Source organism: Vulcanococcus limneticus LL, assembly GCF_943369875.1.
Taxonomy (GTDB): domain Bacteria; phylum Cyanobacteriota; class Cyanobacteriia; order PCC-6307; family Cyanobiaceae; genus Vulcanococcus; species Vulcanococcus limneticus_A.
Genome location: NZ_CALROT020000005.1, coordinates 1 through 53,978, shown reverse-complemented (window position 1 = coordinate 53,978; position 53,978 = coordinate 1). Strand labels below are relative to the sequence as shown.

56 protein-coding genes, 1 tRNA gene and 1 pseudogene (1 of these 58 running past the window's edge) are annotated in these 53,978 nt (G+C 70.9%); 31 read left to right on the top strand and 27 right to left on the bottom strand.

What is annotated here, in order from left to right:
- The 9 genes from ACLV7J_RS07330 to ACLV7J_RS07290 all read left to right on the top strand — a co-directional run.
- Positions 1-419: the 3' portion of a SixA phosphatase family protein gene (locus ACLV7J_RS07330; RefSeq protein WP_411868445.1), read on the top strand. 154 nt of this gene lie to the left of the window's left edge; only the last 419 of its 573 coding nucleotides appear in the window; its start codon lies beyond the left edge, outside the window; the stop codon is at positions 417-419.
- A 59-nt stretch (positions 420-478) separates the two neighbouring features.
- A complete protein-coding gene (locus tag ACLV7J_RS07325; protein WP_411868444.1) occupies positions 479-1,639 on the top strand; it encodes a citrate synthase in 1,161 nt (386 codons plus the stop codon).
- A gap of 210 nt (positions 1,640-1,849) precedes the next feature.
- Positions 1,850-2,968, top strand: a complete 1,119-nt coding sequence (nuoH, locus tag ACLV7J_RS07320; protein WP_411868591.1) for an NADH-quinone oxidoreductase subunit NuoH — start codon at positions 1,850-1,852, stop codon at positions 2,966-2,968.
- A gap of 75 nt (positions 2,969-3,043) precedes the next feature.
- Entirely contained in the window at positions 3,044-3,658 is a 615-nt protein-coding gene (ndhI, locus tag ACLV7J_RS07315) for an NAD(P)H-quinone oxidoreductase subunit I (protein WP_411868443.1), read from the top strand.
- On the top strand, positions 3,658-4,299 hold the full coding sequence (locus ACLV7J_RS07310; protein WP_411868442.1) for an NADH-quinone oxidoreductase subunit J: 642 nt from the start codon (positions 3,658-3,660) through the stop codon (positions 4,297-4,299). The genes ndhI and ACLV7J_RS07310 overlap by 1 nt, the downstream gene beginning before the upstream one ends.
- Entirely contained in the window at positions 4,299-4,628 is a 330-nt protein-coding gene (gene nuoK / locus ACLV7J_RS07305) for an NADH-quinone oxidoreductase subunit NuoK (RefSeq protein WP_411868441.1), read from the top strand. Before ACLV7J_RS07310 ends, nuoK begins: the two co-directional genes overlap by 1 nt.
- 67 nt (positions 4,629-4,695) lie before the next feature.
- Positions 4,696-5,607, top strand: a complete 912-nt coding sequence (locus ACLV7J_RS07300) for an NAD(+) kinase (RefSeq protein WP_411868440.1) — start codon at positions 4,696-4,698, stop codon at positions 5,605-5,607.
- 13 nt (positions 5,608-5,620) lie between these two features.
- On the top strand, positions 5,621-6,229 hold the full coding sequence (locus ACLV7J_RS07295; protein ID WP_411868439.1) for a CYTH domain-containing protein: 609 nt from the start codon (positions 5,621-5,623) through the stop codon (positions 6,227-6,229).
- Between the two features lie 99 nt (positions 6,230-6,328).
- Entirely contained in the window at positions 6,329-6,514 is a 186-nt protein-coding gene (locus ACLV7J_RS07290) for a hypothetical protein (RefSeq protein WP_411868438.1), read from the top strand.
- A 5-nt stretch (positions 6,515-6,519) separates the two neighbouring features.
- On the opposite strand, the gene ACLV7J_RS07285 is transcribed toward ACLV7J_RS07290, so the two are convergent.
- Positions 6,520-6,795 carry a LuxR C-terminal-related transcriptional regulator gene (locus ACLV7J_RS07285; protein WP_255127404.1) on the bottom strand — a complete coding sequence of 92 codons (276 nt, stop codon included), beginning with the start codon at positions 6,793-6,795 and terminating at the stop codon, positions 6,520-6,522.
- A gap of 138 nt (positions 6,796-6,933) precedes the next feature.
- Here ACLV7J_RS07285 and ACLV7J_RS07280 point away from each other — a divergent pair, with 138 nt between their 5' ends.
- A complete protein-coding gene (locus tag ACLV7J_RS07280) occupies positions 6,934-7,827 on the top strand; it encodes a methylenetetrahydrofolate reductase (RefSeq protein WP_411868437.1) in 894 nt (297 codons plus the stop codon).
- Positions 7,828-7,872: 45 nt separating this feature from the next.
- Here the strand turns inward: ACLV7J_RS07280 and ACLV7J_RS07275 are convergent, their stop codons facing one another.
- The 6 genes from ACLV7J_RS07275 to ACLV7J_RS07250 all read right to left on the bottom strand — a co-directional run bounded on the left by ACLV7J_RS07275 (position 7,873) and on the right by ACLV7J_RS07250 (position 15,215).
- Positions 7,873-9,060, bottom strand: coding sequence for a sugar phosphate nucleotidyltransferase (locus ACLV7J_RS07275; protein ID WP_411868436.1), 1,188 nt, complete (start codon positions 9,058-9,060; stop codon positions 7,873-7,875).
- Positions 9,061-9,115: 55 nt separating this feature from the next.
- Complete coding sequence (locus ACLV7J_RS07270) at positions 9,116-9,991, bottom strand: segregation/condensation protein A (RefSeq protein WP_411868435.1); 876 nt, start codon at positions 9,989-9,991, stop codon at positions 9,116-9,118.
- Positions 9,992-10,055: 64 nt separating this feature from the next.
- On the bottom strand, positions 10,056-10,421 hold the full coding sequence (locus ACLV7J_RS07265; RefSeq protein ID WP_411868434.1) for a lipopolysaccharide assembly protein LapA domain-containing protein: 366 nt from the start codon (positions 10,419-10,421) through the stop codon (positions 10,056-10,058).
- 104 nt (positions 10,422-10,525) lie between these two features.
- The gene (locus tag ACLV7J_RS07260) at positions 10,526-12,187 is read right to left on the bottom strand and encodes an NAD(P)H-quinone oxidoreductase subunit 4 (RefSeq protein ID WP_411868590.1); all 1,662 of its coding nucleotides are present in this window, start codon (positions 12,185-12,187) and stop codon (positions 10,526-10,528) included.
- A gap of 175 nt (positions 12,188-12,362) precedes the next feature.
- Entirely contained in the window at positions 12,363-14,381 is a 2,019-nt protein-coding gene (locus ACLV7J_RS07255) for an NAD(P)H-quinone oxidoreductase subunit 5 (protein WP_411868433.1), read from the bottom strand.
- 96 nt (positions 14,382-14,477) lie between these two features.
- On the bottom strand, positions 14,478-15,215 hold the full coding sequence (locus tag ACLV7J_RS07250) for an NnrU family protein (protein ID WP_411868432.1): 738 nt from the start codon (positions 15,213-15,215) through the stop codon (positions 14,478-14,480).
- An 86-nt stretch (positions 15,216-15,301) separates the two neighbouring features.
- Here ACLV7J_RS07250 and ACLV7J_RS07245 point away from each other — a divergent pair, with 86 nt between their 5' ends.
- The gene (locus tag ACLV7J_RS07245; protein ID WP_411868431.1) at positions 15,302-16,306 is read left to right on the top strand and encodes a LysR family transcriptional regulator; all 1,005 of its coding nucleotides are present in this window, start codon (positions 15,302-15,304) and stop codon (positions 16,304-16,306) included.
- A gap of 28 nt (positions 16,307-16,334) precedes the next feature.
- Here ACLV7J_RS07245 and ACLV7J_RS07240 read toward each other — a convergent pair whose 3' ends face one another.
- Together ACLV7J_RS07240 and ACLV7J_RS07235 are read right to left on the bottom strand one after the other, a co-directional pair.
- Complete coding sequence (locus tag ACLV7J_RS07240) at positions 16,335-17,042, bottom strand: DUF3172 domain-containing protein (protein ID WP_411868430.1); 708 nt, start codon at positions 17,040-17,042, stop codon at positions 16,335-16,337.
- Positions 17,039-17,386 (bottom strand): NAD(P)H-quinone oxidoreductase subunit M, encoded by a 348-nt coding sequence (locus ACLV7J_RS07235; RefSeq protein WP_411868429.1) that lies wholly within the window; start codon positions 17,384-17,386, stop codon positions 17,039-17,041. The genes ACLV7J_RS07240 and ACLV7J_RS07235 overlap by 4 nt, the downstream gene beginning before the upstream one ends.
- A gap of 255 nt (positions 17,387-17,641) precedes the next feature.
- Here ACLV7J_RS07235 and pds point away from each other — a divergent pair, with 255 nt between their 5' ends.
- The 6 genes from pds to ACLV7J_RS07205 are packed head-to-tail and all read left to right on the top strand — an operon-like array spanning position 17,642 to position 25,896.
- Positions 17,642-19,054: a 15-cis-phytoene desaturase gene (gene pds / locus ACLV7J_RS07230; protein WP_411868428.1), complete on the top strand. Its 1,413-nt coding sequence runs from the start codon at positions 17,642-17,644 to the stop codon at positions 19,052-19,054.
- Positions 19,051-21,777 carry a response regulator gene (locus tag ACLV7J_RS07225; protein ID WP_411868427.1) on the top strand — a complete coding sequence of 909 codons (2,727 nt, stop codon included), beginning with the start codon at positions 19,051-19,053 and terminating at the stop codon, positions 21,775-21,777. Before pds ends, ACLV7J_RS07225 begins: the two co-directional genes overlap by 4 nt.
- A gap of 17 nt (positions 21,778-21,794) precedes the next feature.
- On the top strand, positions 21,795-22,181 hold the full coding sequence (locus tag ACLV7J_RS07220) for a response regulator (protein WP_411868426.1): 387 nt from the start codon (positions 21,795-21,797) through the stop codon (positions 22,179-22,181).
- Positions 22,182-22,184: 3 nt separating this feature from the next.
- Complete coding sequence (locus ACLV7J_RS07215; protein WP_411868425.1) at positions 22,185-23,297, top strand: response regulator; 1,113 nt, start codon at positions 22,185-22,187, stop codon at positions 23,295-23,297.
- A 59-nt stretch (positions 23,298-23,356) separates the two neighbouring features.
- Positions 23,357-24,310, top strand: coding sequence for a phytoene synthase (locus tag ACLV7J_RS07210; RefSeq protein WP_411868424.1), 954 nt, complete (start codon positions 23,357-23,359; stop codon positions 24,308-24,310).
- Complete coding sequence (locus ACLV7J_RS07205; RefSeq protein ID WP_411868423.1) at positions 24,307-25,896, top strand: TolC family protein; 1,590 nt, start codon at positions 24,307-24,309, stop codon at positions 25,894-25,896. Before ACLV7J_RS07210 ends, ACLV7J_RS07205 begins: the two co-directional genes overlap by 4 nt.
- Here the strand turns inward: ACLV7J_RS07205 and ACLV7J_RS07200 are convergent, their stop codons facing one another.
- On the bottom strand, positions 25,897-27,399 hold the full coding sequence (locus tag ACLV7J_RS07200) for a HAMP domain-containing protein (RefSeq protein WP_411868422.1): 1,503 nt from the start codon (positions 27,397-27,399) through the stop codon (positions 25,897-25,899).
- 58 nt (positions 27,400-27,457) lie between these two features.
- On the opposite strand from ACLV7J_RS07200, the gene ACLV7J_RS07195 reads away from it, so the two are divergent.
- From ACLV7J_RS07195 to ACLV7J_RS07180, 4 genes are all read left to right on the top strand, one after another.
- Positions 27,458-28,222 carry a MinD/ParA family protein gene (locus ACLV7J_RS07195; RefSeq protein WP_411868421.1) on the top strand — a complete coding sequence of 255 codons (765 nt, stop codon included), beginning with the start codon at positions 27,458-27,460 and terminating at the stop codon, positions 28,220-28,222.
- Positions 28,209-28,475, top strand: a complete 267-nt coding sequence (locus ACLV7J_RS07190; protein ID WP_411868420.1) for a hypothetical protein — start codon at positions 28,209-28,211, stop codon at positions 28,473-28,475. Before ACLV7J_RS07195 ends, ACLV7J_RS07190 begins: the two co-directional genes overlap by 14 nt.
- 115 nt (positions 28,476-28,590) lie before the next feature.
- Positions 28,591-29,694: a Rieske 2Fe-2S domain-containing protein gene (locus ACLV7J_RS07185; RefSeq protein ID WP_411868419.1), complete on the top strand. Its 1,104-nt coding sequence runs from the start codon at positions 28,591-28,593 to the stop codon at positions 29,692-29,694.
- Between the two features lie 129 nt (positions 29,695-29,823).
- Positions 29,824-30,312, top strand: coding sequence for a VOC family protein (locus tag ACLV7J_RS07180; protein ID WP_411868418.1), 489 nt, complete (start codon positions 29,824-29,826; stop codon positions 30,310-30,312).
- Here the strand turns inward: ACLV7J_RS07180 and ACLV7J_RS07175 are convergent.
- From ACLV7J_RS07175 to ACLV7J_RS07155, 5 genes are read right to left on the bottom strand one after another with little or no spacing between them, the layout of a single operon-like run.
- A complete protein-coding gene (locus ACLV7J_RS07175; RefSeq protein ID WP_411868417.1) occupies positions 30,285-31,505 on the bottom strand; it encodes an MFS transporter in 1,221 nt (406 codons plus the stop codon). The two genes, ACLV7J_RS07180 and ACLV7J_RS07175, sit on opposite strands and share 28 nt — an antisense overlap.
- Entirely contained in the window at positions 31,502-32,470 is a 969-nt protein-coding gene (locus ACLV7J_RS07170) for an alpha/beta fold hydrolase (protein ID WP_411868416.1), read from the bottom strand. Before ACLV7J_RS07170 ends, ACLV7J_RS07175 begins: the two co-directional genes overlap by 4 nt.
- Before the next feature lie 2 nt (positions 32,471-32,472).
- On the bottom strand, positions 32,473-33,189 hold the full coding sequence (locus tag ACLV7J_RS07165; protein WP_411868415.1) for an ATP-binding cassette domain-containing protein: 717 nt from the start codon (positions 33,187-33,189) through the stop codon (positions 32,473-32,475).
- A gap of 18 nt (positions 33,190-33,207) precedes the next feature.
- Positions 33,208-34,398 (bottom strand): ABC transporter permease DevC, encoded by a 1,191-nt coding sequence (gene devC / locus ACLV7J_RS07160; RefSeq protein ID WP_411868414.1) that lies wholly within the window; start codon positions 34,396-34,398, stop codon positions 33,208-33,210.
- Positions 34,395-35,261, bottom strand: coding sequence for an HlyD family efflux transporter periplasmic adaptor subunit (locus ACLV7J_RS07155; protein ID WP_411868413.1), 867 nt, complete (start codon positions 35,259-35,261; stop codon positions 34,395-34,397). Before ACLV7J_RS07155 ends, devC begins: the two co-directional genes overlap by 4 nt.
- A 140-nt stretch (positions 35,262-35,401) precedes the next feature.
- On the opposite strand from ACLV7J_RS07155, the gene ACLV7J_RS07150 reads away from it, so the two are divergent.
- Positions 35,402-35,920: a cyclic nucleotide-binding domain-containing protein gene (locus ACLV7J_RS07150; protein WP_411868412.1), complete on the top strand. Its 519-nt coding sequence runs from the start codon at positions 35,402-35,404 to the stop codon at positions 35,918-35,920.
- A gap of 49 nt (positions 35,921-35,969) precedes the next feature.
- Entirely contained in the window at positions 35,970-36,143 is a 174-nt protein-coding gene (locus tag ACLV7J_RS07145; protein ID WP_411868411.1) for a hypothetical protein, read from the top strand.
- 138 nt (positions 36,144-36,281) lie between these two features.
- On the opposite strand, the gene ACLV7J_RS07140 is transcribed toward ACLV7J_RS07145, so the two are convergent.
- Positions 36,282-36,710 carry an RNA recognition motif domain-containing protein gene (locus tag ACLV7J_RS07140; protein WP_411868410.1) on the bottom strand — a complete coding sequence of 143 codons (429 nt, stop codon included), beginning with the start codon at positions 36,708-36,710 and terminating at the stop codon, positions 36,282-36,284.
- 268 nt (positions 36,711-36,978) lie between these two features.
- On the bottom strand, positions 36,979-38,298 hold the full coding sequence (locus ACLV7J_RS07135; RefSeq protein ID WP_411868409.1) for a CCA tRNA nucleotidyltransferase: 1,320 nt from the start codon (positions 38,296-38,298) through the stop codon (positions 36,979-36,981).
- 28 nt (positions 38,299-38,326) lie between these two features.
- Here ACLV7J_RS07135 and ACLV7J_RS07130 point away from each other — a divergent pair, with 28 nt between their 5' ends.
- The 3 genes from ACLV7J_RS07130 to ACLV7J_RS07120 are packed head-to-tail and all read left to right on the top strand — an operon-like array spanning position 38,327 to position 39,959.
- Positions 38,327-38,578, top strand: a complete 252-nt coding sequence (locus tag ACLV7J_RS07130; protein ID WP_411868408.1) for a Ycf34 family protein — start codon at positions 38,327-38,329, stop codon at positions 38,576-38,578.
- Entirely contained in the window at positions 38,575-39,219 is a 645-nt protein-coding gene (gene tsaB / locus ACLV7J_RS07125; RefSeq protein ID WP_411868407.1) for a tRNA (adenosine(37)-N6)-threonylcarbamoyltransferase complex dimerization subunit type 1 TsaB, read from the top strand. The genes ACLV7J_RS07130 and tsaB overlap by 4 nt, the downstream gene beginning before the upstream one ends.
- Positions 39,219-39,959: a YdcF family protein gene (locus tag ACLV7J_RS07120; RefSeq protein WP_411868406.1), complete on the top strand. Its 741-nt coding sequence runs from the start codon at positions 39,219-39,221 to the stop codon at positions 39,957-39,959. Before tsaB ends, ACLV7J_RS07120 begins: the two co-directional genes overlap by 1 nt.
- Here ACLV7J_RS07120 and ACLV7J_RS07115 read toward each other — a convergent pair.
- The 5 genes from ACLV7J_RS07115 to rpaB all read right to left on the bottom strand — a co-directional run bounded on the left by ACLV7J_RS07115 (position 39,901) and on the right by rpaB (position 44,888).
- Positions 39,901-40,638: a lysophospholipid acyltransferase family protein gene (locus ACLV7J_RS07115; protein ID WP_411868589.1), complete on the bottom strand. Its 738-nt coding sequence runs from the start codon at positions 40,636-40,638 to the stop codon at positions 39,901-39,903. The two genes, ACLV7J_RS07120 and ACLV7J_RS07115, sit on opposite strands and share 59 nt — an antisense overlap.
- A 68-nt stretch (positions 40,639-40,706) precedes the next feature.
- The gene (gene fabD, locus ACLV7J_RS07110) at positions 40,707-41,597 is read right to left on the bottom strand and encodes an ACP S-malonyltransferase (RefSeq protein WP_411868405.1); all 891 of its coding nucleotides are present in this window, start codon (positions 41,595-41,597) and stop codon (positions 40,707-40,709) included.
- A gap of 55 nt (positions 41,598-41,652) precedes the next feature.
- The gene (locus ACLV7J_RS07105; protein ID WP_411868588.1) at positions 41,653-42,645 is read right to left on the bottom strand and encodes a beta-ketoacyl-ACP synthase III; all 993 of its coding nucleotides are present in this window, start codon (positions 42,643-42,645) and stop codon (positions 41,653-41,655) included.
- A gap of 112 nt (positions 42,646-42,757) precedes the next feature.
- Positions 42,758-44,161, bottom strand: coding sequence for a phosphate acyltransferase PlsX (gene plsX / locus ACLV7J_RS07100; protein WP_411868404.1), 1,404 nt, complete (start codon positions 44,159-44,161; stop codon positions 42,758-42,760).
- Positions 44,142-44,888, bottom strand: a complete 747-nt coding sequence (gene rpaB / locus ACLV7J_RS07095; RefSeq protein ID WP_255128743.1) for a response regulator transcription factor RpaB — start codon at positions 44,886-44,888, stop codon at positions 44,142-44,144. The genes plsX and rpaB overlap by 20 nt, the downstream gene beginning before the upstream one ends.
- A 98-nt stretch (positions 44,889-44,986) precedes the next feature.
- Between rpaB and radA the strand changes: the two genes are divergently transcribed.
- Positions 44,987-46,456, top strand: a complete 1,470-nt coding sequence (gene radA / locus ACLV7J_RS07090) for a DNA repair protein RadA (protein ID WP_411868403.1) — start codon at positions 44,987-44,989, stop codon at positions 46,454-46,456.
- Between the two features lie 10 nt (positions 46,457-46,466).
- On the opposite strand, the gene ACLV7J_RS07085 is transcribed toward radA, so the two are convergent.
- The gene (locus ACLV7J_RS07085) at positions 46,467-46,988 is read right to left on the bottom strand and encodes a photosystem I assembly protein Ycf3 (protein ID WP_411868402.1); all 522 of its coding nucleotides are present in this window, start codon (positions 46,986-46,988) and stop codon (positions 46,467-46,469) included.
- Positions 46,989-47,243: 255 nt separating this feature from the next.
- On the opposite strand from ACLV7J_RS07085, the gene ACLV7J_RS07080 reads away from it, so the two are divergent.
- From ACLV7J_RS07080 to ACLV7J_RS07070, 3 genes are read left to right on the top strand one after another with little or no spacing between them, the layout of a single operon-like run.
- Entirely contained in the window at positions 47,244-49,622 is a 2,379-nt protein-coding gene (locus ACLV7J_RS07080; RefSeq protein ID WP_411868587.1) for a heavy metal translocating P-type ATPase, read from the top strand.
- Entirely contained in the window at positions 49,612-50,331 is a 720-nt protein-coding gene (tmk, locus tag ACLV7J_RS07075; protein WP_411868401.1) for a dTMP kinase, read from the top strand. Before ACLV7J_RS07080 ends, tmk begins: the two co-directional genes overlap by 11 nt.
- Positions 50,324-51,316: a DNA polymerase III subunit delta' gene (locus ACLV7J_RS07070; RefSeq protein ID WP_411868400.1), complete on the top strand. Its 993-nt coding sequence runs from the start codon at positions 50,324-50,326 to the stop codon at positions 51,314-51,316. The genes tmk and ACLV7J_RS07070 overlap by 8 nt, the downstream gene beginning before the upstream one ends.
- Positions 51,317-51,355: 39 nt before the next feature.
- Here ACLV7J_RS07070 and ACLV7J_RS07065 read toward each other — a convergent pair whose 3' ends face one another.
- From ACLV7J_RS07065 to ACLV7J_RS07050, 4 genes are all read right to left on the bottom strand, one after another.
- Complete coding sequence (locus tag ACLV7J_RS07065; RefSeq protein ID WP_411868399.1) at positions 51,356-52,144, bottom strand: response regulator transcription factor; 789 nt, start codon at positions 52,142-52,144, stop codon at positions 51,356-51,358.
- A 375-nt stretch (positions 52,145-52,519) separates the two neighbouring features.
- Positions 52,520-52,591: transfer RNA gene (locus tag ACLV7J_RS07060), tRNA-Asn, on the bottom strand.
- A 72-nt stretch (positions 52,592-52,663) separates the two neighbouring features.
- Positions 52,664-53,386, bottom strand: coding sequence for an ABC transporter ATP-binding protein (locus ACLV7J_RS07055; RefSeq protein WP_411868586.1), 723 nt, complete (start codon positions 53,384-53,386; stop codon positions 52,664-52,666).
- 16 nt (positions 53,387-53,402) lie between these two features.
- Positions 53,403-53,666, bottom strand: a complete 264-nt coding sequence (locus ACLV7J_RS07050) for a hypothetical protein (RefSeq protein ID WP_411868398.1) — start codon at positions 53,664-53,666, stop codon at positions 53,403-53,405.
- Positions 53,667-53,837: 171 nt separating this feature from the next.
- Here ACLV7J_RS07050 and ACLV7J_RS07045 point away from each other — a divergent pair.
- Positions 53,838-53,978: pseudogene (locus tag ACLV7J_RS07045) on the top strand (photosystem II D2 protein (photosystem q(a) protein)); the annotation flags it as partial.

Here is a 53,978-nt window from a genome sequence, read left to right as displayed (position 1 = left end):
AGCGTCTGCTGGAGCTGGATCTGCGGGCCGAGGTGCTGCTGAGCAGCCCGTTGGTGCGGGCCCGCCAGACCGCCGAGCTGGCCCGGGACGCGGGCCTGGCCGCTGACCTGGAGCTGGAGGCGGGCCTGGCCCCGGAGGCCGATCCCGAGCCGCTGCTGCTGCGCTGGCTGGGGCCGGCCTCGCCGCGGCCCGGCTGGAGCCGGCTGGCGCTGGTGGGCCACGAACCCGACCTCAGCCGTCTGGCGGCCTGGCTGATCGGCGTGCCCCCGGCCCAGGCCGAGGGGCGGCTGCGGCTGAAGAAGGCCGGCGCCCTGCTGCTGGAGCTCCCCGCCGAGGGTGGGCTGGCGGAGCAGGCCCTGGCCGGATCGGCGCGGCTGCTGTTGCTGCTCAGCCCGAAGACCTTGCTGGCTGGTCGGTAGCGCTACCCAGTGGGCCCCGCCGCTGGCCTTAGGTTGCCCACTGCAGCAGGAGGAGCGGCATGGTGGCAGAGGCAGGCATCCAGGCGGCCGCGGCGCTCTATCGCCCCGGGCTGGAGGGCGTTCCGGCCACCCAGTCGGCGGTGTGCGACATCGACGGCCAGCAGGGGATCCTCAGCTATCGCGGCTACCGGGTGGAGGACCTGGCCTCCCAGAGCACCTTCCTGGAGACCACCTATCTGCTGATCTGGGGCGAACTCCCCGATGCGGATCAGCTGGCGGCCTTCGAGGAGGAGGTGCAGATGCACCGGCGGGTGAGCTTCCGCATCCGCGACATGATGAAGAGCTTCCCCTCCCAGGGGCACCCGATGGACGCGCTGCAGGCCAGCGCCGCCTCCCTGGGACTCTTCTATTCGCGCCGCGCCCTCGATAACCCCGAATACATCTACGGGGCGGTGGTGCGTCTGATCGCCAAGATCCCCACGATGGTGGCGGCGTTCCAGCTGATCCGTAAAGGCCAGGATCCGATCCAGCCCCGCGACGACCTGGCCTACGCCTCCAACTTCCTCTACATGCTCACCGAGCGGGAGCCGGACCCCCTGGCGGCCCGCATCTTCGATGCCTGCCTGATCCTGCACGCCGAGCACAGCCTCAACGCCAGCACCTTCAGCGCCCGCGTCACCGCCAGCACCCTCACCGACCCCTACGCCGTGGTGGCCTCGGCCGTGGGCACCCTGGCCGGACCCCTGCACGGCGGTGCCAACGAGGACGTGCTGACGATGCTCGAGGAGATCGGCAGCGAGGACCAGGTGGTGCCCTGGCTGGATCGGGCCATCGCCGAGAAGCGCAAGATCATGGGCTTCGGCCACCGGGAATACAAGGTGAAGGACCCCAGGGCCGTGATCCTGCAGAAGCTGGCCGAGCAGCTGTTCGACGCCTTCGGTCACGACCCCCTCTACGACCTGGCCCGCCAACTGGAAGCCGCCGCCGCCGAGCGGCTCGGTCCCAAGGGCATCTACCCCAACGTGGATTTCTATTCCGGCCTGGTGTATCGCAAGCTCGGCATCCCCGAAGACCTGTTCACGCCGATCTTTGCCATCGCCCGCACCGCCGGCTGGCTGGCCCACTGGAAGGAGCAGCTCGGCGCCAACCGCATCTTCCGGCCCACGCAGATCTACACCGGCTATCCGGCCCGCGAGCTGACGCCGATCGAGGCCCGCTGACAGGCCCGCTGGCCCGCCCACGGATCCAGCCCACTGACCAGCTCCCTGATCCAGCTCCCTGACGCGTCCACGGCCCTGCGGCCTCCCACCGACCCGTCTGCCGCTGCGGCCGCCTAAGTTGCCCCCATCCCAGTCAGTCCCCCTGCAGCCACCCGCATGCTGACCGCCCCAGCCAGCGCCATGGCCGCCGCCCTGCAGGCCCCCGCCCTGGTGACGCCCGGCCTCGACCTGGAGTCCAGCTTCACCGACGTGCTCCAGGGCTTCGGCCTCAGCCCCGCCGCTGCCCACCTGGTGTGGCTGCCCCTGCCGATGCTGCTGGTGCTGGTGGCGGCGGTGGTGGGCGTACTCGTCACCGTGTGGCTCGAGCGCAAGATCTCGGCCGCCGTGCAGCAGCGCATCGGCCCGGAATACGCCGGTGCCCTGGGGATCCTGCAGCCCCTGGCCGATGGCCTCAAGCTGCTGTTCAAGGAGGACATCATCCCGGCCCGGGCCGACGGCCTGCTGTTCACCCTCGGTCCCGTGCTGGTGGTGGTGCCGGTGATCCTGAGCTGGCTGGTGGTGCCCTTCGGCCAGCACCTGCTGATCAGCAACGTGGGCGTGGGGATCTTCCTGTGGATCTCCCTCAGCAGCATTCAGCCCATCGGCCTGCTGATGGCCGGCTACGCCTCCAACAACAAATATTCCCTGCTGGGGGGCCTGCGCGCGGCGGCCCAGTCGATCTCCTACGAGATCCCCCTGGCCCTGGCGGTGCTGGCGGTGGTGTTGATGAGCAACTCGCTCAGCACCGTCGACATCGTCGATCAGCAGAACGGCGCCGGCATCCTCAGCTGGAACATCTGGCGCCAGCCGGTGGGCTTCGTGATCTTCTGGATCTGTGCCCTGGCTGAATGCGAGCGCCTGCCGTTCGACCTGCCGGAGGCCGAGGAGGAGCTGGTGGCCGGCTACCAGACCGAGTACGCGGGCATGAAGTTCGCTCTCTTCTACCTGGGCAGCTACATCAACCTGGTGCTCTCGGCCCTGCTGGTGTCGGTGCTCTATCTGGGGGGCTGGGGCTTCCCCATCCCGGTGGAGTGGCTGGCGGGCGCCCTGGGCCAGTCGGTGGATGCGCCGCTGGTGCAGGTGATCACGGCCTCGGTGGGCATCGTGATGACCGTGCTCAAGGCCTACCTCCTGGTGTTCTTCGCGATCCTGCTGCGCTGGACGGTGCCCCGGGTGCGGATCGACCAGCTGCTGGATCTGGGCTGGAAGTTCCTGCTGCCGATCGCCCTGGTGAACCTGCTGGTGACCGCCGGCCTCAAGCTCGCCTTCCCCGCCTTCTTCGGCGGCTGATCCCCAGACCCCGCTCCGGCCGGCCCATCATGGGGCCGGCACCCCAGATTCACCGCCCTTCATCCCGCCAAGTCCATGTTCGGGTTCCTCAAGAAAGTCGGCGACTACACCCGCGATGCGGTGAGTGCGGCCAATTACCTGAGCCAGGGTCTGGCGGTGACCTTCGATCACCTGCGCCGCCGGCCGATCACGGTTCAGTACCCCTACGAGAAGCTGATCCCCTCGGAGCGCTACCGCGGCCGCATCCACTACGAGTTCGACAAGTGCATCGCCTGTGAGGTGTGTGTGCGCGTCTGCCCCATCAACCTGCCGGTGGTGGACTGGGTGATGAACAAGGCCACCAAGAAGAAGGAGCTGCGCAATTACTCGATCGATTTCGGGGTGTGCATCTTCTGCGGCAACTGCGTGGAGTACTGCCCCACCAACTGCCTGTCGATGACGGAGGAGTACGAGCTCTCCACCTTCGATCGCCACAACCTCAACTACGACAACATCGCCCTGGGCCGCCTGCCCACCAGCGTCACCAGCGACCCGGCGGTGTTTGCCCTGCGTGAGCTGGCCTACCTGCCCAAGGGTGAGATGGATCCCCACGGAGTGGATCCCAGCCGCCCCCGGGCCGGCAGACTGCCCGAGCAGGTGCTCGAAACCCTGCCCAAGCCTGAGGCCGCCGCCAGCGGAGACCAAGCCTGATGACCATCGCCTCCTCCACCCAGTTCCTCTGCTTCGCGGCCCTCTCGGCGGCCGTGGCGATCGGAGCCCTGGGCGTGGTGTTGCTGCCCAACATCGTCTATTCCGCCTTCCTGCTGGGGGGCGTGTTCCTCTCGGTGGCAGGCCTCTACCTGCTGCTCAACGCCAGCTTCGTGGCCGCCGCCCAGGTGCTCGTCTACGTGGGCGCGGTGAACGTGCTGATCCTGTTCGCGATCATGCTCGTGAACAAGAAGGAGACGATGGCCGTCATCCCGGGGCTGGCCCTGCGCCGGGTGCTCTCGGGGGCCGTCTGCGCCGGCCTGTTCGTTCTGCTGCTGCGGGTGGCCTTCACCACCCCCTGGGCCACCCCCGGCCCCGAGCCGCTGGGCGATGAGGCCACGATCCGGATCGGCGAGCACCTGTTCTCCGACTACCTGCTGCCCTTCGAGCTGGCCTCGGTGCTGCTGCTGATGGCGATGATCGGCGCCATTGTGCTGGCCCGCCGCGATGTGCTCTCCGCCGACATCGTGACCGGTGAACCCGCCGACCAGGGACTGATCGAGAAATCGCGCACGCCGCTGCTGCTCGAGACCCCCGCCTCAGCGGCACCCGCCGCGCCCACCCCCGTCCTGGAGAAGCGCTGATGAGCCTCGAGCTGCCCACCACCGTGCCCCTGCAGGCCTACCTGGCCCTGGCGGCGGTCCTGTTCTGCACCGGCGTCTGGGGCCTGATCAACAGCCGCAACGCCGTGCGGGTGCTGATGAGCATCGAGCTGATGCTCAACGCCGTGAACATCAACCTGATGGCCTTCTCCAGCTACCTGGACGGCCAGCTGATCCGCGGCCAGGTGTTCGCCATCTTCGTGATCACCGTGGCCGCCGCCGAGGCCGCCGTGGGCCTGGCGATCCTGCTGTCCCTGTACCGGAACCGTGAAACGGTGGACATGGAGCGCTTCAACCTGCTGCGCTGGTAGGCAGGCTGGGGGCTGATCCGGTGTTGGCTGCCCCTGGGCAGCCGCCCCGGCCTGCCCCGCTCGATCCATGCAACTGCGGACCGTCTGGCTGATCCATCGCGCCGGCAGCCAGGCGGCCCTGCGCCAGGCCCGCCGCAGCGCCGAGCAGCTGCGCCAGCAGGGGACCCGGGTGGCCGTGGCGATGAGCGGCGCCAACGTGAACCCCTTTCCCGGCCTGCTGGCCCACGAGGGCGAGCCGCCGGATCTGGCGGTGGTGCTGGGCGGTGATGGCACCGTGCTCGGCGCCGCCCGCCACCTGGGCCCGCTGGGGGTGCCGATCCTCTGCTTCAACGTGGGCGGCCACTTCGGCTTCCTCACCCACGAGCGCAAGCTGATGCACACGGCCGAGCCGGCCGATTCGCCCGAGAACCTCTGGCATCGCCTGCGCGACGACCGCTTCGCCCTGGAGCGCCGCATGATGCTGGAGGCCCATGTGGACGACGGCGATGAGGTTCACCTCGCCCTCAACGACTTCTACCTGCGGCCGGGACAGGACGAGCTGTCGCCCACCTGCGTGCTGGAGCTGGAGATCGACGGCGAGGTGGTGGACCAGTACCGCGGCGACGGCCTGATCATTTCCACTCCCACGGGCTCCACCGGCTATTCGATGGCGGCCGGCGGCCCGATCCTGCATCCCGGCATCGACGCCATCGTGGTGAATCCGATCTGCCCGATGAGCCTCTCCAGCCGGCCCGTGGTGGTGCCGCCCCGCTCCCAGCTGGCCATCTGGCCCCTGGGCGAAGCCACCCGGCGGGTGCGGCTCTGGAAGGACGGCGCCCACGCCACGGACCTGGAGCCCGGCGAGCGCTGCATCGTGCAGCGCTCGCACCACCAGGCCCTGCTGGTGGTGCTGGAGCAGAGCCCCTCCTACTACCGCACCCTCACCCGCAAACTGCACTGGGCCGGCAACCTCACCGCCGGCGAGCCCTCCCCCAACTGAGCCGCACTCCGCGATGGCCCTGGAGATCGAACGACGCTTCCTGGTGGCCGGCGACGGCTGGCGCCTCCACGCGGGCCCCCCGCAGGCCCTGGCCCAGGGCTATCTGAGCGGGAGCGCCGAGGGCCTGACCCTGCGGGTGCGCCAGGCGGCGCCGCTCCCGGCCGGTGAGGGCGGGGCGTCGGCCGCCACGGAGGCGGTGGTTGCTGGGTATGGGGCCGGCCAGGCCTGGCTCACGCTCAAGCTGCCGGCGGCCGGCATCGCCCGCCATGAATTCGAGTATCCGATTCCGGCCCTTGATTCCGAGCAGCTGCTGACGCTCTGCCCCACGGCGCTGCGCAAGCGGCGCCATCAGCTCGATCTGCCCGGCGGCGACTGGGTGCTGGATGTGTTCGAGGGCCCCAACGCCCCGCTGGTGATCGCCGAGGTGGAGCTGGAGCACTCCGACAGTCCGGTGACGGTGCCGCCCTGGTGCGTGCGGGAACTCACCGGCGATGGCCGCTTCAGCAACGCCGCCCTGGCGCGGCAGCCCTTCGCCGGCTGGCCCGATGCCGATCGCGCGGCCGTGGAGCAGCTGCTGGCGGCGGGCACCGGCCCCGGGCGAGCAGCCGCGGCGGGCGCTTAGGATTCCACTGGAAACTTCCATTTCTCTTCAGGAATGGCGCCCTGGTCCCTGCCAGGACCTGGGCTGTCACGGGCTGCCGCGCCGTGGCCTGTCCCTCCCTTGTTCTCCCTGTCTGCCCCTGCCCGGATGATCGGCCTCTACGACCAGGACGGCGTGCTCCGCATCGCCGGCCGCGACCGGGACGACTGCCTCGCCTACGCCGAGTTCTTCGGCCTGGAGGCCGGCAGCTTCAGCCTGGCGGTGCTGCAGGGCGAGCTGGCCGATCCACGGCTGGCGGCGGCCTGAGGCCGTCAGCCCTGGCCGTTGGGCTGGGGCAGGCTGCAGCAGTTCACCCCGTCGCGGCAGATCTTGCCGTTGTCCAGGGCCCAGTTGAGCAGGGCCACGCGGTTCTTGGCGCCGGTCTTGGTGAACACGTTGCTCACGTGGTTGTCCACGGTGCGCTTGCTGATCATCAGCGCCTGGGCGATCTCCTGGTTGGTGAGGCCCTGGGCCACCAGCTCGATGATCTCCAGCTCGCGCTCCGAGAGGGCGGAGCGGGGGTGTCCGAGGTCGCCCAGCTCTGACATCGCGGCTCCTGGAGCTGTGGCCCCACTGTATGCAGCGCGCCCGCCGCTGCGCCGTTCCGGCGGCGAACCGTCCAGGGCGTCACCGTCTAGGGCGTGACCGTGCTGGCCGATGATGGGCCGACTCGAAAGCACGGCATCTTGCGGCTGCAACAGGCATTGGAGGCGGGGCAGTTCGCCATCACCGCGGAGGTGATGCCCCCCCGCGGAGCCGACGTGTCCGCCCCCCTCGCCCATGCCCACCGGCTGCGGGGCCTGGTGCATGCCGTGAATGTGACCGACGGCAGCCGCGCCGTGATGCGGATGAGCAGCCTGGCCCTGTGCCGGCTGCTGCTGGAGGCCGGCATCGAGCCGGTGCTGCAGCTGGCCTGCCGCGACCGCAACCGCATCGCCCTGCAGGCCGACCTGCTGGGTGCCCACGCCCTCGGCATCCGCAACCTGCTCTGTCTCACCGGTGATCCGGTGCGCGCCGGCGATCAGCCCTCTGCCCGGCCGGTGAATGAGCTGGAGGCGGTGCGGCTGCTGCAACAGGTGACCGCCTTCAACCAGGGGCTCGATCCTGTGCAGGGGACCCTGCCCGATGGCCCCACCGACCTGTTCGCCGGCGCGGCGGCCGATCCCCACTGCCCCAGCTGGAGTGGCCTGCAGCGCCGCCTCGCCCGCAAGCAGGCCGCCGGCGCCCGCTTCCTCCAGACCCAGATGGTGATGGATGCCGAGCGCCTGCGCCGGTTTGTGGGCGAGCTGGCCGCCCCCCTGGGACTGCCGGTGCTGGCGGGGGTGTTTCTGCTCAAGTCGGCCAAGAACGCGGCCTTCATCAACCGGGTGGTGCCCGGCGCCTGCATCCCCCAGGCGGTGATCGATCGACTCGCCGCCGCCGCCAACCCCGCCGACGAGGGGATCAGCATCGCCGCCGAGCAGGTGGCGGCCTACGCCGGCATTGCCCAGGGGGTGCACCTGATGGCGGTGAAGGCGGAGGAGCGCATCCCGCTGATCCTCGAGCGCGCCGGGGTCGGGGCCGTGGGCGTGGCGGCCTGAGGCGGGCGAGCAGGCGCCCGGCAGGCCCCACGCGGCCCAGTCCGTTCAGCCGGCGGCGGAGCCGCTGATGGCCAGGTCGGTGCCGAGCAGTTCGGCCATCGCCTTCTGCTGGGGCGAGGGGGCCACCAGATCCTGGCGGCGCACGTCGGTGATCAGCCAGTCGAGGGCGGCTTCCTGCAGGTCGAAGTGGTCGCCGTTGCGGTCCACGCAGTAGCGGCCATACACGAGTTTTTCCACCAGCCGCACGCCGGGGCCGATGCGGGAGTAGTCGAAGATGATCGAGTTGTCGATCGTGGCGCCCTCACAGATGTGGCAGCTCGGGCCGATCATCGCCGGGCCGATGATCGTGGCGCCGTCCTCGATCTTGGTCATGCCGCCCACGTAGATCGGGCCCTGCACCTTGATCTTGTCCCAGTTGGCGGCCACGTTGAGGCCGGTGTAGATGCCGGGACGCACCTGCTTGCCGGGGATCTGCACCTGGCGCACCTGGCCATCCAGCACGCTGCGGATCGCCTGCCAGTAGTCAGGCACCTTGCCGATATCCACCCACTCGAATTCCATCGGCAGGGCGTAGAAGGGAGCCCCGGCCTCCACCAGGCGTGGGAACAGGTCCGAGCCGATGTCGAAGGGCACGCCCGTGGGGATGAAGTCGAGAACCTCGGGCTCGAAGATGTAGATGCCGGTGTTGATCATGTCGCTGGCGGCCTCATCCACCGCCGGCTTCTCCTGGAAGGAGCGCACCCGGCCGTCCGCGTCGGTCACGACCACGCCGTAGCTGCTCACCTGATCCCTGGGGACCCGCTTGGTGATCAGGCTGGCCATGGCGCCCTTCTCGCGGTGGCGCCGCACGGCTTCGGTGAGATCCAGGTCGATCAGGGCATCGCCGCAGAGCACCACGAAGGTGTCGTCGAAGAAGGGCTGGAAGTTCTGAATCTTCTTGATGCCACCGGCCGAGCCGACCGCCTCGCCGATCAGTTCGCCGTCCTCGATGCGGCCCTCAAAGCTGTAGGCGATCTCCACGCCAAAGCGCTGGCCATCGCGGAAGTAGTTCTCGATCTCCTCCGCCAGGTGCGACACGTTCACCATGATTTCGGTGAAGCCGTGCTCCCGCAGCAACTCCAGCAGAAACTCCATCACGGGCTTCTGCAGGATCGGGATCATCGGTTTGGGCGTGGTGTGCGTGATCGGACGCACCCGCGTTCCCTTGCCGGCGGCCAGGATCATCGCCTTCATCGGCGCTGTCTTCCGTGGTGAGAGGGTCTGGATGCAGAAACCCTAGTCAACGGCTCTAGGCCACCAGTGCCGGCCGAGCCGGCCCCGGAGCTGGCCCCGGGGCCGCTGCCAGGGCAGGCAGCGGCTCCTCGTCCGCCTCGGCCAGGCGTTTGAGGCGCAGCGGTCCGTAGAGCCCGCCGCTCTGCTCCAGGGCCACCTTGCCCTGGGAGCAGAGGAACAGCAGGGCCCAGAACACCCCCACCCGATCGCAGTCCAGGTCCGCTGGGGCCACGGCCGACCAGCCCTCCACCAGGGCGTCGAAGCCCAGCCAGTCGAGGCTGTCGGGGTGCTCCAGCAGGAAGCGACCGAGGGCGGCGGTGGTCTCCGGCAGCTTCTCGCGGTGGGCGAGGGCCGCCACCTGCTCGATCACGGCCCGGTCGCTGAAGCGCCGGCTGCGCTGGCGCTGGCGGGGCCGGGCCTCCTCCTGCTCCAGCCGCTCGGCGATCTCCTCCAGCTGGCGGATCAGTTCCCCCAGGGTCACCGGGCGCTGCAGGGGCGGCGGGGCCACCAGCCGCCGGCGCAGGTGCCGTTCGGGGCGGCTGGGCAGCTCGATCAGCTCGCCGCCGCCCCAGGCCGGCTCCAGCTCGTCGGGCTCGTCCTCCAGGGCCGCGTCCGGGGGAAAGGTGCGGGCCTCCAGCACCTCGGCCTTGAGGCTCACCAGCACCGAGGCCGCCAGGAAGGCCTCGCTGGTTTCGGCCAGGTCCTGCTCGTAGCTGCCGCCGCCGCCCGCTCCGTTGGCCACCACCAGCCGGGGCAGGCTGATGCGCTGGCGCAGCTGGTCGAGGAAGCCGTCCACGACGGCAATCACATCCACGTCCCAGGGATCGAGATCCCCCCGCAGGGCCGCGTCCTGCAGCAGGCGGATGGCCAGCCTGGCGCCCCCTTCCGACACGGGATTCCGCAGACTTCCTGCAAGCTACCGGCTGGATCGGATCTGGACCAGCCCCGGCCGGTGGTCAGCCGTTGCCGCTGGCCTGGGGGGCGGAGCTCTCACCGGCGGCCGGCAGCAGCCCCAGCTGGGCATCCACGGCGGCCCGGTAGCGCTGCACGTCCTCCTCCAGCTCGCGGATGCGCACCTGCTGGGCCTCCACGTCGCTGGAATTGTTCAGGGTCTCCACCTGCTTCACCACCCCGGTCCACACGGCGAAGACCCAGGCGGCCGTGGCCCCGATGCCGCCCACCAGCAGCAGCAGCACCGCCAGCGGCAGGGTGGTGGAGACGCCCGGCAGGAACTTCACCGTGGTGGCGGTGGTGTTCTCCAGGGTGAACATCACCATCGCCAGGCTGAAGCTGAAGATCAGCAGAAAGTTCAGCTGTCGCATCGCCGTTCAGGGAAGGGAAGGGACCGGGGCTCGCTCCGATCCGGGAGCGTACGGAGCCTGTCTGTGTTGCGCAAGCGCCGGTGGGAACGCGTCGGGATGGCTCCCTACGCCGCCGCCGGCACCAGGGCCGGGGCCTGCAGCAGCGCGGGCGGCAGCAGCTCGCCCAGGGGGGAGCGGCGGATCAGGCCGCCCGGCGGGTTGCCGACGGGCCGGTTCATGGCCGTGAGTTCCCGCTGCACCAGGGCCTCGATCGAGGCGCGGTAGCTGTCGGTCACCAGGCGGGGGTAGAGGCCGATGCCGATGATCGGCACCAGCAGGCAGCTGATCACGTAGATCTCGCGGGGCTCGGCATCCACCAGGTGGGTGTGGGAGGCCAGCTCGGCGTTCTCCTTGCCGAAGAAGATCTCCCGCAGCATCGAGAGCAGATAGATCGGCGTGAGGATCACCCCCACCGCCGCCAGCACGGCCATCACGATGCGGAAGCTGAGGGCATAGGCCTCGCTGGTGGCGAAGCCCACGAACACCATCAGCTCGCTCACGAAGCCGCTCATGCCCGGCAGGGCCAGTGAGGCCAGTGAGCAGATCGTCCAGAGGGCGAACATCTTGCGCATCTTCTGGCCCACGCCGCCCATCTCATCGAGCTGCAGGGTGTGGGTGCGGTCATAGGTGGCGCCCACCAGGAAGAAGAGCGAGGCGCCGATCAGACCGTGGCTCACCATCTGCAGCATCGCCCCACTGGTGCCCAGGGCGCTGAAGCTGCCGATGCCGATCAGCACGAAGCCCATGTGGCTGATCGAGCTGTAGGCGATCTTGCGCTTGAGGTTGCGCTGGGCGAAGGAGGTGAGCGCCGCGTAGATGATGTTCACGACCCCCAGCACCACCAGCAGCGGCGCGAACTGGGCGTGGGCCTCGGGCAGTAGCTGCACGTTGAAGCGCAGCAGGGCGTAGCCGCCCATCTTCAGCAGGATGCCCGCCAGCAGCATGTGCACCGGCGCCGTGGCCTCGCCGTGGGCATCCGGCAGCCAGGTGTGCAGCGGCACGATCGGCAGCTTCACCCCGAAGGCGATCAGCAGACCGGCGTAGGCCAGAAGCTGGAACTTGAGCGGGAACTCCTTGGCCATCAGGGCCGAGAACTCGAAGCTGGGCGTGCCGCCGCCGTAGAAGGCCATCGCCAGGGCCGCCAGCAGGATGAACACCGAGCCGCCGGCCGTGTAGAGGATGAACTTGGTGGCGGCGTACTGGCGCTTCTTGGCCCCCCAGATGGCGAGCAGCAGATACACCGGCAGCAGCTCCAGCTCCCAGGCCAGGAAGAACAGCAGCATGTCCTGCACGGCGAACACGGCGATCTGGCCGCCATCCATCGCCAGCAGCAGGAAGTAGAAGAGCCGCGGCTTGAAGCTCACGGGCCAGGCGGCCAGGGCCGCCAGCGAGGTGATGAAGCTGGTGAGCAGGATCAGCGGCATCGACAGGCCATCGGCCCCCACCGACCAGGCCAGCCCCAGGTTGGGCAGCCACTGCCAGCGCTCCACCAGCTGCAGGCCCTCGACGCTGGGGTCGTAGCCATTGAGGTAGCCGCCCACCGTGAGCAGGAAGGTGATCAGCGACACCCCCAGGGCGAACCAGCGCACCTGCTTGCCGTCGCCCTTGTCGGGCACGAAGGGGATCAGCAGGGCGGCGGCGATCGGGAAGAGGATCGAGGCGCTCAGCCAGGGAAAGGCGGCCGCCGATGCAGGGGCGGCTCCCGGGGCGGCGCTGGCGGCGGCCAGGCTCGCCCCAGCCGGGAACACCGCGAAGTCGAAGAACACAGACAGGCCCGATGGTCTGGCCGGAGTGTAGAAATGCCGGCCGGCCCGGACCTTGGCCGGTGGCCGATGTCACACAGAGCGTTGTGGCCAGGGGGCCGGGGGTTCGCAGTGCCGCTGCGGCGGTCGGAGCCGCCGCTCAGCCCAGGACGCCGAACAGCACCACCAGGGCGATCACGCCCCCGAACACGATCAGGGCATAGAACTGGGCCCGGCCGGTCTCGAAGTACTTGAGACCCTCGCCGCTGCCCAGGGTCACCAGGCCGGTGAGGTTCACCACGCCGTCCACCACCTTGGAATCCACCTCGAGCACCTGGCGGGCCAGCTTGCGGCTGCCCTGCACGAACAGCTTCTCGTTGATGGCATCCAGATACCACTTGTTGGCCAGGAAGGCGTTGACGGCGGGGAAGCGACCCGCCACGGCCGTGGCCAGATCCAGCTTGTGCAGGGCGTAGGCCAGCACCGCCACGCCGATGCCCAGCAGCGAGATGCCCACCGAGGCGCCGGCCAGGGGCAGGAACTCGCCCCAGCTGAAGTGCTCCGCCGCCTCGGCGGCCTCGCGGGGATCGAGCAGGGTGGCGAAGCGGCTGTTCCAGGGGGTGCCCAGCAGGCCGATCAGCACCGAGGGCACGGCCAGCACCACCAGCGGTGACGCCATCTGCCAGCCCGACTCGTGGGGATGCTCGGCATGGGCGTGGCCATGGTCGTCGCCGTGGTCGCCGCTGCCGCTGCCCTTGCCGGCGGCGGCGAGCAGCTGGGCCTGCACGGCCTTGTCGTTGCCGCGGAAGCTGCCCTCGAAGGTGAGGAAGTAGAGGCGGAACATGTAGAAGGCCGTGAGGCCGGCAGTGGCGAAGCCGGCCACCCAGAGGAGCGGGAACTGGCCAAAGGCCACGCCGAGGATCTCGTCCTTGCTCCAGAAGCCGGCCAGGGGCGGGATGCCACTGATGGCCACGCAGCCGATGAAGAAGGTGGTGGCGGTTACAGGCATGTAGCGGCGCAGGCCGCCCATCAGGCGCATGTCCTGGGCGAGCACCGGCTCATGGCCCACCACCTCCTCCATGGCGTGGATCACCGAGCCCGAACCCAGGAACAGCATCGCCTTGAAGAAGGCGTGGGTCACCAGGTGGAACATTCCGGCCACCGGGGCGCCGCAGCCCATGGCCAGCATCATGTAGCCCAGCTGGCTCACGGTGCTGTAGGCCAGTCCCTTCTTGAGGTCCTGCTGGGTGAGGGCGATCGAGGCGCCCAGCACGAGGGTGATGGTGCCCACCACGGCGATCACCGTCTGCACCTCGGGGAAGGGCACGTACACCGGCTGCAGCCTGGCCACCAGGAACACGCCGGCGGCCACCATCGTGGCGGCGTGGATCAGGGCCGAGATCGGCGTGGGGCCCTCCATGGCGTCGGGCAGCCACACGTGCAGGGGGAACTGGGCCGACTTCGCCATCGGGCCCATGAACACCAGCAGGCAGAGCAGGATCGCCGCGCCGTTGCTGACGCTGCCGGCGGCCACGGCCTCCGTCAGCCGGGCGCCGATCTCCTCGAAGCCGAAGCTGCCGGTGGCCCAGAACAGGCCCAGGATCCCCAGCAGCAGGCCGAAGTCCCCCACCCGGTTCACCACGAAGGCCTTCTGGGCGGCATTGGCGGCGCCGTCGCGGTCGTACCAGAAGCCCACCAGCAGGTAGGAGCACATGCCCACCAGCTCCCAGAACACGTAGATCTCGAGCAGGTTCGGGCTGATCACCAGGCCCAGCATCGAGCTGCTGAACAGGGCCAGGTAGGTGAAGAAGCGCACATAGCCCTTGTCGTGGGCCATGTAGCCATCGGAATACACCATCACCAGCACGGCGATGGTGGTCACGAGCGACAGCATCACCGCCCCGAGGGCATCGACGCGGAAGCCCATCTGCAGGTTGAACGTGCCGGCGCTGGCCCAGTTGAACAGCACCTCCGTGGGGCCGGCCCCGGCCAGCTGGTCCGCCAGCACGGCGTAGCTGAGGACCGCCGCCGCCCCGACGCAGGTGATCAGCAGCAGGGCCACCGGCTTGCGCAGGCGGTTGATGGTGCGGTTGAAGCTGATCAGCCCCAGCCCCACGAGGCAGGCCCCCGCCAGGGGCAGGACCGGAATCAACCAGGCGAGTTCGGCGGCCGAGGGCATCCGGGGAGGAGGCAGTCCCCCGGAGTGTAGGCAGCCCTTCGGGGCGCTCTGGTTCCTGTGGCCGGCCTGTGACGCGCGCTCGGCCAGGCCGTGCCCTCAGCCCAGCCAGTGGGCCAGGCCGGTGCGCCCGAAGGCCGTGGCCCCCAGTCCGATGAAGCGGTGCGCCCACCAGAACACCCCCACGGCGATGGCGATGCCCAGCTGGGCCGGCCGCAGGAATTCCGAGGGCACCAGCTGCTGCCGCCCGTCCAGCACCGCCAGGAAGGGGATCACCGAGGTGCTGGCCTTGAGCTCCTCGAAGGCCGCCCCGAAGCGGTTGCGCAGGCGCCGGTCGCCGTTCCACACCGCGAACAGGTGGTGGCCGATCAGGCCGATGCAGGCCGCCACCATGAAGCTGCTGCCGATCCAGAGCAGGTGGGTGGCGCACCAGAGGATCTGGCCAATGGCCTGGGGGTGGCGGCTCACCCGGATGATGCCGGTGGCGTAGAGCCGCACCTGGGGCTTGAGCACCGCCGGAATCTCCAGCAGGTTGTAGGTGGCCGGGTAGAGGAACAGGAAGCTGATGGCCGTGCCGGTCCAGACCACCGGGATGATCCAGGGCTGGTCCTGCAGGTTCCAGAGGCGAATCCCGTCGTAGCGGTGGGCCAGGAAGTAGCCGATCACCACCACGGCCGAGGGGATGCTGACGCCGGCGAACAGCAGCCGCCAGGCCCGTTCGCCGATGCGTTCGACTCCCCAGGCCCGCAGCGAGGCGCCGCCGCTGTGCACCAGGGCGAAGGCCAGCAGCAGGCCCAGCATCACCAGGCTGCTGTGGTGCAGGTGCGGGTCGGCCATGACGGGATGCGGGGCCCGTGATTCTGGCGACACGGCATCCGTGCCTACAGTTCTGATCTCCAGACGGTGCAGCCCCAACGGGATCCATGGCCGATCTGCCGTTCACCCTCGACCAGCTGCGCATCCTGCGGGCCATCGCCAGCGAGGGCAGCTTCAAGAAGGCTGCCGACAGCCTCTACGTCACCCAGCCGGCGGTGAGCCTGCAGATCCAGAACCTGGAGAAGCAGCTGAGCGTGTCGCTGTTCGACCGCGGCGGCCGCAAGGCCCAGCTCACCGAGGCCGGCCACCTGCTGCTCAGCTACTGCGACCGGATCCTCAGCCAGTGCCAGGAGGCCTGCCGGGCCCTGGAGGATCTCCACAACCTGCGCGGCGGCTCCCTGATCGTGGGCGCCAGCCAGACCACCGGCACCTACCTGATGCCGCGCATGATCGGCCTGTTCCGCCAGAAGTATCCGGACGTGGCGGTGCAGCTGCAGGTGCACAGCACCCGCCGCACGGGCTGGAGCGTGGCTAACGGCCAGATCGATCTGGCGATCATCGGCGGCGAGCTGCCGGGGGACCTGAACGAGCTGCTGCAGGTGGTGCCCTACGCCAGCGACGAGCTGGCCCTGGTGCTGCCGGTGAAGCATCCCCTGGCCCGGCTGCCGGAACTCAGCAAGGACGACCTCTACCGGCTGGGCTTCGTCTGCCTGGATGCCCAGTCCACCACCCGCAAGATGGTGGACCAGCTGCTGGCCCGCTCCGGCCTGGACGTGGGCCGGCTCAAGATCGAGATGGAGCTCAACTCCTTCGAGGCGATCAAGAACGCGGTGCAGAGCGGCCTGGGGGCGGCCTTCCTGCCGGTGGTGTCGATCGAGCGGGAACTGGCCGCCGGCAGCCTGCACCGGCCGGCCCTGGCGGACCTGTCGGTGCGGCGCCAGCTCAAGCTGATCACCCACCCGGCCCGCTACTGCTCCCGGGCCGCCGATGCCTTCCGGCGCGAGATCCTGCCGGTGTTCGCCAGCCCCGACAGCCCCCTGCGGCGGCCGCTGCAGCAGGCCGCCACAGCGGCTCCGGCCCCCGGCGGCGAGCCCGCCTCGGCGGGGGCCTGATCCGACCGGTTCTGAGCCGCCGCTGGCCTCAGAACTGGTCGGCTTCGGGGGTCACGCCCACGGTGTCGTCGGCCACGCCCTTGGTGAGGAACTTGTTCTCGCTGATGTCGGTCTGGTAGACGCAGCGCACGATCGGCTTGTCCTTCACCGAGCCCACGTAGGCGAAGGTGTTCATGCGCTGCTTGCACTGGCGCATTTGCTCGGCGGTCACGGCGCCCTCCTTCTGCAGCACGCTCCAGTTCTCGCGCCGGATCACGCAGCCCGGCTTGAGCTGGGGCTGGGTCACGAAGCTGCTGCTGGGGTTCATCGTGGTGTAGAGCTCCACGTCCATCACGAAGGCGCTGGCGCCCCATTGGCGGCAGAACTCCGGATCGGGCACGGCCATGTCCAGCTGCTGGGAGCTGGCGATGTTGCCCTGGTCGCCCTGGGTGGTGCTGGAGAGGGCGGTCCCGATGCCGATGCCCACCACCAGCACGCCGGCCAGCACGGCGATCGTGCCGATGTTGAACTGGAAGGGTCCGCCGCCGCCGGGGCCGCCCCCTCCGCCTGGCCCACCGCCCGGGCCGCCGCTGGCGGGCCTGCGACCGGTGTCCCGGGGGGCGTCGTAGCGGCTGTCGTAGTCGCGGCCGCTGGAGCGGCCGCCGCGGGCTGTGGCGTAGCGGTCGTTGGAGGGGGCGTCGTAGCGGCCCTCGCGGGGGGAGCGGCCGCCGTCGTCGCCGTAGCGGGAGCGGCTCATGCCGACTGGGGGGCCTGGGGCAGGCCCATCGAGTAGTTGAGGACCCGCGCGTCCGGGTTGTAGCGCAGCTCGCCGGCCTGGAGCAGCTGGCGCACGAAGCCCTCCAGCTCCGAGCCGATGCGCCGGACCGTGTAGTCGGTCAGGTCGGCGCCGGCCTGGGCGTCCACCAGCTCGCGAAAGCGGTCCTGCACCTTGGTGAGGGCGGCGGGGTCCCAGAGGAATTCGTTGTCCGGGTCCACGTCCAGGGTGAGCTGGCCGTCATCGGGCACCAGCTGGCCGTTCTCCACCCGCGCCGTGAACAGGCGGATGTGGCGGGTGGTGGACTTGATCAGGGTGTCGGCCATGGGGTCGGAAGTCTCACCGGGAGGGTGCCGGAGCGCGGCGGCGCCGGCGTTCGCCTGGGCTGGCGCGGCGGGCGGGCTCGGATGGGGCGTGAACCGACTTTAGGAACAGTGCGCCCCGCTCCGGTCCGGCGCCGCCGGTCTCCCCACGGCCTTCCGGTCCCGCCTCGGCCCAGGGGTGGCGATCCCCGCCCCTGGCCGGCCCTCTCGGCGGCGGGAGCGGGGCTCTTAAGGTTGTCGCTGGATTTCGGGTGTGCCATGCGCGTCGCCATTGCAGGAGCCGGGCTGGCCGGTCTGGCCTGCGCCAAGTACCTCTGCGACGCCGGTCACACCCCGATCGTGGTCGAAGCCCGCGACGTGCTGGGCGGCAAGGTGGCCGCCTGGCAGGACGAGGAGGGCGACTGGTACGAGACCGGTCTGCACATCTTTTTCGGCGCCTACCGCAACATGCGCCAGCTGTTCAAGGAGCTGGACATCGAAGACCGTCTGCAGTGGAAGAGCCACTCGATGATCTTCAACCAGATGGAGACCCCCGGCACCTACAGCCGCTTCGACTTCCCCGACATCCCCGCCCCCCTCAACGGCGTGGCGGCGATCCTCGGCAATAACGACATGCTCACCTGGCCGGAGAAGATCGCCTTCGGCCTGGGCCTGGTGCCGGCGATGCTGCGGGGCCAGTCCTACGTGGAGGAGTGCGACAAGTATTCCTGGAGCGAGTGGCTCAAACTGCACAACATCCCCGATCGGGTGAACGACGAGGTGTTCATCGCCATGGCCAAGGCGCTGAACTTCATCGACCCCGATGAGATCTCCAGCACGGTGGTGCTCACGGCCCTGAACCGCTTCCTGCAGGAGAGCGACGGCTCGAAGATGGCCTTCCTCGATGGCAACCCGCCCCAGCGCCTCTGCCAGCCCATCGTCGACTACGTGACGGCCCGCGGCGGTGAGGTGCACCTCGATTCGCCCCTGCGGGAGATCGAGCTGAACGCCGATGGCACGGTGAGCGGCTTCCGCATCGGCGGCATCAAGGGCAAGGAGGGCTACACCCTCACGGCCGATGCCTACGTGAGCGCCATGCCGGTGGATCCCTTCAAGCTGCTGATTCCTGAGGCCTGGAAGGGGATCCCCTACTTCCAGAAGCTCGATGGTCTCAACGGCGTGCCCGTGATCAACATCCACCTCTGGTTTGATCGCAAGCTCACCGAGATCGATCACCTGCTGTTCAGCCGCAGCCCCCTGCTCAGCGTCTACGCCGACATGAGCAACACCTGCCGCGAGTACGAAGACCCCAACCGCTCGATGCTGGAGCTGGTGTTCGCCCCCGCCAAGGACTGGATCGGCCGCAGCGACGACGAGATCGTGGCCGCCACCATGGAGGAGCTGAAGCGCCTGTTCCCGATGCACTTCACCGGCGACGACCAGGCCCAGCTGCGCAAGGCGATCGTCGTCAAGACGCCCCTCTCGGTCTACAAGACCGTGCCCGGCTGTCAGCAGCTGCGGCCCGACCAGGCCAGCCCGATCGCCAACTTCTTCCTGGCCGGCTGCTACACGATGCAGCGCTATCTGGCCTCGATGGAGGGGGCGGTGCTCAGCGGCAAGCAGTGCGCCGCGGCCGTGGCCGGATCCGCCGTGGCGGCGGGCCAGGCGGAGCGCACGCCGGTCGGCGTGTGAGCGACCCCGGCGCCCTGGGCGTTGATGCCCGCGCCATCGAACGCCGCGTCCTGCGCGGCACCCTGATCTGGTTCGGGGTCGTCGCCGGGCTGCTGGTGGGCACCGCCGTGTTCAGCCTGCTGCAGCTGCGCAGCACCGTGCAGACCTTCGCGGCCCAGAAGGCCAAAGCGGTGGGCGACAGCCTGGCCAGCCAGCTGCAGGTCACCGACACCATCTACCGCCAGCTCACCCGGGCGGCGCTCCGGGTGCTCCAGGCCGACACCCTCAGCCTGGGTGAGCCCTCCCTGGGGCCAGGCCTTCGGCGGATCGGCGTGGAGCTGGTTCCCAAGCTGCGCTTCGGCACCACCGACATCGATGCCAGCACCGGGATCGTCGATGCGGTGGTGGAACGGATGGGCGGCACCGCCAGCCTGTTCGTACGCCGGGGAGACCGCTTCATCCGCGTGGCGACCACCGTGCGCCAGATCGACGGCCAGCGTGCCATCGGCACCGAACTGAACCCGCGCGGTGACGCGATCCGGGCCCTGCGCTCGGGCCGCAGCTTCACCGGCGTGGCCGAGATCTTCGGCGAGCCCTACTTCACCACCTACGAGCCGATCCGTGACCGCTCCGGGGCGGTGATCGGCGCCTGGTACACCGGCTACCGCATCGACACCCTGGCGGTGATCGGCCGCTCGGTGAACAGCTCCCGCATCCTGGACCGCGGCTTCGTGGCCCTGCTGGATTCCCGCGGCCAGCGCCGCTTCCATTCCGCCCACGTGCCGCGGGGCCAGGCTGAGGCGCTGGTGGATTCGTCCGACCGCCCTGGCGCTGCTGGTGCTCCGGGGGCGGCTGCATCCCCCGCCGCCCCGAAGGATTACCTGCTGAAGCGTCAGCAGTTCGCGCCCTGGCGCTTCGAGATCCTCTCCGCCACCTATCTGCCGGACATCGATCGGCTCACCGTGCAGCTCACCGGTGGCCTGCTCGGTCTGCTGTTCGTGATGGTGGGGGCCGTGCTGGCCCTCTCCTGGTGGTTCAGCCAGCGGCTCTCCAAGGCCCTGATCGACGACGAGGTGGCGCGGCTCCTGGCCGAGTCGGAGCGGGCGTCGGCCCACGTCGCCCGCCAGGAGGCCGAGGAGGCCAACCAGGCCAAGAGCGCCTTTCTGGCCAACATGAGCCACGAGCTGCGCACGCCGATGAACGCGATCATCGGCTACAGCGAGATGCTGATTGAGGAGGCGGAGGAGCTCGAGCCCGACGAGTTCGTGCCGGATCTGCGCAAGATCCATGCCGCCGGCCGGCATCTGCTCGGCCTGATCAACGATGTGCTCGATCTCTCCAAGATCGAGGCCGGCAAGATGACCCTCTACCTGGAGGATTTCGAGCTTCCCGACACCCTGGCCGAGGTGGTGAGCACGGTTCAGCCGCTGCTCCATCAGAACGGCAATCGGCTGGAGGTGGAGTGCCCTGCGGACATCGGCACGGTGCACGCCGATCTCACCAAGGTGCGCCAGTGCCTGCTCAATCTGCTCAGCAACGCCAGCAAGTTCACCGACCACGGCCACATCACGATCACCGTGAGCGCCGAGGGCTCAGGCCCGAGCGAGCGCCTGCGCATCGCCGTGGCCGACACGGGCATCGGCATGAACGAGGAGCAGATGGGACGCCTGTTCCAGAGCTTCAGCCAGGCCGACAGCAGCACCACCCGCCGCTACGGCGGCACCGGGCTCGGCCTGGCCATCAGCCGCGAGTTCAGTCGCCAGATGGGCGGGGACATCACGGTGGCCAGTGAGCCCGGCCGTGGCAGCACCTTCACCCTGGAGCTGCCCCGCCGGGTGAGGCCCGAGGCGGAGGCTGAGGCCGGGGCGGAGACCAATGCGGAGGCCGATCCCGCCGGTCCGGTTGCGGTCGCTCCCGCGGCCCTGCCCCAGGCGGCAGCCGAGCCGGCCGCCGGGCCACCCGCACCAGCGGCCCCGGCTTCCCCGCTGCCCATCCCCGCCGTGCCGCCCCGCGGCACAGTGCTCGCCATCGACGACGACGCCGATGCCCGCGAGCTGATCCGCCGCTTCCTGGTGCGCGAGGGCTTCCAGGTGGAGCTGGCCGCCGATGGGGCCGAGGGCCTGGCCATGGCCCGCCGCCTGCGCCCCGATCTGATCACGCTCGACGTGATGATGCCGGGCATGGACGGCTGGGCGGTGCTGGCCAGCCTCAAGTCGGATCCGGAGCTGGCGCTCACTCCGGTGGTGATGATGACGATGCTCGACAACCGCGAGCTGGGGGTGGCCATGGGGGCCACCGACTGTCTCACCAAGCCGGTGGACTGGCCCAAGCTGGAGCAGTTGCTCGGCCGGCTCACGGGCGATTCCCAGCTGGCCCAGGTGCTGGTGGTGGAGGACGACGACGCCAACGCCGAGCTGCTGCAGCGCCTGCTGGAGAAGGCGGGCTGGACCGTGGAGCGGGCCTGCAACGGCCGCGAGGCCCTGGAGCGGATCGCCATCAGCCGGCCGGCCCTGATCCTGCTGGACCTGATGATGCCGGAGATGGATGGCCTGGAGTTCATCGAACAGTTGCGCCGCAATCCGATCGCCGCCGCCATTCCCGTGATCGTGCTCACGGCCAAGAGCCTCACCCCGGATGATCAGGCCAGGCTCAACGGCCGGGTGAGCGATGTGCTCAGCAAGGGGCGCGTCACCGGCAACTCTCTGCTGGCGCAGATTGATGCCATTGTGAGGCGAAAATCCTGAGCACTCCTGCCACCGCGATGGTTCGCATCCTGCTCGTCGAGGACAACGAGATGAACCGGGACATGCTGTCCCGGCGGCTGACGCGCAAGGGCTTCGAGGTGGTGATGGCGCTGGATGGGGCTGAGTCGCTGGAGGTGGCGGCGGCCCAGGCCCCGGCCCTGATCCTGATGGACATGAGTCTGCCGGTGATCGATGGCTGGGAGGCCACGCGGCGCCTCAAGGCCGATGCGGCCACCGCCGCCATCCCGGTGATCGGTCTCACGGCCCATGCGATGGCGGAGGACCGGGACCGCTGTCTCGCCGCCGGCTGCGACGACTACGACACCAAGCCCGTGGACCTGGCCCGGCTGCTGGAGAAAATCCAGGCCCAGCTGCAGCGCTGCGGCATCGCGGTGGACGGCTGAGTGATGCCGCCTGCTTCCCCCTCCCCGGGTGCCGCCTCCGCGGCGAGCCCGCCGCCAGGCTCCGAGGCCCCGGTCGCCCCGGACGCCTCCCAGGAGCTCGCGGCCCTGCGCCACGACCTGCTCACACCCCTGAACCAGATCATTGGCTACAGCGAACTGCTGGAGGAGGAGGCCGCGGAGGAGCACCCGGCCGCCGTGCCCGATCTGCGCCGCATCCAGCAGGCGGCCGCCACGCTGGTGGGCCTGATCCGCACCCGGCTGCAGCTGGCGCCGCTGCCGGCCCCGGGAGCCGCTCCGCCCGCCCGCCCGCTCCCCGCCGCCGAGGCCCCATCCCAGCCGCTCGCTGAGCCGGCTGAGGCCCCTGCCCCCGGCGCGTCCGAACCCCCGCCCCAGGCCGCCGGGCCCGTGCCGCGCCACGGCCGCATCCTGGCGGTGGACGACGACCCGCTCAACCGCGACATGCTGGCCAGCCGCCTGGTCCGCCAGGGCCACACCGTCACCACCGCCGCCGACGGCATGGAGGTGCTGGAGAAGGTGCGCCAGCAGCGCTTCGATCTGGTGCTGCTGGACGTGATGATGCCGCGCCTGGACGGCTACGACACCCTGCTGCGGCTCAAGGCCGACGAGGAGCTGCGCCATCTGCCGGTGATCATGATCAGCGCCCTCGACGACCTCTCCAGCGTGGTGCGCTGCATCGAGGCCGGCGCCGAGGACTACCTGCCCAAGCCCTTCAACGCCACGCTGCTGCGGGCCCGCATCGGCGCCTGCCTGGAGAAGAAGGCCCTGCGCGACCAGGAGCTGGAGCTCTACCAGAACCTGGTGCTGAGCCAGCAGCGCCTCGATCGCGAGCTCAGCCAGGCCGACCGCTTCGTGGCCTCCATGGCGGCCGATGTGCGCGAGGACCCCCGGGTGGCGCCCCTGCTGAGCGCCTTCCAGCGCATGGCCGGGGCCGTGTCGCGGCGGGAGACGGAGTTGCGGGCCACCATCAAGGAGCTGGAGATCAAGATCAACACCGCCGCGGTGCAGGGGCAGGTGGGCTCGATCCTGGGCGATCCCTCCTTTTCCTCCCTGGCCGAACGGGCCCGGGCCATGCGCCAGCGCCGTGCCGCCTCGTGAGCCAGCGCTCTGCCACCATGGCCTCTGCCTCGGTTGATCCAGGTGCCGACCCTGCCCCGATGACGGCACAGTCCTCCGCCGCCACGTCCCGCCAGCGGGAGCCTGGATCCGCCGTGCTGCCGAGCCTGGAGGAGGCCTATGAGGCCTGCCGCAGGGAGACGGCCGAGTGGGCCAAGACCTTCTATCTCGGCACGCTGCTGATGCCCCCGGCCAAGCGCCGGGCGATCTGGGCCATCTACGTCTGGTGCCGCCGCACCGATGAGCTGATGGACAGCGCCGAGGCCCAGGCGCGTCCGGTGGAGGAGCTGGCGGCGCGGCTCGATGCCTGGGAGCTGCGCACCCGCCAGCTGTTCGAGGGCCAGGTGCGCGATGGCCTCGATCGGGCCATGGTGGACACCCTTGAGCGCTATCCCCAGGACCTGCAGCCCTACCTCGACATGATCGAGGGCCAGCGCATGGACCTGCACCAGACCCGCTACGCCACCTTCGCCGAGCTGGAGCTCTACTGCTATCGCGTCGCCGGCACCGTCGGCCTGATGACCCAGGAGGTGATGGGTCTCGATCCCGCCTACACCTCCGCCCCCTGGAGCGAGCGGCCCGATACCTCCGAGGCCGCGGTGGCCCTCGGCATCGCCAACCAGCTCACCAACATCCTGCGGGACGTGGGCGAAGACCGGGGCCGCGGCCGCATCTACCTGCCCCAGGAGGACCTGGAGCGCTTCGGCTATTCGGAGGCCGAGCTGCTGGCCGGCACCCTCAACGACAACTGGCGGGCGCTGATGGCCTTCCAGCTGGAGCGTGCCCGCCAGTGGTTCGCCCGCTCCGAGGCCGGCGTGCGCTGGCTGGCCCCCGATGCCCGCTGGCCGGTGTGGGCGTCGCTGCGGCTCTACCGGGGCATCCTCGATGTGATCGAACGGCACGACTACGACGTGTTCAATAAGCGCGCCTACGTGCCCCAGGCCGGCAAGCTCCTCGACCTGCCCTTCTCCTACGTGATCTCCCAGGCCCGATGAGTCGCCCGCCAGAGCTGAGCCCCTGCCGGCGTGGGACCGCGGCCCTGCTGCGGTTCGCCGCTGCGCTGCCGTTGCTGCTCGCTGGCGCCATCCCGGCCGGATCGGCCGGTGCCGAGCCGCTGCCGGGGGAGCAGCGCGTCGAGAGCCTCGGATCGGGCTGGCCGGGCCAGCGGCCCCGCCCGACGGAGTCGCCGCTGCCGCCGGAGCAGCTGTCCCGGCTGGCCATGGCCCAGGCGGTGGCCTGGGCCAGCCAGCGCAACCCGGTGCTGCGCCAGTCGTATGAGGAGCTGGTGGCGACCCAGAACAGCCTCGGCGCCGCCTACGCCACCTGGTGGCCCACGCTCAACGCCTCCCTCAACGGCGGCCCCTACGGCGCCCGCTCCTACTACAACTATCCGGGGGCCTTCACCGGTGGCGTGGCGTCGCCCGGGCCCTACCAGAACCAGAAGGCCTACCTCGGCAGCTACTTCCAGGCGATCGGCCAGGTCGATGTCACCTGGAACCTCTTCGATCCGGCCCGTACCCCCACGATCTGGCAGAACAAATACAAGGTGCGCCAGGCCGCCGACACCTATGTGATCGCCCTGCGGGACAACCGCCTGCAGACCGAGCAGGCCTTCGTGGAGCTGCAGCAGGCCTACGCCCAGGTGCTCACCGGCCAGCAGATCGTGGCCAACGACAAGCTGCTCTATGGCCTCACCGAGACCCGGTTCCGCCTGGGCTCCTCCACCAAGGTGGATCTGGCCAAGCAGGAGTCGGTGCTGAAGGCCGACCAGAGCAACCTGGCCCGGGCCCAGCAGGACGTGCGCGTGGCCCAGGCGGCCCTCGGCGAGCTGCTGGCCATCAGTGATTCCTCGCCCCTGACCCCGGCCGAGCAGCTCGGGGCCCTGGGCTCCTGGCCCCACTCCCTGGCGGAGACCAGTCGCGCCGCCCTCGACTACCGCAAGGTGATCGAGCAGAAGCTGATGGACGTGAAGATCAACGAGGCCCAGGCCCAGATCGAGCTCGCCACTTACCGGCCCACGATCCAGCTGGTCAACAGCTGGCTGTGGACCAAGGCCGCGGGGTTCACCGGTCAGGGGCCGCCGTGGGTGCAGGGGGCCCGCTCCGACCTGTGGGACACCTCGGCGTTGCTGCAGCTGTCGTTCACCGGCTTCGATGGCGGCCAGGCGCGCATGAACGCCGAGGCCTCCCGCCGCAAGGCCAGGGCTGCCGAGGCCTCCTACCAGGCGGCGGTCAACCAGGTGCGCAAGGAGGTGGAGAGCTTCTACGCCCAGGCCACCCAGGGGCGCGACGTGGTGCTCTTCTCCTCGGGCCGCGTCAAGGCCGCCAATGAGGCCCTGCGCCTGCAGACCCTGCGCTTCAACGCCGGCTACGGCACCGTGACCGACGTGGTGCAGGCCCAGCAGGATCTCACCCAGGCCGTGATCGCCTATGTGAACGACCTGGCCGACTACAACGTCGCACTGGTGAGCCTGGCTCGCGCCAGTGGCCTGAGCTACATGGACGATCCGGCCCTCCGCCAGGAGCTCGGCACCCCCCTCAACGACCTGCGCCTGCCGGCCCGCCTGGCCAAGCTGCGCTGATCAGCCCCCTGCGCTCCCCTCGGACGGGGAGAGGCTCTCCGGCGGCTGGCTGTCCGGGCTGCTGGCCAGGGGTCTGCTCCCGTCCGCAGCTCCGGCCTCGGGGGGCGTGGGGTCGCGGAACTGGCGGCGCCGCTGCCGCATCGCCTGGGCCCGCTCGCTCAGGGCGCTGAAGCTGGGGTCCGCCACGATCGAGCACACCTGCCCCTGCAGCGACTGGTGGTTGATGCTGATCGTCAGCTCCTGGATCTGGGCCCGCAGGCCCTCCTCCCGGTCGGCTACCGCGCTGGCCATGCGGTTGAAGGCCAGCACCAGCTGGCCGATGGCATCGTCGGCTCCATAGCTGAGGGTCTGGCGCGTCTGGTCGGAGGCGATCGCATCGGCCGCCTCCGCCAGCTGCTGCAGCTGGCGGGTCACGCCGCGGGCCAGGTGCCAGGCGGCGAGGCCGCAGCCCAGCATCAGCAGCAGGCTCAGGCCGATCAGCCCGGTGATCACCCGGATCGTCTCCCGGCGCAGGGGTAGCAGCGTGCGCCGCAGCACGTCCTCGTCCACGGCGATGGCGGCCACCCAGTTCCAGGTTGGAAAGGTGGCCACAAACAGGGAGCGGCGCGGCAGCGGCCGCCGGTCCGGGCCGATCAGCGGCAGCTGGCGCTCCATCAGCGCGGGCTGCTGCCCCGCTCCGGGCCTGGGGATCCCGCCCGTCGCCGCCAGGGCGGCCTGGAGATCCCGGCAGGTGGTGGGCCGGGGCCGCTGGTAGTTGCAGTAGAGCGTGCCCGTGGGCGTCCAGCCGAAGAAGGCCACCTCGTGGTCCTCCTGGGGGAACAGGTTGGAGCCCGCGTTGAGCAGGCCGGTGGCGGCATCGGTGGAGACACTCACCATCACCACCAGGCGCCGGCCCTGGGGCGTGCCGTTCAGGGGCGCCAGGCGGGTGACGCGCCACTGATCCCCTCGGCGCAGCAGGGTGTTGCGGGGCGTCAGCAGCCCTTCGCGGTTCAGATAGAGCGCCTCCAGCTCCCGCACGGTCTCGGCGGGGGCCTGCCAGTTCATCTGCAGCGGTTCGCCCGAGCGGGTGATGCCCGTGAGCCGATGCCACTGGCCCTGCTCATTCTTGAAAAAGATCCCCGCCCAGGCGTCGCCGATCGACAGGGGTTGGCGCAACAGATCGTTGAGCAGTGTGGCCGCCTGGTTGGACTCAAACCGTTGTCCCTGCCAGGTGAGGCTGCTGGACCCCGAGATCGCCAGGCCCTGCAGATTGCGGCGAATCGCTTCGGCATCGAGGATCAGCTGCTCGCTGGTCCTGGTGGCGGAGGCCTGGATCAGCGCGGTGGTGTGCAGCAGGTTCGCGCGGTTGTCCTGTTGGAAGAGGCTGGAGATCTCGATGCTGGCTTGTCTGGCGATCGCCACCGCGGCGGTGCTGGCACCTCCCAGCAACAGCAGGGTGCTCACCAGGGGGCCACTCACTCCCAGGATCACCAGGCGGGTCCCGAGGGGCAGGCTCTTGGTCATGCGTACCACTGGGAGAGTCCTAGTATCCCGTAGCTGAGAGGGGTTTGGGCCTGTTGCGATGACCAAGATTGTCTGCGTTCATTCCTTCCGCGGCGGCACGGGAAAGTCGAATCTTTCCGCCAATCTGGCCACGGCCCTGGCCCTCAGCGGACGCAAGGTGGCCGTGATCGATACCGATCTGGCCTCCCCTGGCGTGCATGTGCTGTTTCAGTTCACGCCCGCCCCGGATGATGCCACCCTGAATGACCATCTCCAGGGCTCAGCTCCGATCGAAAGCTGTTGCCATGACGTGACACCTGCGGCAGTGCGGGCGAAGGCCGGCCAGGTGTTTCTGGTGCCGGCTTCGATGCAGAGTGACCGGATCGCGCGGCTGCTGCGCGAGGGCTATGAAGTGGAGCGACTCAATGACGCCCTCTTCCACCTCGGCGAACATCGCCATCTCGATGTGATTATTGTGGATACCCACCCCGGTATCAATGAGGAGACGTTGCTCACCACGGCCATCTCCGATTGCCTGGTGATGGTGATGCGCCCTGACTCCCAGGACTATCTGGGTACCGCCGTGGCGCTTGAGGTGGCCCAGCGCCTGGATGTGCCCAATGCCCTGCTGGTGGTGAACAAGCTGCCGCGCCACTTCGACGGCCAGCAGGTGCGCGATCGGGTGGAGCAGAGCTATGGCATTCCCCTGGGGGCCGTGCTGCCCCTCAGCGATGAGCTGCTCGATCTCGCCAGTGGCGACCTGGCCCTGCTCACGGTGCCGGATCACCCCTGGAGCCAGGGGGTGCATTCCCTCGCCCAGAAGCTGATCGATGGCATCCTTTGACGGCGCCCAGCTGCCGCGGCAGCCGCTCTCGATGGGGCTGCTGCTGAGCCTCGAGCCGCCGGAGCTGCGCCGCCTGCTCAAGTCGGGTCTGCGGCTCGGCCTTGCCCCGCCGGAGCTGGAGCAGCTGCTGCGCCAGGACTGGGGCCTGGAAACCGGCAGCCCCGAGGCCGACACCCTGCTGGCTGCCCTGGCGGAGCGGGAGTGGTTCCGCTGGAATCCCCAGGCGGAGCGCTGGAAAACCCATCTGGGCTGACCGCCGCCGCAGCGACGTCGCACGGCCCGTTCTCCCCCTGCCCCTGGGACGGCCCGTCCCGCCACCCCTGGCCCCCATCTACCCGGCGCCCGTCGCCGTTCTCCGTACCCCGCCGATGCAACTGCTCAACGCCTGGTATGCCGTGGCTCTGGCCTCAGGGCTGCAGCCGGATCAACCGCTCACGGTGCACCTGCACGGCCAGGCGCTGGTGCTGTGGCGCGGCGCCGATGGTGCGCCGCTGGCGGCCCAGGATCGCTGTCCCCACAAGGGGGCGTCCCTGGGGCGGGGCTGCCTGGTGGAGGGGAGGCTGCGCTGCGGCTACCACGGCTGGAGCTTCAATCAGCAGGGCGAATGCGTCGAGATTCCGGCCAATCGCCAGGGAATGAGCATTCCCCATCGCGCCCATCTGCGCCCCTATCCCTGCCAGGAGGGCCATGGATTCGTGTGGGTGTGGTGGCATCAGCAGGCCGATCTCGATCCGTCCACCGTGCCCCCCGTGCCGCCGATCGAGCATGTGCCCGCCGCCCAGGATCCCGGCTGGCGCACCATGGAGGGAACGGCGGTCTGGTCGGCCCACTGGCTGCGGATTCTGGAGGGCTTCATCGACCTCACCCACGTGCCCTACGTGCACAAGAGCACCTTCGGCGGTGCGGCGGCCGATGAGCTCTACCCCGCGGAGGAGTCGGCCACGGCGGACAGCCTCTATGCCCTGATCGATACGCCCCGGGATCGCCATTACCGCTCCGATCAGGGTGGCAATCCCCTCAGCCGCCTCAAGCGCACCCTGCTGGGCTCCGGCCATCCGGAGGACGAGCCGGGTGGGGCAGATCCCGCTCCGGATCAGCCTGCGGACGGGGCCGATGCCGCCCCCGCCGGTGTGCAGCACCTGAACCTGTGGATGGCCAACTTCCTGCTCATCCGCGTGGTGTTCAAGGACTTCTCGATCTATCTCTGCCTCATTCCCGTGCCGCTGGGCGATGGCCGCACCCAGCTGCTGTGGCGCCACTTCCGCTCCTTCCTCAGGAGTCCGCTGGCCGATGGGGCCGCCCTCAAGCGGGTGCACCGCTTCCTGGAGGAAGACAAGGTCATCGTGGAATCCATGCAGCCGTTCGAGCCGGATCTGGATGGCCGCGAGGATCTGCTGCTGGCCAGTGATTCGATGACGCTGGGCCTGCGCAAGCTGCTGCGCGCCAAGCGCGAGGCGGGCCTGGTGCGCTGAGACCAGCGGCCCTCCAGCTGCTTTCTTGACGCAGACCCGGCGCAGCGAATCCCACGCTCAACTCCCCCCGCCACTCCCCCGCCCAACTCCCCGACACAACGACCTCACCGATCCGAAGGAGCCCTTGCGATGACATCCTCCGAGGCCACCCCGCCCGCCGTCTCCGCCCAGGTCACCCCAGCGGAGACCGTCAGTCCCGCAGGGGGCCAGCCCATCCCGATCGAGGCGATCGACCACGTGGCGCTCACGGTGTCCGATCCGGCCCGCTCGATCCGCTGGTATCAGGACACCTTCGGCTTCACGGAGGCCCACATGGAGGGGTTGGCCGTGGGTCCGCCGTTCATCCTGCGGGTGGTGGGTGAGTCGTACCTCAACCTGTTCCCGCCCGATGCCGGAGCCACCCAGCCCAGCCCCGGCCACGACACGATCGCGATGCGGCACCTGGCCTTCCGCGTCCCCTTCGCCCTGATGGAGCAGACCGAGCAGCGCCTGCGGGAGCAGGGCCATGCCGTCAAGGCGTTTGCCTATGGCCCCCGCTGCCGCTCCCTGTTCCTCTCCGACCCGGATGGCCACCAGATCGAGCTGATCGGCTACGGCGACGGGGTGTTCGTCGGCTGAACCGACGGCTCAAGCTGGGGCTCCGCCTGGGGCTGGGATCGCACCTTGGTGAGGATCAACAGGGCCGCCGCGATGAAGATCACGGTGGCTTCCAGCTGGAAGGTGAGCCGGAAACCGCCGTAGGTGTAGAGCCGGCCGGCGGCCAGGGGGCCCAGCAGGCTGGTGAGGCTCACGCACGACTGGGTCAGGCCACCCAGCACGCCCTGCTGGCGTTCATTCACCGCCGTGGAGAGCAGGGTGCGCAGGCCCGGTGTGCTCAGACCCACCCCAGTGGCGAACAGGAACTGGGTGAGATAGAGGGAGCTGCCCTGCTCAATGGCCGAGACCCCCAGCAGGGCGATACCCACCAGCACGAGCCCCACCTCGGCCAGGCGCTTGGCCCGGAAGCGTCGCAGCAGCTTGGGCAGCAGGCCCCCCTGCACCAGGGCCGCCACCACCCCCACGAAGCAGAGCAGCAGCCCCGCGGCCTCGGGCCCCCAGCCGAAGCGCTGCTTGGTGTCCACCACGAAGACGCCGGTGAAGGAGGAGAAGCCGAGATAGAAGAGGAAATAGACGATCAGCATGCGGCGCAGCTGGGCCTGCTCGCCGCTCCACCAGCGCAGCGGCTCCTGGGGCTCCTCCGACCGCACGGCCTGGGGCGAGAGGGTTTCCGGCAGCAGCTTCAGCACCAGCACCAGGTTCACCAGCGTGAGGGCCGCGGCCACCAGGAAGGGGGCCCGGGGGCTGAAGGAGCCGATCAGGCCCCCCAGGGCCGGGCCGAACACGAAACCCAGGCCCAGGGCGGCCCCGAGGGCGCCGAAGCTCACGGTGCGGCCGTCCGCGTCCTCATTGCGGTCGGCCACCATGGCCTGGGCCAGGGCGAACACCGCCGCGCTGCCGCCCTTGATCGCCTGGAACAGCATCAGCATCGCCAGGCTGCCGGAGAGGCCCGAGCCCAGCAGCCCCAGGCTGCCCACCGCGATGGCGCCGGCCATCAGCGGCTTGCGGCCCCAGCGGTCCGAGAGGCGTCCGATCAGCGGCGCCCCCACCAGCTGGCAGCCGGCATAGAGGGCCGTCACCTGGGTGACCGTGATGGCACTGAGGCTGCCGGTGAGGTCCGCCACCAGGAACGGCAGCACCGGCGCCAGGAGCCCGAAGGAGCCCGTGTCGACGGCCACCACCAGGCAGAGGATCAGCAGGGCGCGGCGGTTCATGCCGCACCCCCGGCCAGGGCCTGCAGCAGCAGTGGATTCACCCGCTCCGGCGCCTCGTCGTGGGGGCAGTGGCCCAGCCCCGGCAGCACCTCCAGGCTGCGCACGCAGGCGAAGTCCTGCCAGCGGCGGGCTTCCGCCACGGGCTCCCAGGGGTCGGCCTCGCCCCAGATCATCGCCACCGGCGTGTGCAGCTCGGCCAGCAGCTGCGGGGCCAGCAGGTCGTCAAACAGGTTGATGAAGCCCCGGAAGGCCTCGGCGGCCCCGGCCTGGCGGGTGGGCTCCAGCAGGGCGGCCACCAGGGCGTCATCCACGTTGGCGCCGCTGGGGTAGGCCACCCCCAGCACCTTGCGGATCACCCCCGGTCGGCTCAGCTGGTTGAACAGCAGGGTGGTGAGCCAGCGCTGCCGCACCAGCGACTTCAGCAGCGGCCGGCCGTAGCGGCGCAGCGGCGGCTGCTCCGCCAGCCGCTTGTCGTCGAGGGCGCGCTGGGCGCAGTCCACCAGCACCACCTGCCGGGCGGGTCGCCCCTGCTGTTCGAGCCGCTGGGCCGCCCGCAGGGCCACCACGCCGCCGATGGAGTTGCCCACCAGGCTCACCGGACCCGGCTCCAGGGCTTCGAGGAGCGCGCACACCTGCTCGGCCCAGAGATCGATGCCGTAGCGGCAGTCGCCGGGGGCCGCCTCCTCCCCCGCCAGCACGGCCCGGGGCTTGCCACTGGCGCCGAAGCCCAGCAGGTCGAGGGCCAGCACGCGCCGGCCGGCCGCGAGGGGCGCGATGGTGTGGCGCCAGTGTTCCTTGCAGGCCCCGAAGCCGTGGATCAGCACCACGGTGTCGCCTGTGCTGGCGGCGTCGCCGGCGTCGGCGCTGGCCGCCCCGGCCTCGGGCCCGGCGACCACGTAGCTCACGGGTTCACCGCGCCACTGCCACTGGTGGATCCAGCTCTCGGGATAGGGAAGGGATGCCATGGCTAGTGCTCCGCTGAGGCCAGATCCGGTTGCCATGGCCGCACGCGCCCGTCTTCGATCCGCCAGATTCTGTCGGCGTCCTTTAGCAGCCGCAGGTCGTGGGTCACCAGCAGCACGGCGCTCTGGCGGCGGCGGCACAGGGAGCCCAGCAGTTCCACCACGTCCTGGCCCGACTGGCTGTCGAGGGAGGCCGTGGGTTCATCCGCCAGGATCAGATCCGGCTCGGGGGCGAGGGCCCGGGCGATGGCCACCCGCTGGCGCTGGCCGCCCGAGAGCTCGTCGGGGTAGTGGTGCAGCCGATGGCCGAGGCCCACGGCCTCCAGCAGATCGCGGGCCCGCTGTTCCCGCTGGCCCCCATGGGCCTCGCTGAGCTGCAGCAGCAGCTGCACGTTCTGCAGCACCGTGAGCGACGCCACCAGGTTGTGGCTCTGGAAGATGAAGCCGATGCGCCGGCGCACGGCCATGCGCTGCTGCTCGCTGGCTCCGGAGAGCTCCTGGCCGAGCACCTTCAAGGAGCCCTCCTCCACCGAGCGCAGGGCGCCCACCAGGGTCAGCAGGGTGCTCTTGCCGCTGCCGGACGGGCCCACCAGCAGTGTGATCTCGCCGGCCTGCACTTCGAAGTCGAGGCCGTGCAGGATCTGGCTGCGCAGCTCCCCCTGGCCATAGCTGTGGCGCAGGTCGCTGGTGATGATGACGGGTTCGCGCGGGGTCGGTGTCATGGCGGCTCAGAACACGGCTCAGAACACCGAGGCCGGATCGGCATCCGCCAGCTTGCGGATGGCGATGGCGGAGGAGGCGGCACAGACCCCCAGGGTGAGTGATCCCACCAGCAGGATCTTGTCGGAACTCATCTCGATGCGGATGCCCGAGGCGGAGGTGAGAAAGGCGTAGAGGGCGGCGCTGGCCAGGGTGGCGGGGATGAACGCCGAGACGGCCAGGATGATGGCCTCCTGCACCACGATCACCAGCAGAAACGTATCGCTGAAACCCATCGCCTTGAGGGTGGCGTATTCCTTGAGGTGATCAGTCACATCGGTGTAGAGCACCTGGTACACCACCACACCGCCCACCAGGATGCCCATGATCGTGCCGAAGCCGAAGATGATCCCGAACGACGACGACGTGTTCCAGTAGTTGCGCTCCTGGCTGATCAGTTCGGCCTTGGTGAGCACCTGCAGCTCCCGGCCGTAGCGCTGGCGTAGAAACTCCTGCACGCGGGGGACCTGGGCGGGGTCGCTCAGCCGCACGGCCCCCAGGGAGATCTCACCCTCGTTGATCTGGCGGTAGGCGAGGTTGATGGCGGTGCTGTCGCTGCTGATCAGGTTGCTGTCGGCGGCGAAGATCGAGCCGAGCTTGAACAGCCCCACGATCCGGAAGGTCTTAGAGAAGTCCGAGAGCAGCATCTCCTGGTAGCCGTTGCGCTGCACGGCGGGTGCCACCGGGCCGGTGTTGCGGTTGCCGCGGGCGTCGAACAGCACGTAGTTGGGGATGCGCAGCTTGTCGAGCTGGGCGGTCACCTCCGGCAGCTTGAGGACGTTGGTGGCGGGATCGAAGCCGATCAGGCGCAGGCTGGTGGGCTTGACGCCGCCGAGCCGCTGGGCGTTGACATTGGCGACGTAGATCGGGATCACCTGCTTGACCCCTTCCACCCCGAGGGCGTTGTAGAGCAGCGACTGGGGAAACTGCTGAAAGTTGCCGCTGTTGAGGGTGCCGGGGCTGATCAGGATCAGGTCGGTGTCGAGGGCCTCGTAGAAGGTGGTGGCGCTGTTGAGCAGGCCCGACTGAAAGCCCAGCTGCATGTACATCAGCAGCGCGGCGAAGCCGATGCCGGTGACGGCCACTAGGTAACGAATCGGCTGGCGCTTGAGCTGCAGCCAGGCCAGGGGCAGATCCGCCAGGTTGATGCCTGCGGGCAGGAGCCGCCTCATGAGCGGGGGAACCGCACGATCACGTTCAGGCCGCTGAGGCGCTCGACCCGGCGGCGATCGGCCGGGTCGAGATCCAGTTTCACCAGCACCACCCGGGCGTTCACGTCGTTGTTGCCGGTGATGGCGAACAGATCCCGCTCCGACACCTGGCTGATGATCGAGGCCAGGCTGGCGTTGATGCTGCCCTTGAAGCCGCCGCTCTCGGCGGTGACCACGGCCGGCTGGCCGATGCGCAGCCGGTTCACGTCGGTCTGGAACACCTGGGCCCACACCTGCATGCGGTCGGCCCGGCCGATCAGGGCCAGGCCCTCATCGGTTTCCTTCATGCCCGGCCAGCTGTAGATGCGGATCAGGTTGCCGTCGAGCGGCGACAGCACCTCGGCGGCGGCCAGCTGGGTCTGGGCCCGCTCCAGGGCGGCCCGGCTCGAGTCGATGTCGGCGCGCTTGCTGATCACGTTCGACTGCACCTCACCGAGCTCCTGCTCGGAGATGCCGCCATCGCGGAACAGCTCCCGGGCCCGCTTCTGGCTGAATTCCAGGCTGGGCAGCAGCACCTGGGTGGCGCGCAGGTCGGCGCGTGCCTCGCGCACGGAGGCCTCCAGCTGATCCCAGCTGCTCAGCCGCGCCAGCACCTGGCCCTTGCGGATCGGGTCGCCTTCGCCCACGAACCAGCGGCCCACCACTTCACTGCCGCCGACGCTGCCTGCCGGGATCGACAGGTTGACGAGGCCCCCATCCGGCGTCAGTCGGCCCAGGGCGGTCACGTCCTGGCGCAGGGGGGCCTGGGGCTTGGGCGCGGGTTTGGGGCGCAGCACGACCCAGCCGGCCACCAGCAGGCCCCCGAGGGTGACGATCAGGAGCAAGCGGCGACGCTTTCCGATCCAGGACGGGGCCCGTTGCGGGGCTGTCGTGCTCATGGCCGCGTGCTGGTCCGCGCATCTTAAGGGGCAATGGAAGCGGGAAAGTGCCCCTACACTGGGCCGAACTTTGGGACCCAGTGGGAATGCGTCGCCTACGGATTCCAGCCGGTGAGTACGTCTACAAGCAGGACGATCCGAGCGAGGCCATGTTTCTGGTGCGCTCCGGCAAGGTGGACATCACCGTCACCTACCCGGAGACCGGCGAAGCCGTCGATGTGAGCCATGGCCCTGGCCACATCTTCGGTGAGGTGGAGCTGATCGACAACCGCGCCCGCCTCGCCAATGCCCGTGTGACCACGCCGGCTGAGCTGGTGGTGTTCGATCGCGGCGAACTGCTCGAGATTCTGTTTGAAAGCCCCGAAAAGAGCCTGCTGCTCGGCAAGACCACCTACGAGCGCCTCAAGGAGCTGTTCAGCGATGAATCCCTGGATTCCGAGCTGGCCCGCCTGCGGGAGGAGATGAAGCAGACCATCCAGCAGGCGGTGGTCTCCCATGAATCGCGCGTGGTGCGCAGCCACAACGGCATGCTCGCCATCGCCGCGCCGATCATCGTGATGGTGGTGCTGGCGGTGGGGGCCTACTGGTTCTTCCACCGCGCCTGAGCCGACCCCACCCCGAACACCCTCCAACCCCACTCCCCCCTGACCGGCGATGAAGGAACCCTCTCCCGAGGAAAAGCAGGCTGCCTTCGTGGCCTTCCGTGAGGAACTGGATCAGGAGGTGGAGCACGGCATCGAGCACCACGAGGCCTCGATGACCAAGATGGGCTTCATGTTCCTGGGCATCTTCATCGGCGTGATCGCCCTCGCCGCCCTGTTGCCCTGAGGCCCAGGCCGGTCGGTCCTCGGCAGAAAGCCCCACCCGATCGGAATCGGATGGGGCTTGGCTGGTTGGCTTGGCGTGCCGGCTGCTCTGGCAGGTCGCTCCCGGTCCACAGGGGCCGGGAGCGACCTGCGGCAGGCCTCAGACGGCCGCCTTCTGATCGGCCAGCAGGGCCTTGAGCTTGGCCAGTTCGCCGGCCCAGCGGGGGTCGGGGGCGTCTTCCTGCACGGTGTCGCTGTGCACCACCTTGTTGACGGCCTTGCGGGCCACCTGGCTGGTGGGGGCGCCACCGGGGCGGCGGTCGCCGGCGGCCGGGCGGGCATCACGGCGCTCGGAGCGCTCGATGCGCAGGCTGTTGCCACCGAACTCGCGGCCGTTCAGCTGCTCGATCACCGCATCGGCGACCTTCTCGTCGTCCACGTTGGCGAAGCCGAAACCACGGCCGGCGCCGGTCTCCCGATCCTGGACCGCCTTGAAGCGGATGCCTTCACCCACGGAGGCGAACAGGGCCTCGAGTTCGGTGGCCTCGAAGCTCTGCGGCAGGTTGCCGACGTACAGACGAACGCTCATGGGATCGGGGAGAGGGGGAGAGGAGAAGCTGTGCTGGCCGGGGTCGCTGGCTGATGGCGCGGGCCTGGACCCGGCATCGGCTGGCTCTGGCCCGCGATCAGCGAGCCTGACGTTCTTGCCCTCATCGGCGTTGCACTCGCCCCGGAGGCGCGCTCAAGTCGCTCTCGGGGGGAATGGAACGGTGATTGGGACTGCAGCGAAGCCCTAACTGGCGCGATTCAGGTCGTTGAAAACGACTTTGCCAGAGAAGTTAATCACGGCGCGGTGTCTAGGCGCCAGCGTCAGGTTGGTGCTCGAGCCAGTGGCGGGCCCCGTCGATGGCGGCCTCGGGGCCGTGCAGGCGGCCAAAGGCCTGCTCCAGCAGCAGGTGCTCCATCAGCTCCCCGAGCCGGGGGGAGGGGGCCAGGCCGCAGGCCTGCTGCAGGCGGCGTCCATCCAGCGGCGGCCGGGGATGGAACAGCCGGTCGTCCGGATCACGCCAGCGCTCCAGCCACGACCGGGCCAGCTCCGCCGGCCAGGCCAGCAGCAGGGCCGGCAGGTCCGCTTCGAGCTGGCGCTGCAGCTGCAGCCGCTCCACCTCCGGCAGGGCGGCGATGGCGGCGCTGAGGGCGGCGGCGGGATCGGCGCCCGCAGCGGCACCGGGAGCGGAGGAGGGGGCGCCGTCCTGGGGACGGTCCGCCCCGAGCCGCTGCCGCCAGCTCCGCAGCCGGCCAGCCCGTTGCTGCAGCTTGCGGCTGCTGCGCAGCCGTTCGAGGGCCTCCGCGTCGAACAGGGCGGCCAGGCGGGCCAGGGGCAGGGCCTCGGCCGCTTCGCTCGCCGTCAGGCCGGCGGCGGCGGCCCGCTCCGGGCTGAGGCGCTCCAGCAGGGCCAGATCGGCTGCTGCTGCTGCGAGACCGGCAGCGGGCCCGGCGGCTGTGGCGCTCCAGGGGGCGAGCAGGCCGGTGGCCACAGCCTGGGCCAGCCCCAGGTGGCCCAGGGGCGCCGCCGCCAGCTTCTCCAGTTCCTGCAGCACCCGCTCGGGCGCCACCTCCGGCAGCCGGCCATGGTGCCGGCGGATCCAGGCCTCGCTGCCGGGATCGAGGGCAAAGCCGAGCTGGGCCGCCAGCCGCACGCCCCGCAGCAGGCGCAGGGGGTCGGCCAGCAGGTTGGCCTCGCTCACGGCCACCAGCCGGCGTTGCCGCAGGTGCTCCAGGCCGCCGCTGGGGTCCACCAGGTCCGCCCCACGCCGCAGCGGCAGGGCGATGGCGTTCACCGTGTAGTCGCGCCGGACCAGGTCCGCCTCCAGGCTGGCGCCCTCCTGGCGGGCCAGGTCCAGGCTCCAGCCCCGGATCACCAGCCGCGCCATGCAGCGCTCGGCGTCGAGCACCACCGCGCTGCCGCCGTGGCGGCGGGCCAGGGCCCGGCAGAGCGCGATGGCATCGCCGCTCACCACCAGGTCCAGGTCGGGTTTCGGGCCCAGCCGGTCCAGCAGGCCGTCGCGGACGGCGCCGCCCACCAGGGCCGCGTCGGCCGGCAGGGCGTCCAGGGGCAGGGGCCAGCGTTCGGGCCGCAGCCGCTGCCAGAGCTGGCGGGTTGGCGCGCCCGCCACAATGGGCTCACCCGCGCCGGACGCTGACATGTGCATCTGCGTGGACTGCCACTGGGTGGGGGACTGCCAGGCCTATCACGCGGTCGAGCGCCAGCACGGGGTGCCCCACCTCAGCGCCGACCCCGGCTTCGTGCCCAGCCAGCCCCGCATCCACGTGCAGGTGCGCGATCTGCCCGGCGGCCAGGTGGGCGTGGAGTGGGACGTGCGCGCCTGCGCCAGCTTCCAGGCCGATCCCGGCCACTGGCAGCGGCTCCGTCCCGGTCTGGCCGTGCCGGCATGAGCGCCTCGCCCTGGCTGCTGGCCCTGCACAGCTCCAGCGACACGCTGGCCGTGGGGCTGCAGCGGCTGGCGGCCGGAACGGCGCCCGAGCCGGCCCGACTCGCCGGTTTTCCCCTGGGCCGGCAGCTCTCCAACGAGCTTCTGCCCTGCGTGGAGGAGCTGCTGCCGGCGGAGCAGTGGCCCCAGCTCGGCCGGCTGGTGGTGGCCACCGGCCCCGGCGGCTTCACCGGCACCCGGCTGACGCTGGTGCTGGCCCGCACCCTGGCCCAGCAGCTGGCGATCCCGCTGCACGGCTTCAGCAGCTTTCTGCTGATCGCCCGCCGGCTGGCCGCACCGGGCGGGGCGATGGCCGGGGCCGAGCGCTTCTGGCTCACCCAGGAGCTGCCGCGCCGCGGCGTGGTGGCCGGGGCCTACGGCCCTGACCCGGCCGCCTTCGGCGGCGTGGCCGAGTGGGAGCCGCCGCGCCTCTTCCCTCCGGGGGAGGCCCTGCCGGCTGGGCCCCGGGCCCAGGCCCTGGTGGAGCCCGAGGCCGATGCCGCCCAGCTGCTGGCCCTGGGCCAGCTGGCGGCGGCCCGACACCTGGCGGGGCCCTGGCAGCCGGTGCTGCCGCTCTACCCCACCAGCCCGGTGGAGGGGCTGTGATGGGGCGCCCCCGCTCCCAGATCCAGGTCTCCCGGCGGGTTCGGGGTGAGGGCCGGGCCACGGCCGCCTCGGCCACCGCAGGGGCGGGGCGGGGGGGCGCCGCCGAGGGCCTGGCCGGACCGCCGCGGCGTCCCCGCCGTGGCCGGCCCAGGCGCCAGGGCGGCGGCCGTGGCCCCTGGCTGCTGGCTCTGCTGGCGGCCGGCGGTCTGCTGTGGCTGTCGCGGGGGCTGCTGCTGCCCACCCCGCCCAGGCCCCAGCTGATCCTGGTGCTCGGCGGCGATGTGGCCCGGGAGCGGGCCGCCGGCGAACTGGCCCGCCGCGACGGGCTGCCGCTGCTGGTGAGCGGCGGCAGCAACCCCGAATACGCCACCTGGCAGTTCGGCCGGCAGGGGCTCGGCGCCGGCCGCGTTCAGCTCGACTACCGCGCCCACGACACCCTCACCAACTTCACCTCGGTGGTGGACGAGCTCAGGCGGGCCAAGGTGCGCCACGTGCTGCTGGTGACCAGCAGCGACCACATGGAGCGGGCCCTGCTGGTGGGGCGGATCGTGGCCGGCAGCCGCGGCATCCATCTCACTCCGGTGGCGGTGCCCTGCGGCGACCAGTGCCATCCGGAGGGCCGCCGCAAGGTGTGGGGCGATGGCGCCCGGGCCGCCCTGTGGGTGCTGAGCGGCCGCGACGTCAGGGACTGGGCGGCAAGGCGGTTTGCTCCGCTGCTGGAGCCAGCGGCGCGTTCCTGAGCGGGCCGCGGATCAGACCCTGGTCCAGCAGCGCGTTGATCTGCTCCTGGCAGGCGGCGGTGGCGGCATCGAGATCGGCGCGGCGACGCGAGGCCGGCGGCGGGATCGGCGTGCCGATGCGGATGTGCACCGGCACCAGCCGGGGCTTGCTCTGGCCGGGCCCCAGGGCCCGGTGGCTGTTGATGATCGCCACCGGCAGCAGCGGCACGCCGGCCCGGGCCGCCAGCAGGGCGGCACCGGCCTGGGGGGCATGGACGCGGCCGTCGGCCTGGCGGCTGCCGTCGATGAACACGCCGGTGGCCCAGCCCTCCTCCAGCCGGTCGGTGGCGATGCGGATCGCCTCGCGGTCACTGGCCCCGCGCGACACGGGATAGGCGCCGCAGGCCCGGATGATCGGCCCCAGGATCGGCACCCTGAACAGCTCCGCCTTGGCCATGAAGGCCACCGGGCGGCCCAGGGCGTGGCCCAGCAGCGGTGGATCCAGGTGCGAGCCGTGGTTGGCCACCACCACCAGGGCCCCCTCCATCGGCACGTTGGCGTTGCCGGCGGTGCGGCCGCGGAACAGCAGCCGATACACGGGGAACACCAGCAGGTAGCTGATCAGCCGGTAGGTGAGGCTTGGCCTGGGGGTGCTGAGGAGGGCCGGCGGCTCGCTCTTGCGGCGCCGGCGCCGCAGCACCCGCTTCACCGCATTCACCGGCCGGCTGCCCGGGCGCGGGTTGACCGGGGGGCCCAGCTCGGAGCCGCTCACAGGCCCAGGTCGGCGGCGCCGGCGATCTGGGCGGTGCTGATGCCGGCGCAGCTGCGCTTGATCAGGCCGCTGAGCACGTTGCCCGGACCGATCTCCACGGCCGTGTCGATGCCGTCGGCGCTGAGGCGTTCCATGGTCTCGCGCCAGCGCACGCCGCTGGTCATCTGGCGGCGCAGCCGGGCCTTGAGGGCCTCGCCGCTGGTTTCGGGGCTGGGGTCGGTGTTGCTCAGCACCGGGATCGTGGCGTCGGCGAAGGGCACGGCCTCCAGCTCGGCCGCGAAGGCCTCGGCCGCCTCGGCCATGAACGGCGAGTGGAAGGCGCCGCTCACCGCCAGGGGGATGGCGCGCTTGCAGGTCAGGGCGCCGCTCACCGCCGCCACCGCCTCCGGGCTGCCGGAGAGCACCACCTGGGCGCTGCTGTTGTCGTTGGCGACCACCACGCCCTCGGTGGCGGCCACCAGGGCATCGAGTTCGCCCCGATCGAAGCCCATCACGGCGGTCATGGCGCCACCGCCGGCGCCGGCCATCAGCGCGCTGCGCACCTGGATCAGCCGCAGGCCGGTGGCCGCATCGAACACGCCGGCGGCGTAGAGGGCCACCAGCTCGCCCAGGCTGTGGCCGGCCACGAGATCGGCCGAGCGGCCCTGGGCCCTCAGGCCATCCACCAGCAAGCTCTCGAGCACGAACAGGGCCGGCTGGGTGTTGCGGGTGTCGTTGAGGTCGCTCAGCTCGCCCGTGGCCTCGCCGGCGCAAATGGCCAGCAGGTCGCGGCCGAGCAGCTCGGAGGCGGCGGCGAAGCGCTCCACCGCCCCGGGCAGCTCCAGCACGCCGGCCGCCATGCCGACCTTCTGCGAACCCTGTCCGGGAAACACCCAGGCGATGCCCATGCGCGCCAGTTGCACTGTGGCCAGGAGATTAGGGCTCAGCCCCGCGGGCGCCGCCTCAGGCCTGGGGCCCGCTCCAGCGCAGCAGGGCCCCGCCCCAGCTCAGGCCCGCGCCGAAGCCGCTGCTGGCCAGCAGGTGGCCCGGCTGCACCCGGCCGTCCTTGACGGCCTCATCGAGCATCAGCGGGATGGTGGCGGCGGAGGTGTTGCCGTAGCTGGCCAGGTTGCTGAGCACCCGCTCCTGGGGAATGGCGAAGCGCTCGCCCACCGCGTCGAGGATGCGCTGGTTGGCCTGGTGCAGCAGCAGCCAGTCGAGCTGGTCGGGGGCGGTGCCGGTGGCCTCCAGCAGCTCCTTGAGGATCGCCGGCACTTCCCGCACGGCGAACTTGTAGACCTCCTGGCCGTTCATCCGGATCGGCGCGAAGCCGCCCACCTGGGCGCTGACGCCGGCCAGCAGGTCCTGATGGGAGTCGGTCTGGGCCAGGGTGAGGCAACCGTTGCGGCTGCCGTCGGAGCGCATGCGGAAGCCCAGCAGGCCGCCCTCGTCCGCCGGGCAGGCCTGCACCGCCACGGCGCCGGCGCCGTCGCCGAACAGCACGCAGGTGCTGCGGTCGTCCCAGTCGACCCAGCGGCTGAGCTGGTCGGCGCCGATCACCAGGGCCCGGGTCATGGCGCCGGTGGCCAGGTACTGGCCGGCGGTGATCAGGGCGAACAGGAAGCCGCTGCAGGCGGCCGTGAGGTCGAAGGCCACGGCGTTGCGGGCCCCCAGGGCGGCCTGGATGCGCGGGGCGGTGCCGAACAGGTCGTCGGGGCTGGAGGTGGCCAGCAGGATCAGGTCGAGATCCTCGGGGCTCCAGCCCGCGTGATCAAGGGCGGCCTGGGCGGCCCGGCTGGCGAGCACGGTGAGGGGCTCATCGGGCGCCGCGACCCGCCGCGCTGCAATGCCGGTGCGGGTCCGGATCCACTCGTCGTTGGTGTCGACCCGCTCGCTGAGGCGCTGGTTGCTCAGGCTCACGGCCGGCACGGCGCTGCCGGAGCCCACCAGGGCCATGCCGCCCAGGGCCATGCCGCGGGGGAGAGCCAGTTCCGGGGCCGCCGCCAACCCCGTGACCGCGGCCTTGCCTGCGCCGAGCGACACCATCGAGCCCCCAGTTTGGGCTCAGTCAACCACAGGCAACGGCGGCCTCCGCGCTGTCTCCGAGACGGTGCAGGTCGTCCATGACGCGGTGGCTGGCGGCGGAGTGGGCCAGCCGCAGGGCACTCATCACCGCCAGGGCCTTGCTGCTGCCGTGGCCGATCACGCAGACCCCGTCGACGCCCAGCAGCAGCGCCCCGCCGTGCTCGGCGTGGTCGAGGCGCTTCTTGATCCGCACCAGATTGCTGCGCAGGAAGGCGGAGCCCACCTTGCCGCGGCGGCCCCGGGGCAGCTCGGCCCGCAGCACGTCCAGCAGCACGCTGCCCACCGACTCCAGGAACTTGAGCAGCACGTTGCCCGTGTAGCCGTCGCAGACCACCACGTCGAAGTCGCCGGAGAGGATGTCGCGGCCCTCGCAGTTGCCGGCGAACACGAAGCGGGGATCCTCCGCCAGCAGCGGGTAGGTCTTGAGGCAGAGGTCGTTGCCCTTGCACTCCTCCTCGCCGATGTTCACCAGGCCGATGCGGGGCTGCGGCACCTGCAGCACGTCGCGGCTGTAGATGTTGCCCAGCAGGGCGAACTGGTGCAGCCACTCGGGCTTGCAGTCCATGTTGGCGCCCACATCCAGCACCAGCACCTGCTGGGCCGGGTCCTTGGTGGGGAACAGGGCGCCGATGGCGGGGCGGTCGATGCCCTTGAGCCGGCCCAGGCGGAAGATCGCCGAGGCCATCACGGCGCCGGAGTTGCCGGCCGAGTACACGGCGGTGGCCTGGCCGTGCTTCACCAGGTCCATGGCCAGGTTGATGCTGGCGTCGCGCTTGCGGCGCACCGCCGTGGCCTCGTCGTCCATGGTCACCGAGGGGCCGCTGGGCACCAGCTCGATCAGGCCGGCGCCGGTGGCGGCCGCCAGCTCCTGGCCCAGCCCCAGCTCGGCCACGGCGGCCTCCAGCAGGGCGGTCTCGGCCACGAAGCGGATGCGCAGCGGCAGCTGCTCCACGGCCCGCAGGCAGCCCTCCAGGATCGGGCCGGGGGCGTGGTCGCCGCCCATGCCGTCCACCGCCACCCACAGGCGCTGGCTGTCATCGATGGTCAGCGTGCCGTCCTGGCCGGGGCCCTGCTGCAGGCGCCGCAGCGGGTCGAACACCAGGGGCTGCAGCACCGTGTTGGCCACCGAGCCGGCGGTGCTGGCGGCGGCTCCGGCGGTGCTGGCGGCGGCGCCGGCCACCGAGCCCGCCGTGGACATCACACTGCCGGCCACGCTGCCCGCGACGGAGCCAGCGGCCTGGCCGGCGCTGTTGGCGGTGTCCACCAGGCTGGTGACCGCCGCGTTGCGGCGATACCAGATCACCAGGCGGCGGATTGCCCGGGGCCGCGCGCGCCGGGCGCTGCGGCCGCTGGGATCGGGCGTGGCGTCAGTTGGCTTCGGGGGCAACGGCTTCGACGATGCGCTGGAACAGGTATCCCGTGCCGCGGGCCGTGAGGATCAGCTCGGGATTGGCGGGATCATCCTCCAGTTTGGAGCGCAGCCGGGAGATGTGGACGTCCACCACCCGGGTATCCACGTGGCGCTCGGGGGTGTAGCCCCACACCTCCTTGAGGATCTCGCCGCGGCTGAAGGGCTCGCCGCTGCGGCCCACCAGCAGCTCCAGCAGGCTGAACTCCATGCCGGTGAGGCGGATGCGCTCGTCGCCCCGGTACACCTGGCGCTTGTTGGTGTCGATGCGCAGGTCGCCCACCTGGATCACCCCCGAGTTGGGGATGCCGGCACTCTGCTCCTTGTCGACCCGGCGCAGCACGCAGCGGATGCGGGCCTCCAGCTCCTTGGGGCTGAAGGGCTTGACCACGTAGTCGTCGGCGCCGAGCTCCAGGCCGGTGATGCGGTCGGCCACGTCGCCCAGGGCCGTGAGCATCACGATCGGCACGTCCGACTCCTTGCGCAGCTCCTGGCAGACGCCGTAGCCGTCGAGCTTGGGCATCATCACGTCGAGCACCACCAGATCCGGGCTGGTGCGGCGGAAGGTCTCGATCGCCTCCAGCCCATCGGAGGCGGTCACCACCTGGTAGCCGATCATCGAGAGCCGGGTCTCGAGGATGCGGCGGATGCTGGCCTCGTCATCGACGACCAGGATGGTTTCCTTCGCGGGGGACGTGGCCGTCATGGCGCCTGTCAGTTCGGACGGGTTAACTCGATCGCCCTACTGAACAGGGTCTTGGGGCCCCCAGGTTCACCGAGAGCCAACATTCTTCATACACCTTCTTGGCCCGTCCCACCACCACCTACGTCTGCCAGAGCTGCGGCGCCCAGACCCGCCAGTTCTTCGGCCGCTGCTCCAGCTGCGGCGCCTGGAACAGCCTGGTGGAGCAGACGGCCCCCGCCAGCGACACGCGCCGCCGTCGCCCGGTGGCGGCGGACACCGCTGCCGCCAGCCCCCGCCAGCCGCGCCGCTCCGAGCCGATCGCGGCGGTGGGGGAGCGGCCCCTGCAGCGCCTGGGCAGCGGCTACGCCGAGCTGGACCGGGTTCTGGGCGGCGGCCTGGTGCCGGGCTCCCTGGTGCTGCTGGGGGGCGATCCCGGCATCGGCAAGAGCACGCTGCTGCTCCAGAGCGCCGAGGCGATGGCCACCCGCTGCTCGGTGCTCTACGTGAGCGCGGAGGAGTCGGCCCAGCAGGTGAAGCTGCGCTGGCGCCGGCTGGCGGAGGGGGCCGATGAGGCGGAGGGCGCGGCTGGGGCTGTGGCAGGGGCGCGGCCCGGGGCGCCGGAGCTTTCCGGCCTGCAGCTCCTGGCCGAAACCGACCTGGAGCTCGTGCTGCAGGAGCTGGAGGCCCTGCGGCCGGCGGTGGCCGTGATCGACAGCATCCAGGCCCTGCACGACGGCGAGCTCAGCAGCGCTCCGGGCTCCGTGGCCCAGGTGCGCGAGTGCGCCGCCGCCCTGGCCCGCATCGCCAAGCGCCAGGACACGGCCCTGCTGCTGGTGGGCCACGTGACCAAGGAGGGCATGCTCGCCGGCCCCAAGGTGCTGGAGCACCTGGTGGATGCGGTGCTCACCTTCGAGGGGGACCGCTTCGCCAGCCACCGGCTGCTGCGGGCGGTGAAGAACCGCTTCGGCGCCACCCACGAGCTGGGGGTGTTCGAGATGCGCGGCCGCGGCCTGGCGGAGGTGAGCAACCCCAGCGAGCTGTTCCTGGGCAGCGAGGAGCCCAGTGCCGGCACCGCCACGATCGTGGCCTGCGAGGGGACGCGCCCCCTGGTGGTGGAGCTCCAGGCCCTGGTGAGCACCACCAGCTACGCCAGTCCCCGCCGCACCGCCACCGGCATTGGCACCAATCGCCTGCACCAGATCCTGGCAGTGCTGGAGAAGCACCTGGGCCTGCCCCTCTCCCGCTTCGACTGCTACCTGGCGGTGGCCGGCGGCCTGGAGGTGGAGGAGCCGGCGGCGGATCTGGGGGTGGCCGCGGCGGTGGTGGCCAGCTACCGCGATCTCACCCTGCCGCCGGGCACGGTGCTGATCGGCGAGCTGGGCCTGGGCGGCCAGCTGCGGCCGGTGGGCCAGCTGGAGCTGCGGCTGCAGGAGGCGGCGCGGCTGGGCTTTTCGCGGGCGGTGGTGCCCAAGGGCAGCGGCCTGGCGCGGCTGGCCGCGGGGCTGGACCTGCAGCTGCTGGAGGCGGGCGGTGTGGCCGAGGCCCTGGTGGCGGCGCTGGGGGTGAACCCGGCGGACGATCGGGGCTAGGGGTGGCGCCTCAGAAGTACACGTCCACGTTGGAGCGACCCGAGGACTTCAGCCAGTTCTCGATGTCCAGGTAGCCGCCGGGGTAGAGGCGCACGGCCTTGGTCCAGAAGTCGGCCGCCTGGTCGAACCAGCGGTCGGCCTCATCCTGGTTGCCCTGCTCCACCGCCAGCCGGCCCCACTTCTCGTAGATCAGCCCCATGTTCTTGAGGCAGGAGGGGGAGTTGGGGTTCTCTTCCAGGGACTGGCGGTAGTAGTCGAGCGATTTCTCCTCCTCGCCGTTGCTCATGTAGATGATCGCCATGTTCTTGAGGATCTCGCCCCGGTCCACCTTGTTCTCCTCCAGCCGCAGCGCCTCTTCGTAGTTATCGAGGGCCTCGGCGTAGTCGCCGTCGTTCTGGGCTGAGAGGCCATCGCGGTAGTAGACGTAGGCCTCCTTGGCCTTGGGGTCGATCGGCAGCAGCTTCACGATCAGGTCGGCCATCACCGTGAAGCTCTTGTCGATGAAGTTGTCGTTGCGCTGCGAGCGGGGCACGGGCGGGTTCTGGTCGGCGTGGGCCCATCCTCACCTGTGCCGGCCGGCAGGGGACCGGGCCGTTCGCAGTCCCTAGCGTGGGGGGCCCGCCGCCCGCGCGTGCCGCCCGCCATCGAGGCCGCCACCGACTCCCTTCAAGACTCCACCTCCCCCTCCGCCACCCCAGCCGCCTCCGCCCAGCCCCCGGCCGCAGCGCCTGAAGCGGCCGGCGCGGAGACCGGGTCCCTGGCGCCGCTGCTGCTGGAGGTGGAGGGGATGAAGTGCGGCGGCTGCGTGCGGGCCGTGGAGCAGCGGCTGCTGGCCCAGCCCGGGGTGCGCCAGGCCAGCGTGAACCTGCTCACCCGCACCGCCTGGGTGGGCCTTGACCCCACCGAGGTGGCACCGGATCGGCCGGCGGCCGGGGAGACCGGCGCCGATCCCGCCCTGGCCCTCGTGGAGGCCCTGGCGGCCGTGGGCTTCACGGCCCGCCGCCGCGACGGCGATGACCCCGTGCTGGAGCGGCTGCGGCACCGGCAGCGGCGCAGCTGGTGGCAGCAGTGGCGCCAGCTGGTGGTGGCCCTGCTGCTGCTGCTGCTCTCGGCGGCCGGCCACCTGGCGGAGGCGGGCAGCCTGCCCCAGCCCTGGCTGGCGGACATCCGTCTCCATGCCCTGCTGGCCACGGTGGCCCTTGCCGGGCCCGGCCGGCCGATCCTGTGGGGTGGCTGGCGGGCGGCCCTGGCCGGCATGCCCGGCATGGACACCCTCGTGGGCCTGGGCATGGCCAGTGCCTACCTGGCCAGCCTGGTGGCCTTCCTGTGGCCGGCGGTGGGCTGGCAGTGCTTCTTCAACGAGCCCGTGATGCTGCTGGGCTTCGTGCTGCTGGGCCGTTTCCTCGAGGAGCGGGCCCGCTTCCGCACCGGCCGGGCCCTGGAGGAGCTGGCGGCGCTCCAGCCCGACACGGCCCTGCTGCTCTTCGGGGAGGGCGAGCCCCGGCCGGTGCGGGTCGGCGCCCTGCGGCCGGGCGATCGGCTGCGGCTGCTGCCGGGCGATCGCGTCCCGGTGGATGGCCGGGTGCTGGCCGGGGAATCGGCGGTGGACGTGTCCAGCCTCACCGGCGAACCCCTGCCCCTGCAGGCCGCCCCGGGCAGCGAACTGGCCGCCGGCAGCCTCAACCTGGAGGCCCGCCTGGAGCTGGAGGTGCTGCGGCCCGGCTCCCAGAGCGCGGTGGCGCGGATCATCCGCCTGGTGGAGCAGGCCCAGGCCCGCAAGGCGCCGATCCAGGGCCTGGCGGACCGGATGGCCGGCCGCTTCACGCCGCTGGTGCTGGCCCTGGCCGCCGCCACCTTCCTGTTCTGGTGGCAGTGGGGCACCCGGCTCTGGCCCCAGGTGCTGATGGCCGGGCCCTCGGTCCACCTGCACGGCGGCCACCGCAGCCTGGGCATGGGCGCCGAGACGCCGCTGGCCCTGGCCCTGCAGCTCAGCATCGCCGTGCTGGTGGTGGCCTGCCCCTGCGCCCTGGGCCTGGCCACCCCCACGGCGATCACCGTGGGCACCGGCCGCGCCGCCCGCGCCGGGCTGCTGTTCCGCGGTGGCGCCGCGATCGAGACGGCGGCGCAGCTGCACCGCGTGCTGTTCGACAAGACCGGCACCCTCACCCTCGGCCGCCCCCTGGTGACGGCGATCGCGCTGGTGGCGGACGGCGGCGGCGGCCCCGCAGGCCCTGGTCAGGGTCCTGCGGGGCTCGCCGCCGAGGCGCGGCTGCTGCAGCTGGCGGCCAGCCTGGAGGCCAGCAGCCGCCATCCCCTGGCCTTCGCCGTGCTCCAGGAGGCCCAGGGGCGCGAGCTGGCCTTGCTGCCGCTGCAGCAGGTTTCGGCGCTGGCGGGCCAGGGCGTTGCGGGTCGCCTGGCGGCAGGTGAGGCCTGCTGGGTGGGGCGGCCGGAGTGGGTGCAGGCGGCCGCCGGAGCCCTGCCCCTCACCCCGGGCCAGCAGGCCTGGATTGCCGCCCAGGAGGAGGCCGGCGCCAGTCTGCTGGCGGTGGCCGAGGGCCCCCGGCTGCTCGGCCTGATCGCCGTCCAGGATCAGCCCCGCCCCGATGCCGCGGCCAGCCTGCGGGCCCTGGAGGCCATGGGCCTCGAGCTGGGGGTGCTCAGCGGCGATCGCCGCGGTGCCGTGGAGCGGCTCGGGCGCCAGCTGGGGCTCCAACCCGCGGCCCTGGCCTGGGAGCTGCTGCCCGAGCAGAAGCTGGAGCGGATCCTGGCGGCCCACCTCCAGGGGCCTGTGGCGATGGTGGGTGATGGCATCAACGACGCGCCGGCCCTGGCCGCGGCCGACCTGGGCATCGCCGTGGGCACCGGCACCCAGATCGCGATGGACAGCGCCGATCTGGTGGTGCTGGGCGATCGGCTGGAGGGCCTGGCCGAAGCCCTGCGGCTGGCGCGCCGCACCATGGCCAAGGTGCGCCAGAACCTGGCTTGGGCCTTCGGCTACAACCTGGTGGTGCTGCCGATCGCGGCGGGGGTGCTGCTGCCAGGCTTTGGGGTGCTGCTGTCGCCGCCGCTGGCGGCCCTGCTGATGGCCCTCAGTTCGATCACCGTGGTGGCCAATGCCCTCCTCCTGCAGGGGCGTCCGCCGGCTGGAGCCCGCCGTGCCGGCTGAGCCCTCCCCCTCGGCCCATCCCGCCCGCCCTCGGGGCCGTTTCCTGGTGCTGGAGGGCATTGACGGCTGCGGCAAGACCACCCAGCTCGAGCACCTCTGCCGCTGGCTGCCGGAGAGTGGGCTGCTGCCGGCCGGCGCCGAGCTGATCGTGACCCGCGAGCCCGGCGGCACCCCCCTGGGCCAGGCCCTGCGCCAGCTGCTGCTGCACCCCCCCGGCGAGGCGGCCCCCGGCAGTGGCGCCGAGCTGTTGCTCTATGCCGCCGACCGGGCCCAGCACGTGCAGCAGCGCATCCAGCCGGCCCTGGAGGCCGGCCATTGGGTGTTGAGCGATCGCTTTGCCGGCTCCACCGCCGCCTACCAGGGCTATGGCCGCGGCCTGTCGCTGGAGCTGATCGACCAGCTGGAGCGGATTGCCACCGGCGGCCTGGCGCCCGATCTGACGCTCTGGCTGGAGCTGCCCCTGGCTGAGTCGCTGCGGCGCCGGGGGCACCGGGCGGCTGATCGGATCGAGGCCAGCGGCGAGGCCTTCCTGGCGCGGGTCTGCGGCGGCTTTGCGGCCCTGGCGGCCGAGCGGGGCTGGCATCGCCTGGATGGGCGTCAGCCAGCCCCGCAGGTCAGTGCCGCGATCGAGGCGGCGCTGCGGGCGTTCTCCGCAGCTGTGCACCCCGGGGCGCCGGCGGCGGCTGAGGGTCTTGCCGCCCATGGCTGAGGACCTGTTCGCCGATCTGGTGGGGCAGGCGCCGGCCACGGCCCTGTTGCGGGCGGCCCTGGTGCAGGGGCGGCTGGCGCCCGCCTATCTGTTCAGCGGCGCCGAGGGGGTGGGCCGCCGCCTGGCGACGCTCCGCTTCCTGGAGGGGGTGATCGCCGGGCCGGAGGGCTCCCTGGCCGTGCGCCGCCGCCTGGAGGAGGGCAACCACCCGGATCTGCTCTGGGTCGAGCCCACCTATTCCGACAAGGGCCAGTTGATTCCGGCCTCCCAGGCCGTCGAGGCCGGCGTTAGCCGGCGGGCTCCGCCGCAGCTGCGCCTGGAGCAGGTGCGGGGCGTGTCCCAGTTCCTGGCCCGCCGGCCCCTGGAGGCCAGCCGCTGCCTGGTGGTGATCGAGGCTGTGGAGGCCATGGCGGAGGGGGCAGCCAACGCCCTGCTCAAGACCCTGGAGGAACCCGGCGACGGACTGCTGGTGCTGCTCAGCGCCGCCCCGGACCGGCTGTTGAGCACGATCCGCTCCCGCTGCCAGCAGGTGCCCTTCGCGCGGCTGCGCCCCGAGCTGCTGCAGCAGGTGCTGGCCGGCCTGCCCCCCACCGCGGCCCCCGCTCCCGATCAGGAACCCGCCCCAGCCACCGGCCCCGAACCTCCCGAGCTGCTGGAGCTGGCCGCCGGCTCGCCCGGGGCCCTGCTGCGGCATCGCCAGCAGTGGCAGGCCCTGCCGGCGGGCCTGGCGGAGCGGCTCTCCTCCCTGGCGGCCAGCCCGGTGGAGGCCCTGGCCCTGGCCCGGGACCTGTGCGAGGCCCTCGATGGCGAGCAGCAGCTCTGGCTCCTGGATTTGTGGCAGCTGCGGCTGTGGCGCCGCCACCACGACCCCGGCCAGCAGCACCGCCTCGAAACGCTGCGGCGCCAGCTGCGGGCCTATGTGCAGCCGCGCCTGGCCTGGGAGGTGGCCCTGCTGGAGCTCAGCGGCGCCGTGGCTGCCGCCTGAGCCCGGCAGCGCAGACGTGGCCCCGGCGGGAGGATTGGCTCAGGCGGCCTGGGGGCTGCCGCCGGGGGCCTGGCGCTGCCGCCGCGCCTCCCGGACCATCGTGGCCAGCTCCTCCAGCTGCGCGCCGATGGGCAGCTCCAGGCAGTAGCCGGCGCCGTAGACGGTCTTGATGAAGCGGGGCTTGCGGGGATCGGGCTCCAGCTTGGTGCGCAGGTGGCGCACGTGCACCCGGATCGTCTCGATGTCGTCGTCGGGCTCGTAGCCCCACACCTCCTTGAGGATCAGCGACGGGGCCACGGTCTGGCCGTGGCGCTGCAGCAGGCAGTGCAGCAGCTCGAATTCCAGGTGGGTGAGGCGCACCGGCTCGTCAAACCAGAAGGCCTCGAACCGCTCCGGCACCAGGGTCAGGGGGCCGTAACTGAGGATCTCGTTGTGTTTGGTCGAGAGCGGGGCCCGCTCGGAGCGCCGCAGCAGGGCCTTGATCCGCACCTGCAGCTCCTCCAGGTCGAAGGGCTTGGCCAGGTAGTCGTCGGCGCCGGAATTGAAGCCGCTCACCTTGTCCTTGGTGCTGCCCAGGGCGGTGAGCATCAGGATCGGGATGCGTGCGGTGCGCTCATCGCGGCGCAGGCGCTGGCAGAGGGTGAGGCCATCCACCTTCGGCAGCATCAGGTCCAGCAGGATCAGATCCGGGATGGTCTGCATGGCCAGGGCCTGGCCCTTGACCCCGTCCTCGGCGCGCTGCACGTCAAAGCCGCTGTGCTCCAGGTGGCCGGCGACCAGCTCGCGCATGTCGCTGTCGTCTTCGATCAGCAGGATGCAGGGTTTCATGGCTGCTACGGCAAGGCGCCGCGGAAGCGGCTCTGGACGGGATGTGGCCGCGGCCACGTTTCGTGCAGGCATTCTCTCCACGGGTGCGCGGATGTGCACCGGTCGGGGGCTGCCCGCTTTCCATCGCGATCGGCCAGATGCCCTGCAGTCAGAGGGATCCGCGCCCCGGGAACGCCCTGACAGGCCCTTCAATCTTCACCTTTTCTTTTGATCGAGATCTTGTAATCCTGCGGTGTTGGTGCCAGCGGGCTGCCGCTGTGGCCGTGGATCTCCCCGCCGCGGACCCGGCCCCATCCAGCCTGTGGGCCCGCTCGGGCCAGCGCCAGCCAGCCGCCAAGAAAAAACCCCAGCCCTGGGGCTGGGGTTGGAGAAGAACTCCCCGGGCGGGATTCGAACCTGCGACCAATCGATTAACAGTCGATCGCTCTACCGCTGAGCTACCGAGGAATGCGTTCCAAACAACGAACTCCTGGGGAGCCGGCTTCTGGGAACGGTGTCCCTGACTGGGACCCGAAGACCTTACCCCTCAGCCCTGCCCCTGGGCAAGGGGCTGAGCCGTCTGGCCAGGGTCTCCCCCGTCTGCCAGGGGCCGGCGCTGCCCCGCTCCACCAGGGCGGCGCCATCGCACCAGTCCAGCTCGTCGAGGCGATGGGTGATCCACAGGGCCGTGATCGGCGCTTCGCCCTGGCTGCACAGCCGGCGGATCAGCCGCAGCAGGTCCTGCTGGCTGTCGGGGTCCAGCAGGGCGGTGGGCTCGTCCAGCAGCAGCAGCCGGGCCCGACTCGCCAGGGCCCCCGCGATCGCCAGGCGCTGCTTCTGGCCGCCGCTGAGGGTGTGGATCGGTCGCCCCTCGAAGCCATCCAGGCCCACCAGCTCCAGGGCACGGGCCACCTCCTGCTGGCGTCCGGCGGCGTCCAGCCCCGGGGGCAGGGAGAGCTGGATGTCGCTGCCGCAGCTGGGCAGCAGCAGCTGGTGATCCGGGTTCTGGAACACCAGGGCCGTCTTGAGGGGGGTGTGGATTCGCCCCCGGGCGGGCTCCAGCAGTCCGGCGATCAGCCGCAGCAGGGTGCTCTTGCCGCTGCCGTTGCCCCCCACCAGCATCCACAGGCCGGTCCGGGGGACCGTGAGGCTGCAGTGGCTGAGGGCCCGCTGGCCCGAGGGCCAGGCGAAGCCCAGCTGGTCCACCACCAGCGGCGGTTCGGCCAGGGCAGGGCCGCTGGAGTGGGGAAGGGGTGGGGTCAGGGTCAAGGGGCGCCGCTCAGCCCTCGAAGGAGAAGCCCGGCCGCTTGCTGCCGCCGCCCATGGCCGACTTCTCGTAGATCTGCACGGCCACCACCTCGCTGCTCAGCAGGCTGATGCGCTTGTCCTCCTCCTTCTCGCAGCTGAGTTCCAGCACCCGGGGCGCGCCGGTCTCCAGGGCCTGCTTCACCTGGCCGTAGAGGGCCTGGGCATCCGCCAGCTCCTTGCGCTGCACGGCAACCGGCATGGGGCTGAGCTTGAGGGAGAGCTCGACGACGTACACGGGCAGGGACTTGCGGCCAGCCCCCACTCTGGCGAATGACCCAGGCCCGCCGGGCTCCTGAGTGCTTTTACTCATTTGAACGGCCTGGATCGGTTTCTGGGGCGGCCCACCCGCCACAGGGCCGCGGTTCCCCGTACCATGAGCCCTGTAACGCTTCATGAAGCCGCTCTCATGACGATCGCTGTAGGGCGCGCGCCACAGCGGGGATGGTTCGACGTCCTCGATGACTGGCTCAAGCGCGACCGCTTCGTTTTTGTCGGTTGGTCGGGTCTGCTGCTGTTCCCCACCGCCTACCTGGCGCTGGGGGGCTGG

Excerpts from the sequence above, each read along its gene's own strand:
- ACLV7J_RS07140 (WP_411868410.1), bottom strand. The coding sequence starts at position 36,710 with ATGAGCGTTCGTCTGTACGTCGGCAACCTGCCGCAGAGCTTCGAGGCC.
- devC (WP_411868414.1), bottom strand. The coding sequence starts at position 34,398 with ATGAGGCGGCTCCTGCCCGCAGGCATCAACCTGGCGGATCTGCCCCTG.
- ACLV7J_RS07215 (WP_411868425.1), top strand. The coding sequence starts at position 22,185 with ATGCCGCCTGCTTCCCCCTCCCCGGGTGCCGCCTCCGCGGCGAGCCCG.
- ndhI (WP_411868443.1), top strand. The coding sequence starts at position 3,044 with ATGTTCGGGTTCCTCAAGAAAGTCGGCGACTACACCCGCGATGCGGTG.
- ACLV7J_RS07190 (WP_411868420.1), top strand. The coding sequence starts at position 28,209 with ATGGCATCCTTTGACGGCGCCCAGCTGCCGCGGCAGCCGCTCTCGATG.
- ACLV7J_RS07120 (WP_411868406.1), top strand. The coding sequence starts at position 39,219 with ATGGGGCGCCCCCGCTCCCAGATCCAGGTCTCCCGGCGGGTTCGGGGT.
- ACLV7J_RS07105 (WP_411868588.1), bottom strand. The coding sequence starts at position 42,645 with ATGGCCCTGGTGGGCTCCGGCAGCGCCGTGCCGGCCGTGAGCCTGAGC.
- ACLV7J_RS07250 (WP_411868432.1), bottom strand. The coding sequence starts at position 15,215 with ATGGCCGACCCGCACCTGCACCACAGCAGCCTGGTGATGCTGGGCCTG.
- ACLV7J_RS07145 (WP_411868411.1), top strand. The coding sequence starts at position 35,970 with ATGAAGGAACCCTCTCCCGAGGAAAAGCAGGCTGCCTTCGTGGCCTTC.
- ACLV7J_RS07185 (WP_411868419.1), top strand. The coding sequence starts at position 28,591 with ATGCAACTGCTCAACGCCTGGTATGCCGTGGCTCTGGCCTCAGGGCTG.
- ACLV7J_RS07180 (WP_411868418.1), top strand. The coding sequence starts at position 29,824 with ATGACATCCTCCGAGGCCACCCCGCCCGCCGTCTCCGCCCAGGTCACC.
- fabD (WP_411868405.1), bottom strand. The coding sequence starts at position 41,597 with ATGGGCATCGCCTGGGTGTTTCCCGGACAGGGTTCGCAGAAGGTCGGC.
- ACLV7J_RS07080 (WP_411868587.1), top strand. The coding sequence starts at position 47,244 with ATGAAGTGCGGCGGCTGCGTGCGGGCCGTGGAGCAGCGGCTGCTGGCC.
- nuoK (WP_411868441.1), top strand. The coding sequence starts at position 4,299 with ATGAGCCTCGAGCTGCCCACCACCGTGCCCCTGCAGGCCTACCTGGCC.
- tsaB (WP_411868407.1), top strand. The coding sequence starts at position 38,575 with ATGAGCGCCTCGCCCTGGCTGCTGGCCCTGCACAGCTCCAGCGACACG.
- rpaB (WP_255128743.1), bottom strand. The coding sequence starts at position 44,888 with ATGACGGCCACGTCCCCCGCGAAGGAAACCATCCTGGTCGTCGATGAC.
- ACLV7J_RS07245 (WP_411868431.1), top strand. The coding sequence starts at position 15,302 with ATGGCCGATCTGCCGTTCACCCTCGACCAGCTGCGCATCCTGCGGGCC.
- ACLV7J_RS07295 (WP_411868439.1), top strand. The coding sequence starts at position 5,621 with ATGGCCCTGGAGATCGAACGACGCTTCCTGGTGGCCGGCGACGGCTGG.
- ACLV7J_RS07210 (WP_411868424.1), top strand. The coding sequence starts at position 23,357 with ATGACGGCACAGTCCTCCGCCGCCACGTCCCGCCAGCGGGAGCCTGGA.
- ACLV7J_RS07070 (WP_411868400.1), top strand. The coding sequence starts at position 50,324 with ATGGCTGAGGACCTGTTCGCCGATCTGGTGGGGCAGGCGCCGGCCACG.
- ACLV7J_RS07170 (WP_411868416.1), bottom strand. The coding sequence starts at position 32,470 with ATGGCATCCCTTCCCTATCCCGAGAGCTGGATCCACCAGTGGCAGTGG.
- ACLV7J_RS07300 (WP_411868440.1), top strand. The coding sequence starts at position 4,696 with ATGCAACTGCGGACCGTCTGGCTGATCCATCGCGCCGGCAGCCAGGCG.
- ACLV7J_RS07325 (WP_411868444.1), top strand. The coding sequence starts at position 479 with ATGGTGGCAGAGGCAGGCATCCAGGCGGCCGCGGCGCTCTATCGCCCC.
- ACLV7J_RS07200 (WP_411868422.1), bottom strand. The coding sequence starts at position 27,399 with ATGACCAAGAGCCTGCCCCTCGGGACCCGCCTGGTGATCCTGGGAGTG.
- ACLV7J_RS07220 (WP_411868426.1), top strand. The coding sequence starts at position 21,795 with ATGGTTCGCATCCTGCTCGTCGAGGACAACGAGATGAACCGGGACATG.
- ACLV7J_RS07065 (WP_411868399.1), bottom strand. The coding sequence starts at position 52,144 with ATGAAACCCTGCATCCTGCTGATCGAAGACGACAGCGACATGCGCGAG.
- ACLV7J_RS07285 (WP_255127404.1), bottom strand. The coding sequence starts at position 6,795 with ATGTCAGAGCTGGGCGACCTCGGACACCCCCGCTCCGCCCTCTCGGAG.
- ACLV7J_RS07165 (WP_411868415.1), bottom strand. The coding sequence starts at position 33,189 with ATGACACCGACCCCGCGCGAACCCGTCATCATCACCAGCGACCTGCGC.
- ACLV7J_RS07240 (WP_411868430.1), bottom strand. The coding sequence starts at position 17,042 with ATGAGCCGCTCCCGCTACGGCGACGACGGCGGCCGCTCCCCCCGCGAG.
- ACLV7J_RS07275 (WP_411868436.1), bottom strand. The coding sequence starts at position 9,060 with ATGAAGGCGATGATCCTGGCCGCCGGCAAGGGAACGCGGGTGCGTCCG.
- ACLV7J_RS07255 (WP_411868433.1), bottom strand. The coding sequence starts at position 14,381 with ATGCCCTCGGCCGCCGAACTCGCCTGGTTGATTCCGGTCCTGCCCCTG.
- ACLV7J_RS07310 (WP_411868442.1), top strand. The coding sequence starts at position 3,658 with ATGACCATCGCCTCCTCCACCCAGTTCCTCTGCTTCGCGGCCCTCTCG.
- ACLV7J_RS07265 (WP_411868434.1), bottom strand. The coding sequence starts at position 10,421 with ATGCGACAGCTGAACTTTCTGCTGATCTTCAGCTTCAGCCTGGCGATG.
- ACLV7J_RS07205 (WP_411868423.1), top strand. The coding sequence starts at position 24,307 with ATGAGTCGCCCGCCAGAGCTGAGCCCCTGCCGGCGTGGGACCGCGGCC.
- ACLV7J_RS07175 (WP_411868417.1), bottom strand. The coding sequence starts at position 31,505 with ATGAACCGCCGCGCCCTGCTGATCCTCTGCCTGGTGGTGGCCGTCGAC.
- ACLV7J_RS07130 (WP_411868408.1), top strand. The coding sequence starts at position 38,327 with ATGTGCATCTGCGTGGACTGCCACTGGGTGGGGGACTGCCAGGCCTAT.
- ACLV7J_RS07195 (WP_411868421.1), top strand. The coding sequence starts at position 27,458 with ATGACCAAGATTGTCTGCGTTCATTCCTTCCGCGGCGGCACGGGAAAG.
- pds (WP_411868428.1), top strand. The coding sequence starts at position 17,642 with ATGCGCGTCGCCATTGCAGGAGCCGGGCTGGCCGGTCTGGCCTGCGCC.
- ACLV7J_RS07235 (WP_411868429.1), bottom strand. The coding sequence starts at position 17,386 with ATGGCCGACACCCTGATCAAGTCCACCACCCGCCACATCCGCCTGTTC.
- ACLV7J_RS07150 (WP_411868412.1), top strand. The coding sequence starts at position 35,402 with ATGCGTCGCCTACGGATTCCAGCCGGTGAGTACGTCTACAAGCAGGAC.